Origin of the sequence: Streptomyces sp. NPDC001068 (assembly GCF_042897315.1) — a bacterium.
Classification (GTDB): Bacteria; Actinomycetota; Actinomycetes; order Streptomycetales; family Streptomycetaceae; genus Streptomyces.
Genome location: NZ_JBIAYD010000003.1, coordinates 57672 through 114315 on the forward strand (window position 1 = coordinate 57672; position 56644 = coordinate 114315).

Here is a 56644-nt window from a genome sequence, read left to right on the forward strand (position 1 = left end):
CGTGCGTCCCGGCATCGTGACCGGATTCCTCGGGCCCAACGGCGCCGGGAAGTCCACCACCATGCGGATGATCCTCGGGCTCGACCACCCCACGGCCGGCCACGTGCGGATCGACGGCAGGCGGTACGACCAGCTCAGGGACCCGCTGACGTACATGGGCGCGCTGCTCGACGCCAAGGCCGTGCACGGCGGGCGCAGCGCCTTCAACCACCTGCTGTGCCTCGCGCAGAGCAACGGCATCCCGGCGGCCAGGGTCGCCGAGGTCCTCGACACCGTCGGGCTCACGGCGGTGGCCCGGAAGAAGGCCAAGGGGTTCTCGCTGGGCATGGGACAGCGGCTCGGCATCGCCGGGGCGCTGCTCGGCGATCCGCGGATCCTGATGTTCGACGAGCCGGTGAACGGGCTCGACCCGGAGGGGATCCACTGGATCCGGAACCTGATGAAGACGCTCGCCGCCCAGGGGCGGACCGTGTTCGTCTCCTCCCACCTCATGAGCGAGATGGCGCTGACCGCCGACCACCTCGTGGTCATCGGCCAGGGACGGCTGCTCGCCGACACCTCCATGGCGGACTTCATCCGCACGAACTCGCGGTCCTACGTCCGGATCCGCTCCCCCCAGCACGAGCGGCTGCTCGACGTGCTGCACGGGGCCGGGATCACCGTCGTGGAGACGGGCACCGGGGCGCTGGAGGTGGAGGGCGCGAAAGCGGAACCGATCGGGGAGCTGGCCGCGCGGCACGGGATCGTGCTGCACGAGCTGAGCATCCAGCAGGCCTCGCTGGAGGAGGCGTTCATGCAGTTGACGGCCCAGTCCGTGGAGTACCACGCACACGCCGACTCCGCCCCGGTGCCGCAGGCCTGGGGTTCCGGCTGGGAGAGGGGGGCGTGATGGCGGTCGTCGCCCAGGTGGTGCGGTCCGAGTGGACCAAGATCCGGTCGGTCTCCTCGACCGTGTGGACGCTGTCGCTGGCCGTGGTCGTCAGCGTGGCGCTCGGGATGCTGCTGTCCGCGCTGGCGAACAGCCAGTTCTCCGACATGCCCGCGCGCGAGCGGGTCTCCTTCGACCCGACGAACATCAGCTTCGCCGGGCTGACCCTCGGACAGCTCGCGATGATCGTGTTCGGGGTACTGGTGGTGTCCAACGAATACAGCACCGGCATGATCCGCACCTCGCTGTCGGCCGTGCCGCAGCGCGCCACCTTCCTCTTCAGCAAGATCGCGGTGGCGACCGGCCTGGCGCTGGCCGTCGGCATGGTGACCAGCTTCGCCTCGTTCTTCCTCGGGCAGGCCATGCTCGGCTCCCACCGGGCCCACCTCGGCGACACCGGGGTGCTGCGCGCGGTCGTCGGCGGCGGGCTCTACATGACGCTCATCGCGATGTTCTCCATGGGTGTGGCCACGATGCTGCGCTCGCCGATGCTGTCCCTCGGCATCCTGATGCCGTTCTTCTTCCTGATCTCCAACATCCTCGGCAACGTCGACGCGACCAAGAAGATCGGCCGGTTCCTGCCGGACCAGGCGGGCGGCCACATCATGCAGGTGGTGCCGAGGGCCGGCGACGACGTCCCGTACGGACCCTGGGGCGGCCTGGGGATCATGGGGCTGTGGGTGGTCGCCGTACTCGCCGGCGGGTACGCCCTGCTGAAGAGACGCGATGCCCAGTGACCGGACCGATACGGACCGGCTTTGCCAGCTCTTGATGGGAACCGTCAGCGTCCCGATAAGCTCCTAACCCTTACGGGGGCGTCAGCCCTGCTGTCCTGATCCTTTCGATGGGTGCGGAGCATGATCGAGGCTGTCGGCCTGACCAAGCGCTACGGCGACAAGACCGCCGTCTACAACCTTTCCTTCCAGGTACGGCCCGGCGCCGTGACCGGCTTCCTGGGGCCGAACGGCTCGGGCAAGTCGACGACCATGCGGATGATCCTGGGTCTGGACAACCCGACCGCCGGCTCGGTGACGATCGGCGGCTACCCCTACCGCCGGCTGCCCAACGCCGCCCGGCACGTCGGCGCGCTGCTCGACGCCAAGGCGGTGCACGGCGGCCGGTCCGCCCGCAACCACCTGCTCTCGCTGGCCCAGCTGTCCGCCATCCCGGCCCGCCGGGTCGACGAGGTACTCGGGGTGGTCGGCCTCCAGGACGTGGCCGGCAGGCGCTCCAAGGGCTTCTCACTCGGTATGGGCCAGCGCCTCGGCATCGCCGCCGCGCTGCTCGGCGACCCCCAGGTGCTCCTCTTCGACGAGCCGGTCAACGGCCTCGACCCGGAGGGCATCCTCTGGGTGCGCAACCTGATGAAGTCGCTCGCCGCCGAGGGCCGCACGGTCTTCGTCTCCTCGCACCTGATGAGCGAGATGGCGCTGACCGCCGACCACCTCATCGTCATCGGGCGCGGCCAGCTGCTCGCCGACATGAGCGTGACGGACTTCATCTCGGCCAACTCCGCCGACTTCGCGCGGGTGCGCACCCCGGACACCGAACCGCAGCTGCGCGAGAAGCTCAGCTCGGCGCTGACCGAGGCCGGCGGCCACGTCATGCCGGAGCAGGACGGGGCGCTGCGGGTGACCGGTCTGCGGCTGCCCCGGATCAGCGACCTCGCGCACGAGGCGGACGTACGGCTGTGGGAGCTCTCGCCGCACCAGGCCTCGCTGGAGGAGGCGTACATGCGGATGACGCAGGGCGCCGTGGACTACCGCTCCACCGTCGACCAGAAGGCCGGCCTGCAGCAGCCGCTGCCGCCGGGTGCGCAGCCGCCGATGCCGGTGCCCGGGCAGGGCCAGCCGGGCTGGTACGCCCCGCCGCCGCCCCAGCAGGGCGGCCAGCCGTTCGCGGCCCCCTACGGCGCACAGGGAGTGCCCGCGGGCGCGTACGGCGCCCCGCAGGCCCCCTACGGGGCGCCGCAGGCCGTTGCCAACCCCTACGCCGCCCCGGCCCCGGCACCCGCGCGGCCGGCGCCCTCGCAGCCGGCCCCGGCCGCGGCCGCCCCCGCAGCATCCGAACCCGCCGCCCCCGCCGCTCCCGCCGACCTGACCAAGCCCGAGGACGCCCGATGAGCACCCACCAGCCTCCGATGCCGCAGGCCGCCCCGGCCGCGCCCGTCCCGCAGGCGGCGCCCGGCGCTCCGTACCCCGGTTACACCTCGCCGATCCCGGTGGTGCGCACCCACCTCGGGCACGCCATCGCCTCCGAGTGGACGAAGATCCGCTCGGTGCGGTCGACGATCTGGACGCTCGGCGTCTTCGCGCTCCTCGTCGTCGGCATCGGCCTGCTGGCCGGCGTGGTGGTCAGCGACTCCGCCTCGACCGACGACCTGTCCGGCGAGAGCGCGCTGTCGCTCGGCTTCTTCGGGCTGCTGCTCGGCAGCATGTGCATCATCACGCTGGGCGTGCTGACCACCGCCTCCGAGTACGGCACCGGCATGATCCGCACCACGATGGTGGCCTGCCCGTCCCGCGCGCGCGTGCTCGTGGCGAAGGCGGTCGTCTTCTTCGCCGTCGCGTTCGTGATCACCCTCGCGGCCAGCGCGTTCGTCGCCATGACGCAGGTGTCGCTGCTCAGCGACGTCGCGCGCAGGCCGACCGGCGGGGAATGGCTGAAGGGCACCGTCGGCGTCAGCCTCTACATCGCGCTGCTCGGCCTGCTCTCCCTGATCATCGGTTCGATCATCCGGCACTCGGCGGGCGCCATCACCATCATGATCGGCGCGGTGCTCGCCCCGCTGGTGATCGCGCTGTTCATGTTCTCGCAGTCGCTGGAGAAGGTGCGCACAGCCCTGTTCGAGTACTCGATCCCGAACCAGCTGAGCGTCTTCTACTCCAACTCCCTCAGCGACTCCGGCCCTTCGGGCTGGGACCCGCTGTGGATCATCCTGATCGTGACGGCCGTCGCGTTCGGCGGCGCCTACGCCCTGCTGGAGAAGCGGGACGTCTGAGCTCTCTAGAACTTCGGCGCGTTCCGGGACCGCTGCACCCGTGTGGTGCGGCGGTCCTTCGCGTTCCAGCAGGCCTTGTGCCAGTGCCGGCGCTCGTCGACGCCCGAGTGCTCCGGCCACGCCACGACGTGCGGGACGCCGGAGGGGATCACCTGGTCACAGCCCGGGCAGCGGTACGTCTTGCCGAGCGCGCTGGCCCCCGCCACGTGCCGCACGCTCCACTCCTCGCCCTGCCAGCTCTCGCCGGACTGCCAGCCGCCGTAGCGGTCGGCCGGGTCGTCCTCGGGGCTCCGGCCGGAGGAGGCGGCCCCATTCGGGCCCTTGGCTCGGTTGCGACGCGGGGACACGGGACACCTCTCGGGGCTATACAGGAAGCACGGGCTGTGTCCAGCCTACGACGCGCGCGCAGGGGTACGCGTAGGGCACCAACCCACACAAGTCCCCCTCCAGGGCGACCCGTTCTCCAGACAATCCGCAAATCTCTTCGCCAGGCCGTGTCCTCGGCACGTGTCGGACGGTTATGCCCGTTGGGGGAGCTCCGGGTAGGAGCCAGGAAAGCAGGAATTGCGATGCGCGTAGGAAGTTTTGTGCTGGCGGCCCAGTTCCCGGGCCAGGGCCAGGGGGAGCCCTTGCACCGGGCGGTACGCACGGCGGAAGTGGCCGAGGAGGCCGGCCTGGACGCGGTCTGGCTGGCCGAACACCACTTCGTCCCGTACGGCACCTGTCCGTCCGCGGTCACGCTGGCGGCCTTACTGCTGGGCCGCACCAGCCGTCTCCGGGTCGGTACGGCGGTGAGCGTACTGCCGACGGTCCACCCGGTGGCACTCGGCGAACAGGCCGCGCTGCTGCACGTGACGAGCGGCGGCCGTTTCACGCTGGGCGTGGGCCGCGGCGGCCCCTGGGTGGATCTGGAGGTGTTCGGCGCCGGCCTCGAAGCATATGAACAGGGCTTCCCGGAATCACTCGAACTGCTGATGCGCTGGCTGCGCGAACCGGCGGTGTCGGCCTCCGGACCGCGCTTCTCGTTCCGGGAGGTCCCGGTCGTGCCGCGACCGTCGGAGGCGCTGACGGAGGCGCCCGGGCCGGAGGTGGTGGTCGCCTGCACGTCCGCGGCGAGCGTCCGGCTGGCCGCCGAGCGAGGGCTGCCGATGCTGCTCGGCATGCACGTCGGGGACGAGGAGAAGGCCGAGATGGTCGCCCTGTGGCGGCAGCACGCGCGAGCGGCCGGGCGCCCGTCCGAGGAGATCCTCGGCGCGGCCCACGTCTCGGCCGGTGTCTGCCAGATCGCCGACCGGCGCACCGACGCCGTGGAGACGCTGACGAAGGCGATGCCGGGGTGGCTCAAGCAGGGCCTGGAGGCCCACATGACCGTGGACGGCCGGTTCCGGACCATGCGCGATCCGCTCGCCTACACCGAACTGCTCTGCGGACTGCACCCGGTGGGAACCCCGAGGCTGTGCGCGGACCGGCTCGCGGCGACCTCCGAGCGGACCGGCATCTCCCGGTTCGCCCTGCTGACCGAGGGCTCGGGGGACCTTGCGGCCACGGAGGAGAACGTACGACGGCTGGGTGCCGAGGTACTGCCCCACCTCCGGTGACCGCACGGCTGCGCGGAGAGCTTGCCGCTCCAGTGACTGATCGCACCTCCCGCGTGTGGAGCGGCAAGCAAGCAACTCACTGCGTCAGCGGTATCGGAGATCCGCGTCAGCAGTCCCGGAGCTCCGGGGACTGGTTCAGCAGCTGGTTGCGCGCCGACGTGAAGCGGGCCAGGGTCGCGTCCACCGAGGAATCCAGCGGGAACACCGCTACCCGGTGGCAGTTCTGGAAGGCCAGCCGCACACCGAAATGCCGCTGCAGGGCGCCGCGTATGGCGTCACTCGCGAGCGCACGCAGCAGCTGACCGCGTGCCTGCTCGTCCGGCGGGGGCGTCTGGTTGTCGGCGAACTCTCCGCCGTCCACCTTCAGCTGGGCCACCAGGGAGCTGATCATCTCCCATGCGTAGGGCAGGGAGGTCCGGACGCAGTCGACGAAATCTGCTTCGTCGACCTCGCCTCGCTCGGCCTGTTCGAGTAGGGCCGGTGAGACGTCGAGCGACATGGGTTCTCCTCTCGCACCCCCGAACAGCAGGGGTTGCCGGACAGGTAGGGGGAGTTCGCGATACCGAACACGCTGAGTACACACACAGCGACCTCCCGTTCACTACCGTAGGCAACGGACGGTGACGCCACCAGCAGATTGCGTATATGCGACGGTCCCTTTAGGCACACAATCGGCCAGGGTTGAACAGAGGTGTGCAGGAGGCTCATCAGGAGCGGTCCCGGTGGCGGGGAAAGAAGGACGAATCGCGTGGAGGGCGGCGCGTCGAGTAGCGTTGCCGACCATGCGTCTCGTCATCGCCCGGTGCTCCGTCGACTACGCCGGCCGGCTCACCGCCCACCTTCCCTCGGCCCCCCGTCTGATCCTGGTCAAGGCGGACGGCAGCGTCTCGATCCACGCGGACGACCGCGCCTACAAGCCCCTGAACTGGATGTCGCCGCCGTGCACCCTCAAGGAGGGGACGGGCGAGGAGGAAGGTGTCTGGACGGTCGTCAACAAGGCCGGCGAGAAGCTCATCATCACGATGGAGGAGGTCCTGCACGACTCCTCGCACGAGTTGGGCGTGGACCCGGGCCTGATCAAGGACGGCGTCGAGGCTCACCTGCAGGAACTGCTGGCCGACCGTATCGAGACGCTCGGCGAGGGCTACACCCTGATCCGCCGCGAGTACATGACGGCGATCGGGCCGGTGGACATCCTGTGCCGGGACGCCGACGGCCGGACCGTCGCCGTCGAGATCAAGCGCCGTGGCGAGATCGACGGTGTGGAACAGCTCACCCGCTACCTGGAGCTGCTCAACCGCGACCCCCATCTCGCCCCCGTGCGAGGCGTCTTCGCGGCCCAGGAGATCAAGCCCCAGGCCCGCGTCCTCGCCACCGACCGCGGCATCGGCTGCACGGTCCTGGACTACGACGCCATGCGAGGCGTGTCGGACGACAAACTCCGGCTGTTCTGACGGCGGTACCGCCGGGCACGGCTGAGGGCCGGTCTCCGTGCGGAGACCGGCCCTCAGCCGTGCCTCAGATGACCGTGCCGGTGGAGGTGCCGGGGGTGACCCCCTCCGACGCGCTCGACGTGACGACGGTCGGGGTGTCGGAGGTCGGACCGCTGGCGGAGTCGGTCGTGGCGGGGGTGCTTTCGCTCGGGGAGGAGGAGTCCGAGGGCGTCGGATCCGACGGCGTCGGCGTCGGGGACGATTTCGTCGGGGACGCCGACGGCGAATGCGACGGCGAATGGCTCGGCTTGGGCGACGTGGGTGCCGAGTGACTGGGGCCGTTGCCGGAACTCCCCTTCGTCGGCGTCGGGGACTCCGACGGCGAGACCGTGTCGGCCGGCGGCGTCGGGTCGTCGGACGTGCCGAGCGTGCCGTCCGGGCCCGGATCCGTGGGCTTGGTCTTCGTCATGCCCGTGTCGCCCGACCCCTGGGACTGCTTGGGATCGGCGCCCAGACCGCCGTCACCCGTGCCCTCGCTCACCGAGGGGTTGACGCTCACGTTGTCGGCCGGGTTGTCGGCGTTGTCGTGGGAGGTCATGCCGAGCCCCACCACCGTGCCGAGGACCGCGGTGAGGAGGACGCCCGCGCTCACCGCGACCAGGTTGCGGCGGGCCATGTGCACGAGACCGCCACCGCTCCGGGCCACCGGCGTGTGCTCCGGGACGCGGCGTGTGACCACCGTGTCCGAGAGGGAGGAGTGGACAGCGGGGAACGGCGTGGTGACACCGCCCGCCGGGGATATCGACTCCTCGTGGCGTGCGTCGGGGATCTCGTCGGCCGCCATCGCGGCGAGGCTGGGAATGACCTTGCCCGAGCGGTCGGCGACCAGCGCCAGCGCACGGCGGCCGGCCGTCGTGCCCCGCTTGTCGGAGAGCGCGCCGCGCAGCCCGATGGAGGCCTCCAACTCGGCCTGGGAACCGTCCAGCCGGCCCTCGCAGAGCGCGAGGATCCCCAATTCGTGATGGAAATAGGCTTGTTCACCTACCTCGCCGGACAGCCGGGCGGCCTCCGCGCCGGCCCGCAGCGTCCGTTCCCAGGCACTCCAGTGCAGTCCGGCGGCGAACGCGGGCGCGGCCGTGCGGGCCAGGCGTACCGGCAGGGACTCCTCGTCCTCGGCCGGGGGCACGGTGGCCGGGACGACGACCGCGAGGGCGGCGAGGACCGCGTCGGCCTCCGCACAGACCCGGTCCGGGGTGACCGAGGGGTGACCGGCCCACCAGGAGTAGTGCTGAGCGGCGGTGAGGGCCTGGGGCTCGATGTCGTCGGCGTAGCCGGCGGCCTCCAGCTGCTGCAGGACGCCCGCGGCGAGCCGGTAGCGGGAGCCCACCGGGGAGACCAGTCCGCAGCCCGCCAGCTCGCCGAGGGCGGCGTCCGCGTGGGTGTCGCCGACCAGGGCGGGCAGGTGGGCCTGGTGCGGGACCTCGCCGCCGAGGGCGACCGCGAACCGCAGGGTGGCGCGGGCGGAGGCACTGAGGCGCGCGGCGAGCAGCGGGGCGGGCGCGGCGGCCTCGCCGAGGGACGGCAGCGGGACCTCTTCGGCCGCCTCGGTGTCGAAGGTCGCGTCGGCCGGCAGCTCCGACAGGTCGGAGGCGAAGACACCGAGCTCGTCGACGGCGCCCGTGGTGGCCTTCAGCTGGTCGCGCTGGCGCAGCAGCGCACCCGCCTGGACGAACCGCAGCGGCAGGCCCTCGGACTCGAACCAGAGGTCGCCGGCCCAGTTGGCCTCCTCCTCGGTGAGCACCCGGCCGACCGCGCGTTCCAGGATGTCCACTCCCCCGGCCCGCTCCAGGCCGCTGAGGAGGACCTCCTCGACGCCGGAGTCGGCGGTGGGGGCGGGCACGTCCGGGGTGGCGCCGAACAGGAAGGCGCACTCCGGGGTGGCGTCGAGCAGTTCGTCGAGCCCGGCGCCGCCGAACTCGATGTCGTCGAGGACGACGACCGCTCCGATCTCGCTCACCAGGCGGAGCAGCTCGTCGTGCCCGGGCCGCTGCGCGGGCGCCCGGTAGACGGCGCCGAACAGGTCGTGGAGCAGGTCCTCGGGCGTGCGGTGGAAGCCGCTGAGCCGGACCACGCCGTCGGGCGCGAGGTCCGAGCAGTCGTCGGCGACCAGGTCGAGGAGGGCGGTGCGGCCGGAGCCCGCGGGGCCGGTGAGGCGTGCGGAGCGGCCGCGCGCGAGGAGTCGTACCAGACGTTCGCGGTCGTCCTGGCGCTCCAGGAGCGGCAGCTCGGTCCGGGCGGGGCCGGGCGGTACCGGCGGCCGGACGGCGCGCTCGTACTCGGCGCGTTCGGCGGCGGTCCGCTTCTCCGGCGCGGCGGGGCGTTCGGTCGGCGGGCAGGGTTCGATCTCGCTGCCGTCGACCGGGTTCACGGTCAGCAGGAAGTCGCCGGAGACCAGCCGTGCCGTGCGGACGGCCGTCGGTGTGCTCTGGCCGAAGTCGTTGGTGAGGGATTCCCTCGGCGGGCGCTGGCGCGGCGTGGCGCCTCCCCCGGTCTCGAACAGGCTCGACCGGGAGGTGTCCCCGTCGTCCTGGCCGTACGCCTCGGGTCCCGGATTGATCGGGTCCATAGGTTCCTAGCCCCCCAAAAGCGTGGTGTGCCGTGAATTCGGGCCCCTCCCGGCCTGTTGCACACTGCGCATTCGCTTCTGGTCCGGGCCCGCGCTCGAAGGGTGAAAGGCAGCGGGCGACCGAACCTTAAACCTTCGCACAGTATCTACGACAGTCCGGGGTACCGCGCGGTCCAAGACATCACAGTCTCGTGAGGATTGCGCCTGACATGCGCTTGTGCGCGGTCCGTCCCGGTCACCGCCGCCGTCGGCCGCGTGCCGTCTGCCACGCGTTCGCCTCCGCGCACCCGGATCGCCGCGCGTCCGGTGCCGGTGCGACACCTCGCTCCGCGCTCCCGTGTCACACGCGGGGCAGCGACTCCACCCCGATGCCCCCTTCGATCGCCAGGATCCGGTGCAGCCTGGTGGCCACCAGCAGGCGCTGCATCTGCGGCGGTACGCCGCGCAGCACCAGGCGGCGGCCGCAGCGGCCGGCCCGCCGGTGGGCCCCCATGATCACGCCGAGTCCGGTGGCGTCCCAGGAGTCCAGCTCGGACAGGTCCAGCACCAGGTCGCCGGCTCCGTCGTCGACGGCCGAGTGCAGGACCGTGCGGGCGTCCGCCGCGCTGCGAACGTCGAGGCGGCCCCCGACGACCAGCTCGGCGTGGTCGCCCCTGATGTACATATGCGCTCCCCGAGAGTGCGTTCCTACTCCGTGAAAGTGATGTCCGGTGATGCAACCTCTGACTGCGTTCGACCGTCAGAGGTTGCCATCTGTAAGCGAACCGATACCGAATTCACCCTTGAGAGTGAAACTCGCGGGAACTGTGCGTTTTCGGAGCCGGTTCAGAAGCTCTACGTGCGGATGTCGTGCGGATACCGTGCCGGTGCCTCAGTACGAGTAGAAGCCCTGCCCGCTCTTGCGCCCGATGTCACCGGCGTCAACCATCCGGCGCATCAGCTCCGGCGGGGCGAACTTCTCGTCCTGCGACTCGGTGTAGATGTTGCCGGTGGCGTGCAGCAGGATGTCGACGCCGGTGAGGTCCGCCGTGGCCAGCGGGCCCATGGCGTGGCCGAAGCCCAGCTTGCAGGCCAGGTCGATGTCCTCGGCGGTGGCGACACCCGACTCGTACAGCTTGGTGGCCTCGACGACGAGCGCCGAGATCAGCCGGGTCGTCACGAAACCGGCGACGTCACGGTTGACGACGATGCAGGTCTTGCCGGTGGACTCGGCGAACTCCCGGGCGGTGGCGAGGGTTTCGTCGCTGGTCTTGTAGCCCCGGACCAGCTCGACGAGCTGCATCATCGGCACGGGCGAGAAGAAGTGGACGCCGACGACCCGCTCGGGGTGCTCGGTGGCCGCCGCGATCTTGGTGATCGGGATGGCGGAGGTGTTGGAGGCGAGCACGGCGTCCGGGCGCACGATCTTGTCGAGCGCGCGGAAGATCTCGTGCTTGACCTCCAGCTTCTCGAAGACGGCCTCGACCACGATGTCGGCGTCGGCGACCGCGTCCAGGTCGGTGGTCGTGACGATCCGGGCCAGGGCGCCGTCGGCGTCGTGCGCCTCCAGCTTCCCCTTGCTCACGAACTTGTCGTAGGAGGCCTTGATGCCTCCGACGGCACGGTCCAGCGCCTCGTCCGTGACGTCCCGCAGGACGACGTCCCAGCCGGCCTGTGCGGCGACCTGGGCGATGCCGGAACCCATCAGGCCGGCACCGATGACGGCAAGTTTCCGTGCCACTCCGCTCCCCTTACACGCTGTTGAGGTATGCCTCTTGGGCGGGACCCTAGCGCTCGCGAGGGGCCGGGAAACCCGGTAAGTAATGCGTGTCACGGTCTCAGGGTGTGAGACAACCGTCACGTCCGGTCAGCCGTGCCCCACGGTGGGGTCCGTTCCCGGCCACCCGCCGCCCGGCCGCGCATCTTCCCGCCCGCGTCGCGGGGCACCCCGGTCGCGGGCCTCGCGACACCCGCCGTGACGGCGGACACACGCGCGTTCCGCGCGGCCGTGCCGTAACTACGCTGGTCCCATGGTCAATCTGACGCGCATCTACACCAGGACCGGCGACCAGGGCAGCACCGCCCTCGGGGACATGAGCCGGGTCGCCAAGACCGATCTGCGGATCTCGGCGTACGCGGACGCCAACGAGGCGAACGCGGCGATCGGCACGGCGATCGCGCTGGGCGGTCTGGACGAGGAGATCGTCCGGGTGCTCACCCGGGTGCAGAACGACCTCTTCGACGTCGGCGCGGACCTGTGCACGCCGGTGGCCGAGAACCCGGAGTTCCCGCCGCTGCGGGTCGAGCAGTTCTACGTCGACAAGCTGGAGGCGGACTGCGACCGCTTCAACGAGCGGCTGGAGAAGCTCCGTTCGTTCATCCTGCCCGGCGGCACCCCCGGCGCGGCCCTGCTCCACCAGGCCTGCACGGTGGTACGGCGGGCCGAGCGGTCGACCTGGGCCGCGCTGGAGGCGCACGGCACGGTGATGAACCCGCTGACCGCGACCTACCTGAACCGGCTCTCGGACCTGCTGTTCATCCTCGCCCGCACGGCCAACAAGGACGTCGGGGACGTCCTGTGGGTCCCCGGCGGGGAGCGCTGAGGCTTCCGCGCCCCCCGCTGCGGGGTCAGCGGCCGGTGTCGTCCTGGGACGCGTCCTTGTCGGCCTGTGCGACCGCGGACTCGGCCGCGGCCACCTTCTGCTGCATCTCGGAGTAGCCGGAGGGGGTCGCCGGAGCCTGCCGCGCGGTGCCGCCGCCGTGGCCGCAGCCCACGCAGAGCCCCGCCAGGAGAGCGACCGCGGCGGCCGCGATCCGCGGGCGCATCAGCTCGCCCCGTCCTTGTTGTCGCGGCACCAGGTCCGGACGTCGGCCAGGTCGCCCTGCCGCTTGCGGAGGGTGGGCACGAGCGACTTGCGGAAGGTCAGCCGGTCCTGGAGGAAGGTGGCCACCTCGGTGTGGCCCGCCGCCTTCGCGTTGTCCACCCGCTGCTGCAGGCGGGCGATCGAACCCCGCCGGTCCGCCCCGGCGTTCAGCCGCTCCAGCGCCCGGTCGATGCGCCGGTCGATCTTCGGCGCCCGTTTGCACAGCGCCTGTGCGCCGTCGCCTGTCGGGGTCGCCGCCGGGGCCGGCGTGCCGTCGGCCGTGGCCGCGCCCGCACCGGTCGCCAGCAGTGCCGCCGTGGCCAGCCCCACGAGGAGGGTGCGCCGCCTCCGTCGTACGTACATCTCTGCCTCCGTTCCCCGGGCGGCGGTCCTGTGGTCCGCCCGACGTGCCGGACGCTAGGGGGCGTCCTTGGGGAAACTCTGTGACCGGTTTGCCCCGGCTGTGTGGATCAGCCAGTCGCGACGGGCGGGCAGTTCGCCGCCGGTCCGGGGCAGCCGTACCCGGAAGCGCGCGCCGGTGCCGTCCGGACCGTCGGAGACCGTCACCTCGCCCCGGTGCAGCGCCGTCTGCTGCGCCACCAGGGTCAGGCCGAGCCCCGAGCCCGTGCTGCCCGCTCCGCGCCGGAACCGTTCGAAGACCCGGTCCCGCTCCGCGGGCGGCACCCCGGGTCCGCGGTCGTCGACGGTGATCACGACCTGTGCGTCCGTGCCCCGCAGTCCGACCGTCACACGCGCCCGGCCGTCCGGGTCCTGGCCGTGGGCCAGCGCGTTGGCGAGCAGGTTGTCGAGGAGCAGGCGCAGCCCCGGCTCCCAGCCGTGGACCGTGAGCCCGGGCGCCGCGTCGACGGTGATCAGGGCGGCCGGCATGTGCCGCCGGGCCTCGGCCACCGCCGCCTCCGCGACCTCGGTGAGCTCCACGGCCCCGAGCGCCTCCGCCTCCACCAGGTCGCCGCGCCCCAGCTCGCGCAGCATCACCAGCAGGCCGAGCAGCCGGGCGTGCCCGTGGCGCAGGTCGGTGACGACCTCGGTACGGTCCGGTTCGGCGAGGCCGGGGTGCGCCGCGAGGATGTCCAGGTTGGTGCCCATGCTCATCAGCGGGGTGCGCAGTTCGTGGGCCGCGGCGGAGGAGAAGGAGCGGGCGGTGTCCAGGGCCTCGGCGGTGCGGGCGGCCTGTTCGTCGTAGCGGGCGAGGGCCTTCTGGAGGGTGGCGGCCAGGTCGTCGACCTCGGTGACGCCGGTCGGGTCGTGGCGCAGCCGGGTGGCGCTGGCGCGCGGGTCGATACCGGCGGTGCGGCGGCCGAGGCGGCGCAGCGGGCCGGTGGCACCGGTGGCGATGCCCCAGGCGAGCAGGCCGGAGAGGGGGGCGGCGAGCAGGGTGGTGGCGAGCACGCGGCGCCGTACGAGGCGGAGTTGGGCCTGGTCGGCGGCGTTGGGCGCGAAGACCCACAGGGTGCCCGAGCCGCGGACGGTGGTGATCGGCCGGGCCAGGGCGCGCCAGCTGGTGGCGCCGTCCCGGACGGTGATCGGGGCGAGGGCGGCGCGCTCGAGCAGCCGGACGGAGGGGCCCGGCTGGGGGCCGCCGCTGAAGGCGCCGTCCGGTCCGACGACACGCACGCCGACGTCCAGTGCCGAGCTGAACAGCTGCCGTTCCCGGGTGTCGGCCGCCCTGGGCCGGCCGCCGGCGCTGGCCCGCAGCAGGGCACGGGCGTCCGGGGCCATGGCGGTGGCCCGGGAGCGGAGGTGCTCGTCCTCGGCACGGTGCAGGTCGTGGTCGACCAGCCGGAGCAGCAGCCAGCCGGAGGCCAGCACCAGCAGCGGCACGGTCGCCCCGACGGCGAGTCCGATCCGGGTGGAGAGCCTCATGCCTCCTCCCGCAGCACGAAACCGACGCCGCGTACGGTGTGCACGAGCCGGGGCAGGCCGTCCGCCTCCAGTTTGCGGCGCAGGTAGCTGACGAACGTGTCGACGGTGTCGGTGCGCACCTCGAAGTCGTAACCCCACACGCGGTCCAGGAGCTGGTCGCGGGTCAGGACCAGCCCGGCGTTGCGGACCAGGACCTCGAGGAGTTCGAACTCGCGCCGGGTCAGGTCCAGGGGGCGCCCGTCGCGCGCGGCGGTGCGGGCCGCCGGGTCGATCACGAGCCCGGCGGCCCGCAGCACCTCCCGGCCGGTGGGCGGCCGGCGGCGCAGCAGCGCGCGCAGTCGCAGCACCAGTTCCTGGAGGGCGAACGGCTTGACCAGGTAGTCGTCGCCGCCGGCCTGGAGTCCGGCTATCCGGTCGGTGGTCTCGTCCAGCGCCGAGAGCATGAGGACGGGGAGGTCCAGGCCGTCGGCGCGCAGGCGTTCGCAGACCTGGATGCCGCTCATACCGGGCATCGAGACGTCGAGGACGAGCACGTCCGGCGGGGCGTCCCGCACCGCGGCCAGGGCCCCCGGTCCGCTCTCCGCCGTGCGCACCGCGAAACCGCTCAGCCGCAGGCCGCGCTCCAGTGACCGCCGGATGGCCGCGTCGTCGTCCACCACCAGCACGGCTCCCGGCCGGTCCGCCTCGCTCATGCCGCCTCCTCGTGCGTCGCCGGGCAAGCGTACGGTTCCGCTCCGGCCGGGCGGGCGGGCGGGTGACCCGGCCCGAGCAGCCCGCGGTGGCAAATGGTGTCGACCGGCCGGGAGTTGGGTGACCTGCGAACACTTCACGCCCACTTCAGGGAGAGTGGTCCAGACCTATTGACCGGTGGTCCAGACCTTTCTATTCTCGCGGCACCGTGGGTGCGAAGGCTCAGTCGTGCCCCCCAACTCCCCATAGGAGGCGCAGGATGCGCTTCAGACACAGAGCCGCGGCCGGGTTCGCGACCCTGTTGCTCCCGCTGGCCGGTCTGGTCGGCCTCGCGGGCCCCGCGCAGGCCGCGACGTCCGCCACCGCGACCTACACCAAGACCCAGGACTGGGGTACCGGCTTCGGCGGCCAGTGGACCGTCAAGAACACCGGCACCACGTCGATCAGTTCCTGGACCGTCGAGTGGGACTACCCCTCCGGGACCTCGGTCACCTCCGCGTGGGACGCGGACGTGACGTCCTCGGGCACCCACTGGACCGCCAAGAACAAGTCCTACAACGGTTCCATCGCCCCCGGCGCCTCGGTCTCCTTCGGCTTCAACGGCGCGGGCTCCGGATCACCGAGCAACTGCCTGCTCAACGGCGCGAGCTGCGACGGCGGCACCACCGTCCCCGGTGACGCGGCGCCCTCCGCGCCCGGCACCCCGACCGCCTCCTCGATCACCGACACCTCGGTGAAGCTGAGCTGGTCCGCCGCCACCGACGACAAGGGCGTCAAGAACTACGACGTGCTGCGCGACGGCAGGGTCGTCTCCACGGTGACCACCACGTCGTACACCGACACGGGTCTCACCGCCGGCACGGACTACTCCTACACCGTCCAGGCCCGGGACACCGCGAACCAGACCGGCCCGGCCAGCGGCTCGGTCGCCGTGCACACCACCGGCGGCACCACCACTCCCCCGCCCACCGGCGACAAGGTCAAGCTCGGCTACTTCACCGAGTGGGGCATCTACGGCCGGAACTACAACGTCAAGAACCTGGTGACGTCCGGTTCCGCCGCCAAGATCACGCACATCAACTACGCCTTCGGCAACGTGACGAACGGCCAGTGCGCGATCGGCGACTCCTACGCCGACTACGACAAGGCGTTCACCGCCGACCAGTCGGTCAGCGGCGTCGCGGACACCTGGGACCAGCCGCTGCGCGGCAACTTCAACCAGCTGCGCGAGCTGAAGGCCAAGTACCCGAACATCAAGATCCTGTGGTCCTTCGGCGGCTGGACCTGGTCCGGCGGCTTCGCCCAGGCCGCGGCCAACCCGACCGCGTTCGCCAACTCCTGCTACGACCTGGTCGAGGACCCGCGCTGGGCCGATGTCTTCGACGGCATCGACATCGACTGGGAGTACCCGAACGCCTGCGGGCTGAGCTGTGACACCAGCGGGGCCGCGGCCTACAAGAACCTGATGGCCGCGCTGCGCGCCAAGTTCGGCTCCAACAACCTGGTCACCGCCGCCACCACGGCCGACGGCACCTCCGGCGGCAAGATCGACGCGGCCGACTACGCGGGAGCGGCCCAGTACGTCGACTGGTACAACGTGATGTCGTACGACTTCTTCGGTGCCTTCAACGCGAACGGCCCGACCGCGCCGCACTCCCCGCTCACGACGTACACCGGCATCCCGACCCCCGGCTTCACCACGGCGGACGCGATCGCCAAGTTCAAGTCGAAGGGCGTCCCGGCGAGCAAGCTGCTGATCGGCATCGGCTTCTACGGCCGCGGCTGGACCGGCGTCACCCAGGCGGCCCCGGGCGGCTCGGCGACCGGACCGGCGCCGGGCACCTACGAGCAGGGCATCGAGGACTACAAGGTCCTCAAGACGTCCTGCCCGGCCACCGGCACGGTCGCGGGCACGGCGTACGCCTACTGCGGCAACAACTGGTGGTCCTACGACACTCCCGCCACGATCGCCGGGAAGATGAGCTGGGCCAAGTCCCAGGGACTCGGCGGCGCGTTCTTCTGGGAGTTCAGCGGTGACACCAGCAACGGTGAACTGGTGAGCGCCATCAACTCGAACCTGTAGAGCGGGCCTCAGGAGACTTCGCCCTCACCCGGACCCCGTCCGGGTGAGGGCGAAGCCGGTTACGCCACGTTCACCCGCTGTCCGGGCGGGGCCGCTTCCAGCCACGCGAGGAATCCGGTCAGCGCGTCTTCGCTCATGGCCAGTTCCAGGCGGGTGCCCCGGTGCACACAGGTGAGGATCACGGCGTCGGAGAGCAGGGCCAGCTCCTCCTCGCCCTCCGGCAGGCGGCGGCCGGCCACCTCGATCCGGTCGCGTTCCAGGACCCGGCGGGGCCGGTAGGCGTAGGAGAAGACCCGGTACCACTCGACGCTGTCGCCGTTGTAGCGGGCGACACCGTAGCTCCAGCCCTTGCCGCTGGCGTCCGCCCTCTCGGGTACGTCCCAGCGCAGCGAACAGTCGAAGGTGCCGCCCGAACGCTGGATCAGCCGGCGCCGCAGCCCGAACAGGAAGAGTCCCACCACCACGAGCGCGACCACGATTCCGCACACAGTCAGAGCGAGGACCATCGGCACCGACCTCCTCGTCTCCTAGGTAATGGAACGTAAAAAGACCCAGATCTACCTCAGCCGCGGGGGGGGGCGGGGGGGGGCCGGGCCCCCCCGGGGGGGGGGGAGTAGAAACCCGCCCCCCGGGGGTTGGGCGGGGGGGCGCCCACCCCGGGCGCACCCCCGCACCCCCCCACATGTTCTCGTTTCTACCCCACCCAAAAACCACCCATTTATCCCACCCCGGGGGGTTAAACCGCCTCCCCCCGCCCCCCCCCGCGGCTGAGTCAGTTCAACGCATACGCGCAGTGTGTCAGCGAGACGTCGCCGCCCGCAGACGTACGTCGGCGCGTCGCTCGGCAGTGGCGTCGCCCTCCGCCTTCGCGCGCTCCAGCTCCCGCTCCGCGCGCTGGACGTCGATCTCGTCCGACAGCTCGGCGATCTCGGCCAGCAGCGACAGCTTGTTGTCCGCGAAGGAGATGAAACCGCCGTGCACCGCGGCGACGACAGTCCCACCTTCACTCGTACGGATGGTCACCGGGCCCGACTCCAGCACACCCAGCAGCGGCTGGTGACCGGGCATGACGCCGATGTCGCCGGACGTGGTGCGCGCGACGACCAGGGTGGCCTCGCCGGACCAGACCTGACGGTCGGCGGCGACCAGCTCGACATGCAGCTCAGCAGCCAAAGGTGGCTCCTCGGGTCACCACCCGGTGGAATCACCGGGTGTTGGATACAAGTCTAATGGGCGTGAGTGAGGGGGCGGGACGCGCCCGCCCCCTCACACGAACTCAGGCGAGTTCAGGAGACGCCCAGCTCCTTGGCGTTGGCCTTGAGGTCCTCGATGCCACCGCAGAGGAAGAACGCCTGCTCCGGGAAGTGGTCGTACTCGCCGTCGATGATCGCGTTGAACGCGGCGATCGACTCGTCCAGCGGGACGTCCGACCCGTCGACGCCGGTGAACTGCTTGGCGACGTGGGTGTTCTGGGACAGGAAGCGCTCCACGCGACGGGCACGGTGGACGACGAGCTTGTCCTCCTCGCCGAGCTCGTCGATACCGAGGATCGCGATGATGTCCTGGAGGTCCTTGTACTTCTGGAGGACCGTCTTCACCCGCATGGCGGTGTTGTAGTGGTCCGCCGCGATGTAACGCGGGTCCAGGATCCGGGACGTGGAGTCCAGCGGGTCCACGGCCGGGTAGATGCCCTTCTCGGAGATCGGACGGGAGAGAACCGTCGTCGCGTCGAGGTGGGCGAAGGTGGTGGCCGGGGCCGGGTCGGTCAGGTCGTCCGCGGGGACGTAGATCGCCTGCATCGAGGTGATCGAGTGACCACGGGTCGAGGTGATGCGCTCCTGGAGGAGACCCATCTCGTCGGCCAGGTTCGGCTGGTAACCCACCGCGGAGGGCATCCGGCCGAGCAGGGTCGACACCTCGGAACCCGCCTGCGTGAAGCGGAAGATGTTGTCGATGAAGAACAGCACGTCCTGCTTCTGCACATCGCGGAAGTACTCCGCCATGGTCAGACCCGCGAGGGCCACGCGCAGACGGGTGCCCGGGGGCTCGTCCATCTGGCCGAAGACGAGGGCCGTCTTGTCGATGACGCCCGAGTCCGCCATCTCCTCGATGAGGTCGTTGCCCTCACGCGTGCGCTCGCCGACACCGGCGAACACGGAGACACCGTCGTGGTTGTTGGCGACGCGGTAGATCATCTCCTGGATGAGCACCGTCTTGCCGACGCCGGCACCACCGAACAGACCGATCTTGCCGCCCTTGACGTACGGGGTCAGCAGGTCGATGACCTTGACGCCGGTCTCGAACATCTCGGTCTTCGACTCGAGCTCGTCGAAGTTCGGGGCCTTGCGGTGGATGGACCAGCGCTCGCCGTCGTACTGCTCGTCGACGTTCAGCACCTCACCGAGGGTGTTGAACACCTTGCCCTTGGTGAAGTCGCCGACCGGGACGGTGATGCCGTCGCCGGTGTCGGTCACCGGGGCCTGGCGGACCAGACCGTCGGTGGGCTGCATGGAGATGGTGCGGACCAGGCCGTCACCCAGGTGCTGGGCGACCTCCAGGGTCAGCGTCTTCTTCTCGCCGGCGTTGGCCGGGTCGGACACCTCGACGTGCAGGGCGTTGTAGATGTCCGGCATCGCGTCGACGGGGAACTCCACGTCGACGACCGGGCCGATGACCCGGGCGACGCGGCCCGTGGCCGTCGCGGTCTCAACAGTGGTGGTCATTAGCGGTCACTCCCCGCGGTCGCGTCGGCCAGGGCGCTGGCGCCACCGACGATCTCGCTGATTTCCTGGGTGATTTCGGCCTGGCGGGCCGCGTTGGCAAGACGGGAGAGCGTGTTGATCAGCTCGCCCGCGTTGTCGGTGGCCGACTTCATCGCGCGCCGCGTGGCGGCGTGCTTCGAAGCCGCCGACTGGAGAAGCGCGTTGTAGATGCGGCTCTCCACGTAGCGCGGCAGCAGGGCGTCGAGGACGTCCTCCGCCGAGGGCTCGAAGTCGTACAGCGGAAGGATCTCGTCGCCCTTGGCGGCGCCCTCCTCCGCGACCTCTTCGAGGCTGAGCGGCAGCAGTCGGTCGTCGAGCGCCGTCTGCGTCATCATCGACACGAACTCGGTGAAGACGATGTGGAGTTCGTCCACCCCGCCGTCCGCCGTCTCGGTCTCGATGGCCTCGATCAGCGGCGCCGCGACCTTCTTGGCGTCCGCGTACGAGGGCTCGTCGGTGAAGCCCGACCACGACTCCGCGACCTTGCGCTCACGGAAGGTGTAGTGGGCCAGACCGCGGCGGCCGACGATGTACGTGTCGACCTCCTTGCCCTCGGCCCGCAGACGCTCGGTCAGCTGCTCGGCGGCCTTGATGGCGTTGGAGTTGAAGGCGCCGGCCAGGCCGCGGTCGCTCGTGAGGAGCAGAACCGCGGCACGGGTCGGGTTCTCCGCCTCGGTGGTCAGCGGGTGCTTGGTGTTCGAACCCGTACCGACCGCCGTGACCGCGCGGGTGAGCTCGGTCGCGTACGGCGCGGAGGCCCGCACCTTGCGCTGCGCCTTGACCACACGCGAGGCGGCGATCATCTCCATCGCCTTGGTGATCTTCTTGGTCGCGGTGACGGATCGGATGCGACGCTTGTAGACCCGGAGCTGGGCTCCCATGAGTCAGGTCCCTTCCTTACGTCACTTGGCGGTGGCCGGGGCGTCCTCGCCGAGAAGCTTGCCGTCCGAGGTCTCGAACTGCTTCTTGAACTCGGCGATCGCGTCGGCAACAGCGGTGAGGGTGTCGTCCGACATCTTGCCGCCCTCCTTGATGGAGGTCATGAGGCCCTGCTCCTTGCGGTGCAGGTGCTCCAGGAGCTCCTTCTCGAAGCGGCGGATGTCGGAGACCGGGACGTCGTCCATCTTGCCGGTGGTACCGGCCCACACGGAGACGACCTGGTCCTCGGTCGGCATCGGCTGGTACTGCGCCTGCTTCAGCAGCTCGACCAGTCGGGAACCACGCTCCAGCTGCGACTTCGACGCGGCGTCCAGGTCGGAACCGAAGGCGGCGAACGCCTCCAGCTCGCGGTACTGGGCCAGGTCCAGACGCAGACGGCCGGAGACCTGCTTCATCGCCTTGTGCTGCGCGGAACCACCGACTCGGGAGACGGAGATACCGACGTTCAGCGCGGGGCGCTGACCGGCATTGAACAGGTCCGACTCCAGGAAGCACTGGCCGTCGGTGATGGAGATGACGTTGGTCGGGATGAACGCCGAGACGTCGTTGGCCTTGGTCTCGACGATCGGCAGACCGGTCATCGAACCCGCGCCCATCTCGTCGGAGAGCTTGGCGCAGCGCTCCAGCAGGCGGGAGTGCAGGTAGAAGACGTCACCCGGGTAGGCCTCACGGCCCGGCGGGCGGCGCAGCAGCAGGGACACGGCGCGGTAGGCGTCGGCCTGCTTCGAGAGGTCGTCGAAGATGATGAGGACGTGCTTGCCGTCGTACATCCAGTGCTGGCCGATGGCCGAACCGGTGTACGGCGCCAGGTACTTGAAGCCGGCCGGGTCGGACGCCGGGGCGGCGACGATGGTCGTGTACTCCAGCGCGCCGGCCTCTTCCAGGGCGCCACGCACGGAGGCGATGGTCGAGCCCTTCTGGCCGATGGCGACGTAGACGCAGCGGACCTGCTTCTTCGGGTCGCCCGAGCGCCAGTTGTCGCGCTGGTTGATGATCGTGTCGACGGCCAGGGCGGTCTTGCCGGTCTGGCGGTCACCGATGATCAGCTGACGCTGGCCGCGGCCGACCGGGGTCATCGCGTCGACGGCCTTGTAGCCGGTCTCCATCGGCTCGTGCACCGACTTACGGGCCATGACGCCGGGAGCCTGCAGCTCCAGGGCGCGGCGGCCGGACGTCTCGATCTCGCCGAGGCCGTCGATCGGGTTGCCGAGCGGGTCGACGACGCGGCCGAGGTAGCCCTCGCCCACCGCGACGGAGAGGACCTCGCCCGTGCGGTGCACCGGCTGACCCTCCTCGATGCCGCTGAACTCACCGAGGACGATGGCGCCGATCTCGCGCTCTTCCAGGTTGAGCGCGAGGCCGAGGGTGCCGTCCTCGAACTTCAGCAGTTCGTTGGCCATGGCCGAGGGCAGGCCCTCGACCTTCGCGATGCCGTCGCCGGCAAGGGTGACCGTACCGACCTCCTCGCGCGAGGCCGCGTCCGGCTTGTACGACTGGACGAAGTTCTCCAGCGCGTCCCGGATCTCCTCCGGCCGGATCGTGAGCTCCGCCATCTGGGTTCCCTGCTCTCCTTGTTGGGCCCGAAGTTTCACTTGGGGGGTCTGGGGGCGACCCCCAGGGATTCTTCATGTACGGCCCAACCCGGGCCGTCGTAAGTACGTACTGCTTGTTCTCGACTACCGAGGTGCTAGCCCGCCATGCGGCGTGCCGCGTCCTCCAGCCGGTCCGCGATGGAACCGTTGATGACCTCGTCACCGACCTGCACCCGGATCCCGCCGACGACCGCGGGGTCGACGTCGAGGTTGAGGTGCATCGTGCGGCCGTAGAGCTTCGCGAGGGCGGCGCCCAGGCGTCGCTTCTGCGGTTCGCTCAGCGGCACCGCCGAGGTGACGACGGCGACGACGCGGCTGCGGCGCTCCGCGGCCAGCTTGGAGAGGCCCTCCAGGCCCGCTTCCAGGCTACGTCCCCGCGGCACGGTCACAAGGCGCGTGACCAGACGCTCGGTGACCGGCTTGGCGCGGCCGCCGAGGAGCCGGTGGACCAGCTCGGTCTTGGCCGCGGTGCCGGCCTTGCGGTCGGTGAGCGCGGCGCGCAGCTCGGTGCTGGAGGAGACGATCCGGCCGAACCGGAACAGCTCGTCCTCCACGTCGTCCAGCGTGCCCGACTTCTCCGCGGCCGTCAGGTCGGCGACGGACGCCAGCTCCTCCAGCGCGTCCACCAGGTCGCGGGGCTGCGACCAGCGGGACCGGACCATGCCGGTGACCACGTCGGCCGTGTTCGCGCCGACCTGGCCGCCGATCAGGCGCCGGAGCAGCTCGGCCTTGGCCTCGCCGGACTGCGCCGGGTCGGTCAGGACCCGACGCAGGCCACCCTCGCGGTCGAGCAGCGTGGTGACGGCCGCCAGCTCGTCCGCGAGCCGCGTCGCGTTCACGGACGGCGAGTCCGTCAGCGCGTCGAGACGCTCCCGTGCGGCTGCCAGTGCCTCGCGGCTCGCTCCGTTCATCGGGCCGCCTCGGCCTTCTCCTCAAGCTCGTCGAGGAAGCGGTCGATCACGCGGCTCTGCCGGGCGTGGTCCTCAAGGGACTCGCCGACGAGCTTGCCCGCCAGGTCGGTGGCCAGCTGGCCCACGTCCTGGCGCAGCGACTGCGCGGCGGACTTGCGGTCGGCGTCGATCTGGGCGTGACCGGCGGCGACGATCTCCTCACGCTGCCGCTGACCCTCGGCGCGCATCTCGGCGATGAGCGTGGCGCCCTGCTCCTGAGCCTCCTGGCGCAGGCGCGCGGCCTCGTGCCGGGCCTCGGCCAGCTGCGCCTTGTACTGCTCAAGGACGCTCTGGGCCTCGGTCTGCGCGGCCTCGGCCTTCTCGATACCGCCCTCGATCGCCTCGCGGCGCTGCTCCAGAACCTTGTTGATGTTCGGAAGGAGCTTCTTGGCGAGGAAGCCGAAGACGATGACGAAGGCGATGAGGCCGATGACGAGCTCTGGGATCGGCGGGATGAGGGGGTTTTCGGCCTCCTCAGCCGCCAGCTGAACCAGGGGGCTCATATCAGTGCCTTTCGTCTAGTCAGTGGTGTTTCGGCAGATCACTTGCCGTAGACGAACGGCATGACCAGACCGATCAGGGCGAGCGCCTCACAGAAGGCGAAGCCGAGAATCTGGTTGGCGCGGATCAGGCCGGCCGCCTCGGGCTGGCGGGCGAGGGCCTGGGTGCCGTTACCGAAGATGATGCCGACGCCGACGCCCGGGCCGATCGCGGCGAGGCCGTAACCGATGGAGCCGAGGGAGCCGGAAACAGCGGCAGCAAGGGTCTGGGACATGCCAGTTCTTCCTTTTCTTTACGGACCGGTGGGGGTTGGCCACCGGACGATCACAGGGGTGAGTGCGAGGCGCTCAGTGGTGCTCGGCGAGGGCGCCCTGGATGAAGGTGCACGTCAGAAGAACGAAGACGTACGCCTGAAGGGCCTGGATGAAGAGCTCGAAGGCCGTCATCACGAGGGTCATGATGAAGCTGACGCCGGCGTAGGCGATGCCGATGCCGTTCAGCAGGTACCAGCTGGCGATCGTGAAGAGCAGGAGCAGCGTGTGGCCCGCGAACATGTTGGCGAACAGACGGACCGCGTGAGTGAAGGGCCGCACCAGCAGGTTCGAGAAGAACTCGATGACCATCGCGAGGGGCAGGACCGCGCCGAGCGACTTGTCGTAGCCGGTGAAGTTCTTGAGGGCGCCCACGAAGCCGTGCCGCTTGAAGGTCAGCGAGACCCACAGGACGTAGACGATCAGCGCGAGGCCGACCGGGTACGAAATGATCGCCGTCACCGGGAACTGCGCGACCGGGATGATCGACCAGAGGTTCATCATCCAGACGAAGAAGAACAGCGAGACGATCAGCGGAACGTACTTCTCGCCCTCCTTCTTGCCGATGGTCTCGTAGACGACACCCCGCCGGATGAAGTCGTAACCGGACTCGGCGACCATCTGCAGCTTGCCGGGGACGACCTTCGGCTTGCGGAACGCGGCCCAGAAGAACCCGACGATGATGACCGTGCCGAGCAGCGCCAGCAGCATCGTCTTGTTGAAGTACAGGTTGCTGTCGGCATCACCCCAGAGGGGCTTGAACAGGAACGAGTGCAAGCCGGGAGCCGGGAAGCCACAGCCGTCGAAGATGTGGCAGTCGGTCTCGAAGGCGAGCACCTGCGTCGGGTCAGCACTCACCGCGGGCTCCTTCAGCGTGGCGCATAGGTACGGCAACCTCGTTGTGTCGGCGCGGCGCAAGGCCGCGGTTCGGCACGGGACTGGTGTTACGGATGTGGGGGCGGCTGAGGGGCATCTCGCCTCGCGATTGAGCAGGCGTCAGCTCAGATGCCCGCGCCCGCGATGCCGCAGTTGGCACCGGACGATAGCAGCATCTCTCGTGCGGCTTTATCCCGGGCCTACCTCTCACGACGGCTGCCCGGTCTTGTCGGGCTCGACGTAGAGGATCTTGGCCTTCATCTGGGCGCGCGCCTGAGCAACGATCCACGTGACCGTGCCGACCACGAGCGTGCCGGCGAAGGCCCGGGGGTTGAACAGTGTCGTGTCCTTGAAGGCAGCGACGAAGACGAACAGCAACAGCAACTGCGCCGTGTAGAGCATGAGCCCCATGGCCTGGAAGAGATGGGGAAGCGATTTGGCGGTGCGCTGCAGAACGTAGAGGCCGATCCCCATGAAGAGGACGACCACCACCGTCGCGACGACCGCCCCGATCGCTCCCTTGCCGCCCGCGACGATCGCGCTGACGACGGCAGCGAGCACGCCGACGGCGGCCGTGGGTACGGCGGCCTGGGCCAGGTTCCGGGCGTCATTGGACGGCATGGCGGCAACTCCGCTTTCACAGGGGGGCAGGTGTCGTCATGGACGAGCGTAGTCCCGGCCGGAGGGTCGAAGTCCTCACGCCAATGGACCATCGCACTCGGGTCCTTCGGCTCTGTCCGGGGTTCTCGTGAACCGTATCACAAACTATTTGATGAGGTCTTTACCTGGTAGGTGTGCTCGGTGTCACACATGAGGGTGAACATGCCCGTCTGAGCAAAAACCGAGCCGTTGTGTCTGGTATTGGGGGTCTTTGCTCCCCCACGACTTGGCAATGCTCTAGTCAGATTCTTACCTTGCGAGGGTCTGCGGGAGGTCTGCGCGGGGTCAACGCGAGGTTTCGGACGGGTGCCGGTCCAGCCTCCGCGACCGGGCACCGACGGCGGTCGCGCCGTTGACCCTGGCGGCGCCCGCCGGCACCGGATCGCGGTGTTCCCCGCACGCCTCGCCGGCCTTCTCCAGCACCACCGGGGCGCCCTCCCGCTCGGCCTCCGCAGCCGGCTCGGCGGCCTCCGCGGACGGCTCCGCAGCCCCGCCGCGGCGGTAGCGCGGCGGCACGAACCGCTGGGCCCACACCGGCACCCGCGGGGTGAACCGAGGCAGCAGGAGCAGCCCCAGGCCGATCGCGCTGAGGAAGACCACCCCGAGCACGATCCACATGGACGCGGAGTTCACCGAGTACGCCAGCGCCCCGAAACCGATCAGCGCCGACCAGAAGTACATGATCAGCACGGCCCTGCTGTGCGAGTGGCCGATCTCCAGCAGCCGGTGGTGCAGGTGCCCGCGGTCGGCCGCGAAGGGCGACTGGCCGCGCCAGGTGCGCCGCACGATCGCCAGCACCAGGTCGGCGGCCGGCACCGCGATGATGGTCAGCGGCAGCAGCAGCGGGATGTACACCGGAACCATCTGGTGGACGGCGTTGCGCTCGGACCCGGCGAACAGGTTCATCACGTCCGGGTCGAGCTGGCCCGTGATCGAGATCGCACCGGCGGCCAGCACCAGGCCGATCAGCATCGAGCCGGAGTCGCCCATGAAGATCCGCGCCGGATGCAGGTTGTGCGGCAGGAAGCCCAGGCACATGCCCATCAGGATCGCCGAGAACAGCGTGGCCGGGGCGGCGGCCTCGATGCCGTACGAGTACCAGATCCGGTACGCGTACATGAAGAACGCCGCGGCCGCGATGCACACCATGCCGGAGGCCAGGCCGTCCAGGCCGTCGACGAAGTTCACCGCGTTGATGGTGATGACCACCAGCGCCACCGTCAGCAGGGTGCCCTGCCACGGGGTCAGGGCGACCGTGCCCACACCCGGGATGGGCAGCCACAGGATGGTCAGGCCCTGCATGACCATCACGCCCGCGGCGATCATCTGGCCGCCCAGCTTGATCAGGGCGTCGATCTCGAACTTGTCGTCGAGCACACCGATCAGCCAGATCAGGGCCGCGCCGGAGAGCAGCGCCCGCGGCTCGTTCGACTTCTCGAAGACCTCGTTCAGGTTGGTCAGGTGGTCGGCGACCAGCAGACCCGCGCACAGCCCGAAGAACATGGCGATCCCGCCGAGCCGCGGAGTGGGCTCCCGGTGCACGTCACGGGCCCGGATCTCCGGCATGGCCCCGGCCACGATCGCGAACTTCCGCACCGGCCCTGTCAGCAGATACGTCACCGCGGCCGTGATGCAGAGCGTCAGCAGGTATTCACGCACAGGCTTCCCCACAGGTCTCGCTGGCCATCACAGCCCACACCCTAGCGACGGTCGCATATGTATGGGGACTTCCGGGTAGCGACGATGGTTGCACGTATGCATGTAAGGCGGACGTACAGCTGCCTCTACGACCCTGCGCCTACCCCGTCACCACCGGGATACGGCGGAAATCTACCGGTGAGCTCGCGCACCTCGTCACGCGCCCTCCCCGGGTCCGTCGCGCCCCGCAGCACCTCCGCCAGCAAGGCCGCGATGCGGGACATCTCCGCCGCTCCCATGCCCTGCGTGGTCACCGCCGCCGTGCCCAGCCGCAGACCGCGGGCGTCGCCGTGCGGCAGGACACAGCTGTCCAGCACGATCCCGGCGGCGGCCAGGCGGCCCCTGGCGGTACGCCCGTCGAGGCCCAGCGGGGCCGGGTCGGCGGTGATGAGATGGGTGTCCGTGCCGCCGGTGGTCACCACCAGGCCCTGGTCGGCGAGGCCGGCCGCGAGCGCCCGCCCGTTGGCGACCACCTGATGGGCGTACGCGGCGAACGCCGGCGTCGCCGCCTCCCCGAACGCGACCGCCTTGGCCGCGATGGTGTGCATCTGCGCGCCGCCCTGTGTGAAGGGGAACACGGCACGGTCCAGGCGCTCGGCCAGCTCCGGCGAACCGCACAGCAGCATCCCGCCGCGCGGACCGCGCAGCACCTTGTGTGTCGTCGCGCACACCACGTCCGCGTACGGCACCGGATTGGGCGCCGCTCCCCCGGCGACCAGCCCGATGGGATGGGCGGCGTCCGCGATCAGATAGGCCCCGACCTCGTCGGCGACCTCTCGGAAGAAGGCGTAGTCGAGGTGGCGGGGGTAGGCGATCGACCCGCACACGATCGCCTTGGGCCGGCGGGCCCGGGCCAGCGCCCGCATCTGGTCGTGGTCGATGAGCCCGCTCTCCGGGTCGACCCCGTACCCGACGAAGTCGAACCAGCGGCCGGAGAAGTTGGCCGGCGAGCCGTGCGTGAGGTGACCGCCGTAGGGCAGGCCGAGGGCGAGCACGGTGTCACCCGGGCACAGCAGGGCGGCGTAGGCGGCCAGTACGGCGGACGAACCGGAGTGGGACTGCACGTTGGCGTGCGCGGCCCCGAACAGGGCCTTGGCGCGGTCGACGGCGAGCCGTTCGGCGACGTCCACGATCTCGCAGCCGCCGTGGTGCCGGGCGCCCGGATAGCCCTCGGCGTACTTGTTGGCGAGCGGCGAGCCGAGGGCGGCCAGCACGGCCGGGGAGGAGAAGTTCTCGGCGGCGATCAGCTGCAGCGAGGTCGACTGCCGGGCCAGCTCCCCCAGCAGGATCTCCGCCAGCTCCGGATCCTGCCGCCGCAGCGGATCGGCCTCGAGGAGGGTAGGGCTGACCGGCATGGCGGGCTCCGGGCGGTCGACGGTGACGTAGGTCCAATGTAGGCCCGGGGCGGGCGGGGTGCTCGGTGGGTTCGGCGCGTCGGGCTACATCCGCGCGGGGACGCCGGTCAGCGCCGTGACCACCGGGTCCAGCGCCTCGTGTATCTCGTCGCCGATGGAGCGGAAGAACGGCAGCGGGGCCCCGTACGGGTCGTGGACCTCGTCCGCCTCCGCGGTGGGGGCCAGCAGCCAGCCGCGCAGCGCCGCCGCCGCACGCACCAGCGCGCGGGCGCGGACGACCACGCCCTCGTGCAGCGGGGGCAGGGTCGCCGGGTCGATCGCGCGGACCAGGCGGGTGAACTCCTTCAGGGTGAAGGTGCGCAGGCCCGCCGAATGGCCCATGGAGATGACCTGGGCGCGGTGGTCGCGGGTGGCGGTCAGCACCAGGTCGGCTCGGATGACGTGCTCGTCGAGCAGCTCACGGCCGGTGAACCCGGTCGCGTCCGCGCCGAAGTCGGCCAGGACCGCCTCCGCGTTGGCCTCCATGGGCGCGCCCTCGTGGCCCCAGGTGCCCGCGCTCTCCACGATCAGCCCGCCGCCGAGAAAGGTGCCGAGCCGGTCCGTCACGAGATGGCGGGTCAGCCGCTCGGTGATCGGCGAGCGGCACACGTTGCCGGTGCTGACGTGGAGGATGCGGAAGCTGTCCCGCGGAAGCCCCACGAACGTGGTCGTGATCTCCGCCGCGCGTTCCCCGTTGCCTATGCCACGCCCCGCGTCAGGGGCTGTCAATTCGCCACCTCGAGGTCGGGTACGACCTTGCGCAGCTCCTCCGCCGAGATGGCGCCCGCACGCAGCAGCAGCGGCACCTCACGGCTGACGTCGACGATCGACGAGGGCACGTTGCCCGGGGTGGGGCCGCCGTCGAGGTACACGGAGACGGAGTCGCCGAGCATCTCCTGCGCGGCGTCACAGGTCTCCGGGGACGGGTGGCCGGTGAGGTTGGCGGAGGACACGGCCATCGGACCGACCTCGGTCAGCAGCTCGATGGCGACCGGGTGCAGCGGCATGCGCACGGCGACCGTGCCCCGGGTGTCGCCGAGGTCCCACTGCAGGGACGGCTGGTGCCTGGCGACCAGGGTGAGGGCGCCCGGCCAGAACGCGTCGACCAGCTCCCAGGCCAGCTCGGAGAAGTCGGTGACCAGCCCGTGCAGGGTGTTCGGGGAGCCGATCAGCACCGGGGTGGGCATGTTGCGGCCCCGGCCCTTGGCGTCGAGCAGGTCGGAGACCGCCTCCGCGGTGAACGCGTCGGCGCCGATGCCGTAGACCGTGTCCGTGGGCAGCACCACCAGTTCGCCCCGGCGGACGGCGGACGCGGCCTCGCGCAGACCCGTCACACGGTCGGTCGCGTCATTGGTGTCGTATCGCCGTGCCATGTCTAGCGGGCCTCCTCGTACACGAAGTACACGTACTTCCGGGACTCCCGGGGCTTCTGGGGCTTCCGGGAGAGAGTCTGGGGGATGCTCACGGCAGCGCCTTGCGGGCGGTCGCGAAGCGGGGGCGGTTGTTGAGGTCCGGGTGGTCGGCCGCGTCGGCCCAGCCCCGCTCCTCGGTGAAGATCCACGGCACCTGGCCGCCCTGGGTGTCGGCGTGCTCGATGACGACGACGCCGCCGGGGCGCAGCAGCCGGTGCGCGGTGCGTTCGATGCCCCGGATCAGGTCGAGGCCGTCCTCGCCGGAGAACAGGGCCAGCTCCGGGTCGTAGTCGCGGGCCTCCGGGGCGACGTACTCCCACTCGGTGAGCGGGATGTACGGCGGGTTGGAGATGACCAGGTCGACCTGCCCGTCGAGGTCGTGGAAGGCCTCCAGGGCGTCTCCCTGGCGCAGGTCGACCCTGGAGCCCGCCACGTTCTTGCGGGTCCACTGGAGCGCCTCCTCGGACAGCTCCACGGCGTGCACGCGCGAGCGCGGGACCTCCTGGGCGAGGGCGAGCGCGATGGCGCCGGATCCGGTGCACAGGTCGACGATGCACGGCTCGACGACGTCCATCGCCCGCACGGCGTCTATGGCCCAGCCGACCACCGACTCGGTCTCCGGGCGGGGCACGAAGACGCCCGGCCCCACCTGGAGTTCGAGGTAGCGGAAGTAGGCCCGCCCGGTGATGTGCTGGAGCGGCTCGCGCTGCTCGCGCCGGGCGATGACCTCCCAGTAGCGGGCGTCGAAGTCGGCGTCCTTGACGGAGTGCAGCGCGCCCCGCTTCACGCCGTGCACGAACGCGGCGAGCTCCTCCGCGTCGTTGCGCGGCGAGGGCACGCCGGCGTCGGCCAGCCGCTGGGTGGCCTGGGCCACCTCCGCGAGCAGCACGCTGCGGGGGCTTGGGGGTCGCCCCCCAAAATCTTGCTGCACGCTGGTCCTCCGTGTAGTTGCTCGTACCTCTTACGCGGCTGCCAGCTTGGCGGCCGAGTCCGCGTCGACGCAGGCCTGGATCACCGCGTCGAGGTCGCCGTCCAGGACCTGGTCCAAGTTGTACGCCTTGAAACCGACCCGGTGGTCCGAGAGGCGATTCTCCGGGAAGTTGTACGTACGGATCTTCTCGGAGCGGTCGACCGTGCGGACCTGGCTGCGGCGGGCGTCGGCGGCCTCCCGCTCCGCCTCCTCCTGCGCCGCGGCGAGCAGCCTGGAGCGCAGGATACGCAAGGCCTGCTCCTTGTTCTGCAGCTGGCTCTTCTCGTTCTGGCAGGAGGCGACGACTCCGGTGGGCAGGTGCGTGATGCGCACCGCGGAGTCGGTGGTGTTGACGGACTGCCCGCCGGGTCCGGAGGACCGGTAGACGTCGATCCGGAGGTCGTTCGGATTGATCTCGACGTCGACCTCCTCGGCCTCGGGGGTGACCAGCACGCCGGCCGCCGAGGTGTGGATACGGCCCTGCGACTCGGTGGCCGGCACGCGCTGCACGCGGTGCACGCCGCCCTCGTACTTCAGCCGCGCCCAGACGCCCTGGCCGGGCTCGGTCGCGCCGTTGCCGCCCTTGGTCTTCACCGCGACCTGGACGTCCTTGTAGCCGCCCAGCTCGGACTCGGTGGAGTCGATGATCTCGGTCTTCCAGCCGACGCGCTCCGCGTACCGCAGGTACATCCGCAGCAGGTCGCCGGCGAACAGCGCGGACTCGTCGCCGCCCGCCCCCGCCTTGATCTCCAGGATCACGTCCTTGTCGTCGGACGGGTCGCGGGGGACCAGCAGCAGCCGCAGCTTCTCGGTCAGCTCGTCGCGCTGCTTGTCCAGCTCCTTGACCTCGGCGGCGAAGTCGGGGTCGTCGGCGGCCAGTTCACGCGCGGTCTCGATGTCGTCGCCGGTCTGCTTCCAGGAGCGGTAGGTGCCGACGATCGGGGTGAGTTCGGCGTAGCGCTTGTTCAGCTTGCGCGCGTTGGCCTGGTCGGCGTGGACCGACGGGTCGGCGAGCTTCTTCTCCAGGTCGGCGTGCTCGACGACGAGTTCCTCGACGGCCTCGAACATTTTTGGGCTCCTGATACTGCGGGCGGAAGGGAAGGCGGGCGACCAAAAACGCCGGTCCCGGGCGTGCCCCGGGAGGGACACGGCCGTGGACCGGCGAAATGGGGCTCGCTACTTCTTGGAGCCGGCGGCAGCCTTGCCGAAGCGGGCCTCGAAGCGGGCCACACGGCCACCGGTGTCGAGGATCTTCTGCTTGCCCGTGTAGAACGGGTGGCACTCGGAGCAGACCTCAGCCCGGATGGTGCCGGACTGGATGGTGCTACGGGTGGTGAACGACGCGCCACAGGTGCAGCTGACCTGCGTCTCGACGTACTCGGGGTGGATGTCGCGCTTCAAGGTGTCTCCTAGATTTCGGGAGGGCACCGGGTCGCCGCCGCGGGCTGCGGAGCGTGAACCGGGGCCGACGTATCAGTTTGCCAGGACTGACCGCGTCTTCCCAAACCGGGGGGCTTGGATCTTTATTCCGAGGAGGGGGCGGGGTGCGCCCCACGGGGGACGCGGTCGCTCCTCGTACGCGAGTGCGGGCCGTCGTGGGTCGCTCGGCCACGCCGGCGCCGCATCCTCACGACGACGTCACGACCCCCTTCGCCTCCCCCGTCGCCGTGCCCTTCGTCGCGCTCGCCGGGATCGGGCGGTCCTTCTTCAGGGCCGTCCAGACCTGCTTGGCCTTGGACTCGGCCACGATCACCCGGTTCGGGTTCGACGGGTCGTACTCGACCGGCATCGTCACCATGCGCGTGTTCCCGGAGCCGATGGACTTCAGACCGTTCGCGAAGTCGACCAGGGAGTTGACCGAGCCCAGGTCGGAGTCGGTGGTGACGGTCCTGGTCGCGGTGTCGGCCAGGTCGAACAGCTTCCTGGGGCTGCTGAGGACACCCACGTGCCCGACCTGGTCGATGAGGGCCTTCACGAACGCCTGCTGGAGCTGGATGCGGCCGAGGTCGGAGCCGTCGCCGACGCCGTGCCGGGTGCGGACCAGGCCGAGCGCCTGCTCACCGTCCAGGGAGTGCCTGCCGGCCTTGAGGTCGAGGTGGCTCTGCGGGTCGTCGATGTCCTTGGTGGTGGTGACCGTGACCCCGCCCAGTTCGTCGACGAGCTTCTCGAAGCCGGAGAAGTCGACCTCCAGGTAGTGGTCCATGCGGACCCCCGTGAGGGACTCGACGGTCCTGACCGCGCAGGTCGCGCCGCCCGTGGAGTACGCGGAGTTGAACATGACGCCGGTGGCCGCGGCGTGCCTGCCGCCGTCCGCGTCCGTGCAGGACGGCCGGTCGATCAGGGTGTCCCGCGGAATGGAGACCACGGCGGCCTTCTTGTGGCCCTTGTACACGTGCACGATCATCGCCGTGTCGGAGCGGGCGCTGCCGTCGTCGGTGCCGCCGCCGAGCTTCCTGTTGCCGCCGGAGCGGGAGTCCGAGCCGAGGACCAGGATGTTCTCGGAGCCGTTGTCGACCTTGGTGGGACGGTCCCCACCCAGCGCCTGGTTGATGTCGACGCTCTTGATGTTGCCGTTGAGCTTGAAGTACAGGTAGCCGAGGCCGGTGCCGCCGAGCACGAGGACGCCGGCCGCCGTCCAGGCCGTGACGAGCAGCGCCTTGCGGCCCCGCCCCGGGGGCCTGCGACGGCGTCCCCCTCCCTCGCGGCCGGGGACCTTCGGACCGGCCTCGGGTATACCGGGCTCGGGCGTGCTCTCGGCGGACATGCGCTCCTCTGCTCTCCTAAGACTTTTCGCGTACCCCCTGCGGTGAGGGTCAGGCCCGGCGTACCGGGAACATCGGCACTTACCGAACCATCGTCGCTCCGCCGGGTCAGACGGCGAAACTCGGGAAAGGGTTGCACGACGCAGTGTGCCCACCGCGTGGAGCGGTGGGCACACTGTGTGATCGGGCGAGTGGGGACGAACCCCGCTCACCAGCTGTTTCAGCCGAGGATGTCGTACTGCTGGAAACCGGTGCCGAGCGACTTGCGAGTGCCGAAGATCTCACTGGTCGCCTTGCCGGTGCCCGGGTACAGGTACAGCGTCCCGCCGGTCGTACGGGCCAGCAGGTCGGCCTTGCCGTCGCCGGTCATGTCACCGACCGCGGCGAGGGTGTTGTAGCCGGTCCAGCCGGAACGGACCTTCACCCGGGCCGAGAACAGGCCGGTGCCGGACTTGCCGGTGCCCTTGTAGAGGTACAGGTCGCCGCCGCTGCTCTTGCGGGCCAGCAGGTCGGCCTTGCCGTCGCCGTTGAAGTCGCCGACGCCGCGCAGCTGGTTGTACTGGCTCCAGCCGGAGCCGACCTTGACGCGGGAGCCGAAGGTGCCGTTGCCCTTGCCCGGGTACAGCCACAGGACGCCGGAGGAGTCCTCGGACAGCACGTCGGGCAGGTAGTCGCCGGTGAGGTCACCGGGGATGACGGTGGCCTTGCGGGTCTTCCAGTTGGTGAAGAGCTTCTTCGTGCTCCACGAGCCGCTGGTCTGCGCGCTGTTCAGCGCGAAGTGGTCCCAGTAGACGTCACCGGTGGAGGCCACCCGGTAGACCATGTCCTGGAAGCCGTCCCGGTTGAGGTCGGCCTGCAGGATGAAGTTGACGCCGGTCCAGTCGCCCCAGGACTGGCGGGCGGCCAGCGAGGTGCCCTTGGAGTCCAGCTCGTAGCCGACGCGCGTCGACGACCTGCGGGCGAACAGGTCGGCCTTGCCGTCGGTGTAGCTCAGGTTGGTGTCGGCGGTCTGCGCGTAGGCGGCACCGACGTAGGTGCTGACCTTCGTGAAGACGGGGTAGGCGCCCGCGGCGACACAGTCCTCGACGCCCCAGGAGACCACGCCGACGATCCGGCCGCCGACGACCAGCGGACCGCCGGAGTCGCCGTTGCAGGTGGTGGTGGTGCCCGTGTCGGAGCCCGTGGCGGGCTTGCCGGCGCAGACCATGTGGCCCTTGACGAAGTCCGTGGTGCCGTAGGCGGCGGTGCAGGTGGTGTCCGAGTTGATCGGCAGCGTGGCCGTCTTCAGCGTCTCGGAGATGTCCTGCGTGGTGGAGCTGGTGCGGCCCCAGCCGTAGACCTTGGCGCTGGTGTTCGCCTTGTAGGAGGTCGTGTCGGTGTTCGTCGTCATCCGGATCGGCGTCGCCTTGACCGGGGCGGCCAGGGTGAGCACGGCGATGTCGTTGTTGGGCGCGCCGTTGTGCGACACGGTGTACGACGGGTGGTTCCACTGGCGCAGGACGCCGGTGGCGGTGCCGCCGTGCAGGTTGGCGGAGCCGTCGGCGTTGCTGGTGGGCAGCGAGGCGGTGCCGGTGACGACGGCGGAGTCGGTGGTGCTCCACTTGAAGCCCTTGACGCAGTGCGCCGCGGTGAGGATCTTCGTGGGCGAGATGACCGAGCCTCCGCAGAAGAAGCCCTCGTCGTCGCTGGTGTCGGCGGTGCCCTTGTCGTCGTAGTACCAGAGCTGCGCCATCCAGGGCGCCGTGGAGATGCCGGTCGTACCGCCGCCGATGATCTTCGGGGAGACGGCCGAGCCGCTCGCGGACGGCTTCTTCGTGACCGTCGTACCGGCGTCGGCGGTGATCGCACGGGCGATCCGCTTGTTCAGGACGGCCTGCGACGGGACGCTGACGGCCGGCTTGACCGTGGGCGCGGGCTGGGTGGCGGCGCTGGCGGAACCCGACAGCAGCGCGGCGGCGGTGGCCACGGCCACACCGGCCGCGGCGACGGGCAGAACGATGCGTATCCGGCGTCTGTGACGGCCGGTCCCGGACGTGGGTGTACCCACCTAAGTCCCCCCTCGGGATCAGGTTTTCGAGATTCGGTCAACCGACCGAAGAGCGCGATCGTACACCTGCCGGGAAGACCCAAGAAGCCGTCCCCCACCAGGGGGGACGGCTTCCGGTTATGAAGATCCGCGCGGAGTGTCAGTCGCCGTTGCCGGGCGTCGGCGTCGTCTTCTGAATCTGCATCAGGAACTCGACGTTCGACTTCGTCTGCTTCATCTTGTCGAGCAGCAGCTCGATCGCCTGCTGCTGGTCGAGCGCGTGCAGCACCCGGCGCAGCTTCCAGACGACCGCCAGCTCCTCGTTGCCGAGCAGGATCTCTTCCTTACGGGTACCGGACGCGTCCACGTCCACCGCCGGGAAGATGCGCTTGTCGGCGAGCTTCCGGTCGAGCTTGAGCTCCATGTTGCCGGTGCCCTTGAACTCCTCGAAGATCACCTCGTCCATGCGGGACCCGGTGTCCACCAGGGCGGTGGCGAGGATGGTGAGGGATCCGCCGTCCTCGATGTTGCGGGCCGCACCGAAGAAGCGCTTCGGCGGGTAGAGGGCGGTCGAGTCGACACCACCGGACAGGATGCGGCCGGAGGCCGGCGCGGCCAGGTTGTAGGCACGGCCCAGACGCGTGATCGAGTCGAGCAGCACGACGACGTCGTGACCCAGCTCCACCAGGCGCTTGGCGCGCTCGATGGCCAGCTCGGCGACCGTGGTGTGGTCCTCGGCCGGACGGTCGAAGGTCGAGGAGATGACCTCGCCCTTGACCGACCGCTGCATGTCGGTGACCTCTTCCGGACGCTCGTCGACCAGGACGACCATCAGGTGGCACTCGGGGTTGTTGTGCGTGATCGCGTTGGCGATCGCCTGCATGATCATGGTCTTGCCGGTCTTCGGCGGGGCCACGATCAGACCGCGCTGGCCCTTGCCGATCGGCGACACGAGGTCGATGATCCGGGTGGTCAGCACGCCCGGGTCGGTCTCCAGACGGAGCCTGTCCTGCGGGTACAGCGGCGTCAGCTTGTTGAACTCCGGGCGGCCGCGGCCGTGTTCGGGCGCCATGCCGTTGACGGAGTCGAGGCGGACCAGCGCGTTGAACTTCTCGCGGCGCTCGCCCTCCTTCGGCTGCCGGACCGCGCCGGTGACGTGGTCGCCCTTGCGCAGGCCGTTCTTGCGGACCTGGGCGAGGGAGACGTACACGTCGTTGGGGCCCGGCAGGTAGCCGGAGGTCCGGATGAACGCGTAGTTGTCGAGGATGTCCAGGATGCCCGCGACCGGGATCAGGACGTCGTCGTCGGCCACCTGCGGCTCGGCGCCACCCATCTCGTCACGGCCGCGACGGCCACGGCGGTCGCGGTAACGGCCGCGCCGGCCACGGCGTCCGCCGTCGAAGTCGTCGTCGTCCTGCGGGCCGGCGTTGCGGTCCTGACGGCCACCGCCCTGCTGCTGCGGCTGCTGCCGGTCCTGGCCCCGGTCCTGACGGTCCCGGTCCTGGCGGTCCTGGCGGCCACCCTGCTGCTCGTCGCCCTTGCCGCGCCGGTCGCGGTCGCGACCCCGGTCACGGCGGTCACGACGGCCGCGGCCCTCGCCGTCGGCGTCACCCTGCGGCTGCGCCTGCCCGGCGGGCGTCTCGCCCTTCGGCTCGCTCTTCGCCTCGGCGACGACGGTGTCGGCACCGGTCGCGGTGGGGCTGCCGGCCTCGGCGGTGGCCCGGCGACGGCGGCGCTCGGCCGGCGCGTCGTCCCCGCCGCGCTCGGCGTCACCGGTGCGGCCGGCGGGCTGGCCGGGAATCTCGATCTGCTGCTGGGCCACGGCCTGCTCGGCGGGGGCCTCGGCGGCCTGCTCCGCCTTCTTGCCGGCGACCTCGTCGCCCGCGCGGGCCTTGGAGGCGGCCCGGCGCTTGGGCTTGGTCTCGGCGGCGCTCTCGGTGGCCTTGGGGGCGTCGCCCCCACCGGCCTGCGCCTCCTTGATGACCTCGATCAGCTGGCTCTTGCGCATCCGCGCCGTGCCCCTGATGCCGAGGCCGGATGCGACCTGCTGAAGCTCGGCCAGCACCATGCCCTCGAGGCCGGTACCACGGCGCCGCCGGGAGCCGGCACCGGTGGCAGGCGCGGAGGCGTCCGTGGCGGGCGCGGCAGCGGTCTCCTCGACACGTGCGCCCATCAGATCGGTGGTGTCGCTCACGAAGGGTCCTTCCCTGGAGCGGACGTCGGCCTGTCTGGCTCGGCGACCGGTTGTGCTGTCCGGCTGCGGTCCTTGCTGTGTGGACCGTGCCGGGGCGGTGGTCCGCCAAAGCGGCGGAGAGAATTTCTGGTGACGGCGCTTCCTCAGCCGTGGCACCCGGTGTCACGAGGCGTGGTAGCACCAATTCCGGAGCGTGCCCAGCGGCCCGCTCATCGCTCGCGTACGGCGTACTGCCCAGGTACGACATACGGAACGCTGAGTGGCTTGGGAGACTCCCGGAAGAATGTCTGTCCCGGACGGGGACACGAAGCACCTCGCCATGGTGGGGTCGGGTGCAGACTTGAGGTTAACACTACCGGATCCAACAAACATTCCCCCTCTCCAAATCCGGCAACCGTGCGCGGTCAGATGTCACTGGAGGGCGCGAGCGGCAGCACGCTCGCCCCCTGTACGTCGAGGTTCAGCCGGTTGGCCGCCCAGTCCGAGCCGGCCAGCGCCGCCACCTTCTCGGCGCTCGCGCCGTCGGCCAGCGCCATGACGGTCGGTCCGGCGCCGGAGATCACGGCCGGGATTCCGTCGGCGCGCAGCCGCTCCACCAGCGCCGCGCTCTCCGGCATCGCCGGGGCCCGGTACTCCTGGTGCAGACGGTCCTCGGTGGCGGGCAGCAGCAGCTCGGGGCGCCTGGTCAGGGCCTCGACGAGCAGCGCGGCACGGCCCGCGTTGGCGGCGGCGTCGACGTGCGGCACGGTGCGCGGGAGCAGGCCGCGCGCGGTCTCCGTGAGAACCGGCTTCCCGGGCACGAAAACCACCGGAACGATGGAATCGGCCGGCTCCATCCTGATCGCCCGGGCGGCGCCGGACTCCATCCAGGAGAGCGTGAAACCGCCCAGCAGACAGGCCGCGACGTTGTCGGGGTGGCCCTCGATCTCGGTGGCCAGTTCGAGGAGCGCGACGTCGTCGAGCCGGGCCTCGCCGCCTATGGTCACCGCCCGCGCGGCGACGATGCCCGCGCAGATGGCGGCCGAGGACGAGCCCAGGCCGCGGCCGTGCGGAATGCGGTTGGCGCACACGATCTCCAGGCCGCGGGGCTGTCCGCCCAGCAGGTCGAAGGCGGTGCGCAGGGAGCGTACGAGCAGATGGCTCTCGTCACGCGGCAGCGAGTCGCTGCCCTCACCCGCGATGTCGATGTGCAGCCCGGAGTCGGCCACCCGGACGACGACGTCGTCGTAGAGCCCCAGCGCGAGACCCAGGGCGTCGAAGCCCGGACCGAGGTTGGCGCTGGTGGCAGGGGTGCGCACCCGGACGGCGGCGGCGCGGAACGCTGGACCGGCCATCGCTCGATGACTCTCCTTGAGCTGCGTGATGGTCGAATGACACTCGATGGGTACCTGAGGGAACCTCGGGCCGCGGAGGCGGCACGGCACCGCACCATATGCGCGGGCATATGCGGCGGGCGGTTTCGGTACAGCCTATCGAAGGAAGGTTCTGTGGCGACATAGGGCGCACAGGAGGCGCACGATGCGTGTCGTAAGCCCCTCGTGCCCCCCCTCCGCGGGAAATCCCGCCGTTCGGACTCGGGATCCCTCCGCCCAGGACGCCGGAATCCGTTCACCGGTTGCCCGGCGGCCGTCGGTCGGACGCCGGCCGCGTGCGGTCAGAGCCCGCCGGGGCCCGCCCGGGCACCGCTCCACGCGGTCGTCGGACAGGCCCCGGCGGATCTCTAGGCGAGCCCGAGCCGCTCGGCCGCGGCGGCCGCGTCGACGGGTACGGTGACCGGCTGCGGGGCGCCGGCGACGGCCCAGTCGGGATCCTTCAGACCGTTGCCGGTGACCGTGCAGACGATGCGCTGGCCCGGGTCGACCTTGCCCTGCTCGGCGGCCTTGAGCAGACCGGCGACCGAGGCGGCGGAGGCGGGCTCCACGAAGACGCCCTCCTGAGCGGCCAACAGCCGGTAGGCGCGCAGGATCTCACGGTCCGTCACCTCGTCGATGAACCCCCCGGACTCGTCCCGCGCCGCGAGCGCGAACTGCCAGGAGGCGGGGTTGCCGATCCGGATCGCGGTGGCGATGGTCGAGGGGTCCTTGACGATCTCGCCGCGCACGATCGGCGCGCTGCCCGAGGCCTGGAAGCCCCACATGCGAGGGGTCTTGGCGGAGACACCGTCACCGGCGTACTCCTTGTACCCCTTCCAGTACGCGGTGATGTTGCCCGCGTTGCCGACCGGCAGGACATGGATGTCGGGCGCGTCGCCGAGCATGTCCACGATCTCGAAGGCGGCCGTCTTCTGACCCTCGATGCGCACCGGGTTCACCGAATTGACCAGCGCCACCGGGTAGTTCTCGCTCAGCTTGCGGGCGAGCGTGAGGCAGTCGTCGAAGTTGCCGTCGACCTGGAGGATCTTCGCGCCGTGCACGAGGGCCTGGCCCATCTTGCCGAGCGCGATCTTGCCCTGCGGCACGAGCACGGCCGAGACCATGCCGGCCCGCACCGCGTAGGCCGCGGCGGAGGCGGAGGTGTTGCCGGTGGAGGCGCAGATGACCGCCTGCGCGCCCTCCTCCTTGGCCTTGCTGATCGCCATGGTCATACCGCGGTCCTTGAAGGACCCGGTCGGGTTCGCGCCCTCCACCTTCAGGTGGACCTCGCAGCCCGTGCGCTCGGAGAGCACCTGCGCGGGCACGAGGGGCGTGCCGCCCTCGCGGAGCGTCACGACCGGGGTGGTGTCGGAGACGGGCAGCCGGTCCCGGTACTCCTCGATGATTCCGCGCCACTGGTGGGTCATTGCTGGTTACTCTCCTTCAACCCGCATGATGCTGGCGACACCCCGCACGGTGTCGAGCTTGCGCAGCGCCTCGACGGTCCCGGACAGGAAGGCGTCGGAGGCCCGATGGGTGACGACGACGAGGGAGGCCTCGCCGTCCTTGCCCGTCTGCCGCACCGTATCGATGGAAACCCCGTGCTCGGCGAACACGGTGGCGACCTGGGCGAGAACACCCGGTTTGTCGGCGACGTCGAGGCTGATGTGGTAGCGCGTGACGACATCGCCCATCGGCGACACGGGCAGGGCGGCGTACGCCGACTCGCCGGGCCCCGTTGCCCCGCTGAGCCGGTTGCGGCAGACGGCGACCAGATCGCCGAGGACCGCGGAGGCGGTCGGGGCGCCACCGGCGCCGGGACCGTAGAACATCAGCTGACCGGCCGCGTCCGACTCCACGAACACGGCGTTGTAGGCGCCGCGCACGGAGGCGAGCGGATGGGTCAGCGGAATCATGGCGGGGTGCACGCGGGCCGTGACGGAACCGCCGTCCTGCGCCCGCTCGCAGATGGCGAGCAGCTTGATGGTGCAGCCCATGTTCTTGGCGGAGGCGAAGTCGGAGGCGGTGACCTCGGTCATGCCCTCGCGGTAGACGTCGTCCAGGCGCACCCGCGAGTGGAAGGCGATCCCGGCGAGGATGGCGGCCTTGGCGGCGGCGTCGAAACCCTCCACGTCGGCGGTGGGGTCGGCCTCCGCGTACCCGAGGGCGGTGGCCTCGTCGAGTGCCTCCTGGTAGCCGGCCCCCGTCGAGTCCATCTTGTCGAGGATGAAGTTGGTGGTGCCGTTGACGATCCCGAGCACCCGGTTGACCTTGTCACCGGCGAGGGACTCGCGCAGCGGCCGGATCAGCGGGATGGCACCGGCGACGGCGGCCTCGTAGTAGAGGTCCCGGCCGTGCTGCTCGGCGACCGCGTGCAGGGCGGCGCCGTCCTGGGCGAGCAGCGCCTTGTTGGCGGAGACCACGGAGGCGCCGTGCTCGAAGGCGGTGGTGATGAGGGCGCGGGCCGGCTCGATACCGCCGATGACCTCGACGACGACGTCGATGTCCCCCCGTTTGACCAGGGCGGTCGCGTCCGTGGTCACCAGGTTCGGGTCGATGCCCTCACGCACCTTGGAGGGCCGCCGTACGGCCACGCCGGCCAGCTCGACCGGGGCACCGATGCGCTGCGCGAGGTCGTCGGCGTGCGTCGTCATGATGCGGGCCACCTCTGAGCCGACGACCCCACAGCCCAGCAGCGCCACCTTCAGCGGACGCGTACGCATCATCCGACCTCGTTTCCTCATACCGGCTACGGTTGGACCAGTCTCACTCACCGGACGGGAGTTTCTACCCTTCGTCCGGATCGTGAGACATCTATTTCATTGTGTGGCGATGGCGGACAGGAGATCTTCCGCCGGCTTCCGCGGACGCGCGCGGGCGCCGCCCGTTCGGGCGCTTTCGGGCCGTTGAGGCCGTTCGGCCGTTCGGCCGTTCGGGCCCGACGAACCAGACGGGCAGGACGGATGCGAAGTCCGGCGGGGGGCCGGATCCGTGCCCGCGACGGAACCCGTTCGGCAGATGCGACCGTGTGCCGCCGGAGCGAACGCCCCGCCGCACGCCGCCCGACACCCCGCACTCCGCCTTGCACCTCCTGCCCCCACTCGGCACTCCCGCGCCACTCCCGCGGCCACGGACACGAGTCGAGCCCACCGGACGGTGCTCGACGACGACACCGGATGGATGTGGTCAGCCGCGTCAGCCGACGTCGAGGCGCAGGAGGTCCTCCTCCGTCTCGCGGCGGACGATGACCCGGGACTCGCCGTCGCGCACCGCGACGACCGGCGGCCGGAGCACGTGGTTGTAGTTGCTCGCCATGGACCGGCAGTAGGCCCCGGTCGCCGGTACGGCGATCAGGTCACCGGGTGCCAGGTCCCCCGGCAGGAACGCGTCCTTGACCACGATGTCCCCGCTCTCGCAGTGCTTGCCGACGACCCGGGCGAGCATGGGCTCCGCGTCGCTCGTCCGCGAGACCAGGGCGACGCTGTACTCGGCGTCGTACAACGCGGTCCGGATGTTGTCGGACATGCCGCCGTCGACGGAGACGTACGTACGCAGCCCGTCGAGGGGCTTGATGGTGCCGACCTCGTAGAGGGTGAAGGCGGTGGGCCCGACGATGGCCCGCCCCGGCTCGACGGAGATGCGCGGAGTCCGCAGCCGGGCGGCCTCGCACTCGCGGGAGACGATCTCGGTCAGCGCCTTGGCGATCTCGTGCGGTTCGCGGGGGTCGTCGTCGCTGGTGTAGGCGATACCGAGCCCGCCGCCGAGGTCGATCTCGGGCAGTTCGACACCGTGCTCGTCGCGGATGTCCTTCAGCAGCCCCACGACCCGGTGCGCGGCGACCTCGAAGCCCGACATGTCGAAGATCTGCGATCCGATGTGCGAGTGGATGCCGATGACCTCGAGCCCGTCGAGCTGCAACGCCCGCCGCACCGCTTCCGCCGCCTGCCCGCCGGCCAGCGGAATCCCGAACTTCTGGTCCTCGTGCGCGGTGGCGATGAACTCGTGGGTGTGCGCCTCGACGCCGACGGTGACACGGATCTGCACGCGCTGCCGCTTGCCGTGGGACCGGGCGATGTGGGCGACCCGCACGATCTCCTGGAACGAGTCGAGCACGATCCGGCCGACGCCGGCCTCGACCGCCCGCTCGATCTCCTGCGTCGACTTGTTGTTGCCGTGGAAGGCGATCCGGTCGGCGGGCATCCTGGCGGAGAGGGCGGTCGCCAGCTCACCGCCGGAGCACACGTCGAGGTTGAGCCCTTCCTCGTGCAGCCAGCGCACGACGGCCCGGGACAGGAAGGCCTTGCCGGCGTAGAAGACGTCGGCGTCCGGGCCGAAGGCGGTGCGCCAGGCGCGCGCCCGGGCACGGAAGTCGTCCTCGTCGAGGACGTAGGCGGGCGTGCCGATCTCCTCGGCGAGGGTCTTCACGTCGACACCGCCGACGGTGACGACGCCGTCGGGGTCCCGGGTGACGGTCTGGGCCCACACCTTGGGGTCGAGGGAGTTCAGATCGGCGGGCGGAGCGGCGTAGTGGCCTTCGGGCAGGACGTCGGCGTGGCGGGGCCCGGCGGGGTGCGCGGAACGGCTCATTGCTCTTTGGGCTCTCTCAGAGGTGATCGGGTGCGTCGATGCCGAGCAGGGACAGGCCGCCGGCCAGCACCGTCCCGGCGGCTTCGGCGAGGGCGAGCCGGGCACGGTGGGCGACCGAGGGTTTCTCGTCGCCGCGGGGCAGCACGGTCGGCAGGAACGGCAGGGCGGCATCGGCGACGGTGACGAGATGCCGGGCGAGCCGGTCGGGAGCGCGGTGGGTGGCCGCGGCGGTGAGGATGCGCGGGTAGTCGGCGAGGGCGGTGACCAGGGCACCGGGGGTGCCGGGGCCGTCGGCGGGGCCGGTCACCTCGCCGGGCCGGGCGCCGAAGCCGAGCCGCCCGGCACCTCGGGCCACGGCGCGCGTCCGGGCGTGGGCGTAACGCACCCGGAAGAGCGGATTGCTCTCGCGCTGCACCAGGTGGTCGGCGGTGATCCGGGGCCGGTCGTGGGCGGCGGGATGCAGCAGGGCCCACTGGGCGGCGTCGGGCCCGAGCGGAGCCGGGTCCTCGGGGGCCGGGACGGGCCGGAGGCTGACGGGCTCGCCGTGCCCGACCTCACCGCGGCCGCCCTGGGTCGCGACGATCCGTACGACGGCGTCGGCGACGACCTCGGCCCGGACGTCGTACGGCACCCGGAGGGCGACAACCTGCCCGGCGAGGGCGTCGCCGTGGCCGTAGCCGGAGCCGAGGGTGCGGATCTCCTCGACCAGGGTGGCCGTCGGGGACGCGGCGGGGCCGAGGCTGATGTTGAGGAACCCCGGCCCGGTGACGACGACCTCGGCGACACCGGCGCAATCGGCGAGCCGGGGCGCGAGGATCTCGGCGACGCGCATCGAGGGCTGTCCCGCGGGGCGGGCGAGCTGCAGCGCGATGTTGGTGGCGTAGTCCCCACAGCCACCGGGTCCCGGCGGCGTGACGACGACCCGCGTCGGCACGGTCACGCTCAGCTCCCCCTCGTCGACAGCACGCCGCACCGCGCGCAGCACGGTACGGGAGAGCTCGACGGGGGTCACGGGACAAGCGTAGGGGAGGAGGGGGCGGGGCAGGCGACCCGCTTTGGGAGGAAGTCCGCCATGCGGACGACGACCACACCGGGACCCTACGAACCTACGAACCTGGACGCCCTACGGCTGCCAGAGGCAGGGACACCGGGTCCCACGGTTCACCGGGGCGGCATCACAGCAGCCGGCCGACTCGATGCACCGCCATCAGTCCATCCACCCGGCTTGATGGACCGGCATCACTACACCCCACCGACTCGATGAGGCGGCGTCAATGTGGTCCCACGGTTTGATGGGGTGGGTGTACAGGTCCCCCCTCGGAGAAGTGTCCGTCGGGGTCGAGGTCGATGTCGTCACCGTCATCACCCCCACCGTTTCCGCGCTCACGCTCCCGCTCCCGCGACCCCCCGGTTCGTTGCCGCAGCTCCACCAACTCCCGTACGAGCCTCACAAGTTCCGAAGGCTCGAAGGGCTTGGCAAGGAAGGCGTCCACGCCGACGTCGAGCCCGGTCTCGACCTCGTTCTGGGTACAGGCGCTGACGATGGCGAGGGGAAGGTGCTGGGTGCGGGGGTCGGCACGCAGCAGGGCGGCGGTCCGCAGACCGTCGAGGCGGGGCATGACGACGTCGAGGGTGATCACGTCGGGCCGCACCTGGTGGACGACTTCCAGACACTCGGCACCATCGGCCGCGGTCACGACCTCGAGACCCTCCAGTTCGAGATTGACCCTGATCAGCTGGCGGATGACCTTGTTGTCGTCCACAACAAGCACCCGGCCCGACGCCCCTGACACAACTCGAGAGTAGGTCCGGACCGGCCACCGCGTCCGCGTTTTCCCGACTTCCACCTCGCGCGGGGGACCGACCCCCGGCAAACCCGTTCCTGATCACCCCGACCGAGCTGGTAGTGTTCTACCCGTCGCCGCGAGCAACAGCTCAACGCCAGACGCCCCCGTAGCTCAGGGGATAGAGCAACGGCCTCCGGAGCCGTGTGCGCAGGTTCGAATCCTGCCGGGGGCACCTTGTATGAGGTGCCTAAAGACCCCGCCATCAGCGAGTTCGCTGAGTGCGGGGTCTTGTTGTTGGTGCAGGCGGATGCCGCCGGAAGCAGCCGTTTGCCAGTGATCACGTTGTAATAGCGTGTTGATCTTGGAGAGCTTCGCGGCAGGTCAGCGGGCGTTCCGCGCACCCCCTGAGGGTAGTCCTGTGGGCCGAGGGTGCACCGGTCACGCAACTCGGATCAAACGTTGTCGCCGCGGTGAAGGACAGCCTCCGCGATCTCGCGTACTCGGTCCTGCGTGATACCAGTGCGCTGCTCGACGGCGAGAGGATGGTCGGTGGGTTCCAGCTCGATGAAGGGACGTTGACCGACCGGACGGGTGTGAGCGTGGGTCTTCAGGTTGAGCGTGCTGGGCGAGTACAAACTCAGTTCGGTGGTCAGCCAACCGAAGTACGGCTTCTCGGCTTCGCGGCCGGGGGTGTTCCACACGTCCAGGGCTCGGGCGAAGCTGTCTCGGCTCAGGGAAACCCAGACGCCCCAGGAGAAGAGCTCTTCCCTGCCGATCACCGGTATCTCGATCAGGCCCCTGATGAAGTAGTGCTGACCTTTGATGATGCACTGGTCGGAGGAGAGCATGCTGTCGGAATCGTCCGCGAAGCCTGGGTGCCAGACGTCAGGTGCCATGGTCGAGTAGCCCATCGGAAGCTCCGCGTGGAACTCCCCGCAGCATGAACACGTGAAGCCAAGATCGTTCGCCATGACCGGGAGCCTAGCCAGCCGACCAACTCAGGCGATCGTCCACCCACGCGTGGACAGACCGGAGCCCCGGACCATAGGCAGTCCGGGGCTCCGATTCGGGGGTCATGTTGTTGTGTCAGTCCGGGAAGTCGTCCCGCTCCCCCAGGCCCTGCATGATCCGGTCGTTCATCTCCTTCTCCTGGCCGTCGATGCACTTGGCGTAGATCTTCAGGAGAACGTCGACCGAGTGGCCGGCACGGGCGGCGACCTCCGGCGCCGGAACGCCAGAGTTGAGCCACTGGGACACACCCGCGTGCCGAAGGTCGTAGGGCCTGAAGGCCAGAACTGAAGAGACCTGGTCGGGGACGAGCGCCAGTTCCCGAGCCTGCTTCCAGGCGCGGGAGTACGACGAGGCGGCGACCACGTTTCCCCGCTCGCTGGAGAACAGCCGGCCGTCCTTCGCCGTACCGAACTCCTTCAGGTGATCCCGGAGCAGGCGCACCAGCGGAGGCGGAATCGGCACGATGCGCACCTCTCCGTGGGCCCGTTGCTTGAGCCCGCGCCGATCATGCGCCTCCCCGGAGTCCGTCCACGCCTTCCCCGCCGTCGGGCGAGTCTCCGCCAGTTCGATGCGGCCCCAGCCGGTCGCCGGAAGCTTGCAGTCGGAACGGCGAAGGCCCAGCGCCTCCCCCGGCCGCATGGCCGCGTAGTACAGGCACCCGAAGAACGCCCGCAGCCGTCGACCACTCGCCCGGTCATAGCCACCCACGTACGTGAGCGCGGTCAGCAGCTCCCGAGCCTGCCGAGGGTTGACCACCACACGGCGGTCGACTTCCTGCACGGCCCGTTTCCCCCGCTTACGCCGGACGTGGCTCAGCGGGTTGGACGGCAGGTATTCGAGTTCGACGGCGTACTCCAGCACGTTGAAGACCACCGCACGCCGCCTCCGGTACGTCTGGGTCGCCGCAGGCTTGCCGTCCAGCTTCCGCCCCAGCACGTCGATCAACTCATGAACCCGAGCGATCTCTTGCAGTTCACCCACCGGAAGCGATGCCTTCTCGATCCACCGCACCGCGGCGACGATCCCTTCCGGCCGCTCCCGCTCCCTACGAGGCACGGGCAGCACGTACGAGCGCAACGCCCGCCGCAGCACCTCAGGAGTAGGCCGCCCCCGTCCCGGCTTCACGAGGACGGGAACAACCGTCGCCAGTGCATCCGTCACGCTGTCCCTCTGCTTGGCAGACGCCTCCGCCCAACGGGCGTCCACATACTTCACCGCCAGGTCGAGGAACGACAGGGCAGCCTTGCCACCACGCAGCGAATCAGGCAGACCGGTGACCGTATCGAACGGCTCGCCCTTGTCGAGCGCGCCCACCAGCTTCGCGCGGAAGCGGTCGGCCAACGTCTTCGTCTTGTACGACTCGCTGAACGGCTGGCCGTCGACGACCCACCGCACGAGGTAGGTCGGTTTCTTGGTGGTCTTGTTGACGGAGATCTTCCAGACGGAGGCCTTGTAAGACTTCACGACGCAGCCCCCTCCGCTCGCTCCTCCAACCAGTCGTTGAGCACGTCCCGCCGAACCCGGAGCTCCCCGTTCGGCAGCCGTATGCACGCGGGTGCGAGGCGCAGCTCCCGCCAGCGGTAGAAGGTGCGCCGCGAGATGCCACCTAGCTCGTCGAGGACCTGCCGAACGGTGAGCAGCTCGGCAGCCCTCCGACCGTTGTCACGAGCCATGGGAAGCACCGCCCTCCCGCACCGAAGCCGCCAGGAGCGCGGCATCCGGCGAGTAGCCACGCCCGGCATAGCGCCACCGGCCAACCGTGACCGCGGGCACGTCGACCAGGCCCAAGGCGGCCCGCTGCTGCTCCGCCCGATGGTCGGTGCGCGCCTGTCGCAGCGCGGTCAACGTGGTCGAGTAGCGCCGGGACTTTGTGGAGAAGTGACCGCCGTAGCCGAGCATGTGCGCCCAGCGGCGCAGCCCGAGCGCTTCGAACTCCGGTAGCCCGCCCAGCCACCAACTCGTCGCGATCATGCGGAGCACATGCGCGCGAACCGGCAGGAGGACCATGTCCCGAGCACTGTGGATACGGCCGTCCACGGCGCCGGCGGACTCCGCTCCCTTGGTGGCGTACTTGGCGATGTAGCCCGCCACGGCGCCAGGAGAAGCAGGCCGCTCCCCCGCATCGCCCCGGTACGACACGACCGGTCGCACGTCGACCTGAGCCCCGAAGCGCAGCGCTCGCAGCCCGATGACCCCAGTGCCAGGAGCGATCAGCTGCACGCGCCCGATCGCACCCCGCACGGAGTCGACCAGGAGCGGAACGGTCGCCCAGTCGGGCGGTTCCGAGTCAGGTCCGTCCGGCCCATCGAGCCGGATCACGGCGTGAAAGTGGACGAGGCCACGCCGCTGGTACTCGGCGACTTTCGCGTACGACAGCCGCGCGACTTCCCCGAAGTCGGTCCGGGAGAGCCCGACTCGCCGGGCGACCTCACGCCGTAACTCCAGCCCGAACCGGTGCCAGAGCCGACCGGCGAACGCGTGCCAGAGGACGGCACCCGCGTAGTCGTAGCACCGCGCGCAGAGCGGCTCGCCGAGCCGAAGGTCATCCGCCGAGTGCCGTTCGCGGCATCTAGCCGACGTCCCGTGTGGGCAGAGCTCCCCGGCCCGCCGAGGTCGACAAGCCGCCGCACGTCCATCCCGCTCACGGCGGGTGTGCACTGGCCCGAACCCGGGGGCAGTGAGCGTGGCAAACACGCGCGGGTAGTTGCTCACCGCCTCCGGGACGCTCTTTCCTCCGACGAGACCGGCCCGGACGAGTTGGTATGTGTCCGCCCGATACAGCGCCGAGCAGGCCGGGCAGACCGCCGCCCGCCGGTTGCCGCACGCGACGAGCAGGCGGCCGCCGTAGGCATCCGAGCCGTAGGAGAGCAGGGCGGCCCCGCTCGTCGTGTCGTAGACAGTTGCCGCACCGACCAGGTGAATCGGGTTGGTGCAGCCGCCGAGGCGGACGATGTTCCGCCGCCAGGCTGCGAACTCCGGCTCCGACGACCTGGCGACGAGCGCGGCAACGCTCAGTGGAAGGACAGTGGTCATCGGCGACCGCCCCCGTCCCCGAACGCCTGCCCCATCACGGCCGAGATTCCCTCCGGCCGAGTCTTGGCGCTGAAGCGGAGGGTCGGGTCCGTGAGCCACACGGCGGCGGCATGCGCGGGACACAGCCACTGCTCAGTGCCATCGAGTTGGACGAGGACGATCTGTTCCCGTCCGGCGCAGGTGGCGACCTGTGCGTCACGCTGCCTGAGATCGCACTCAAGCGGCAGGGATTTGCGCGAAGGATGCGCGGTGGACAAAGTGTGAGTACTCCTTTCACTGCTCACGTGGCGGATGGAGTGGGTTCCTGACGGGGTCGGGTTTGGCGACTTCGCGCCCCGTCGGGAGCCCGTCGTACGGGCGATCACTGCCGTTCCTGGGGAGGGACCGCGATCACGCCGTACGAGATCGGCCCGAAGTCGAGCCACGCGTTGAAGTAGCCCTCTCCGATGTCTGCCGCCGGCACCCCGAGCGGGGCGGCGACGAACTCCACGCCGTCGCGGCGAGCAATGGAGTCGGAGGCGTCGACCAGGACGGCGACGGACGCGTGACGCGGCACGACAACGGTCGGATTGGCGGTCAGGAAGTCGACCAGCTCCCGCAGACCGGCCAGGAAGGCGGCACGGTCACCGGAGCGGATGACGTAGTCGGACACAGCAAATCCCCTTATCGGGTGAGTGGTTGGGCGGGTCAGAATCGGAACTGACCGAGGAAGCCGTTCACGCCGTTGAGGAGGCCCTGAACCACGGGCGCGGCCACGGTCCGGGCGAGCAGGAAGCCGAAGGCGCCGCAGAGCAGCGTGTCGGCCCAGCGCAGGTAGCGGATGCGCAGGAGGAACCAGATCACCAGGCCGAGCAGCAGCACGGCCGACATGGACACCAGCACGGCAGGCCCCTCTCACAGCGCTTCGACGTGCAGCTCGGACAGGACGGGAGTCAGGTGCGCGTACTCGGCGGCGACGGCTTCCGCCTCCGCTTCCGTGATCAGGTAGGACCGGGCGCGTTCCCAGCCGTCGCCGGACGCGAGCACGGCCGTACCGGCCTGCTCCGGAGCGATGGCCTGCGCCGCTTTCAGGGCGTCGGGGTTGAGATCACCGAGCGCCATCTCTGCCGTGCCGGGATCGGCGACCCGATGACACACGCGTCCGCCCAACTGCGCCCGCAGAGCGGTCACACCGGGCCCGAGATCGGACCCGACGCGCTGGCCGGCCACGACGAGGAACACTCCGAGTGCCGCGCCGAGTTGGGCGAGCCGGATCAGCGCGGTACCGGCCGCATGCGCTTCGTCCTTCTCGCTCCGGCTTGCGACGAGGAAGAGTTCCGCGATCTCGTCGACGATCACGACGATGGGGACCGGCCGTTCCTTGTCCGCCAGGCCCCAGATGTTCCGGACGCGAGCCGCCCGGCAGAGGGTCATACGGTCGAGCGTCAGGTCGACGAGAGCGACCAGCAGCCGCACGGCCTGCTCCCGATTCGTCGCGAGCGCGGACAACCGTGGCTCGTAGAGGGACAGTTCCATGCCGCCCTTGCAGTCGATCCCGACGAGGGCGACGGACTGCGGAGCGAGCCCTGCCACGAGTGCGTTGATCAGAGTGGACTTGCCGGAGCGAGTGGCCCCGACGATCAGCCAGTGCGGGATGCGCCGCAGGTCGACGATCCACTCGGCGCCGGTCTCCAGGGCGCCCACAGTCACCCGGAGCAGATGGCCGGGCCCGCGTTGCTTCGGTATCCGCGGATCGGCCAACGGGTCGGCCGCCGAGGCGACGATCCGTACGACCCCTGGCTTCCAAGAGGTCACGCGGACCGCGTGCACCTGCCAGTTCTCCGCCATGGCGGGAGCCGCCTTGACGAAATGCTCGGGCACCTGGCCCGGCAGTAATCGCACCAGCAGTACGAAGCCGCCGGAGGTCGGGCGTATGAGTCCCCGCCGCGGAACTCGCGGCTGCGGCGGAGGCGCCCCTTTGCCGACGAGTCCGGACACCACGGTCAGCGCCGGCCGACGGCTCACGGCGAGCCCGCACCCGGCCATCAGGGACCGCCATGTCTGCACGACCCGGAAGGCCACGAACGGGAACCCGCATAACAGCCACCAGGCAACGGGATAGCGGCGGCGCAGGGCCGGGCCTGCGAGAAGCAGACCCGACACCAGCACTGCGGCCACCACCAGGACCCAACTCGGCCAGTGCGCGCCGACCGAAGCGGCGGAGGCCAGTTCACTCACTGTCCGGCCCCCTTACCCGCCGAGACGGCGGGGGCGTTCAGGGGCCGGATCTCCGCCGCTCGGAACGCGATCCCGTGCCGACCTTCGTTCTCCCAGGGCGTCGCGACCAGGTCCCGCACGGCCACGGGCATGCCGAGCTGCACACCGGCCGGCTCACCGGCCACGCTCACGTTCACGACGTCGGCCGACGCGCCCGCCATCAGGCAGAGGCCGACCTGGTACATGGTCTTGCCGGTCTCGCGGTCCACGCGGAGCTGACCGGTCTCTCGGTTGGCGACTCGCGGAGCCGGGGGAACGGCGCAGATGATCCCCGTGAACTTCGCGGTGTCGATCGGAAGGCTTGCCACTGTTCGGTTCTCCTCATCTCAGGTCACCCGAAGGCGAGTCCTCCGGGCTGCTAGACAACCCGTAGTACGGGTTGCGGATACAAGACTGACCACCCGTAGTACGGGTTGTCAACCGCCTTGGCGATGAGCGATGCTGTCCGGGAACGCAGACAAGCTGTCCGCGTTCCCGGACAGCCGAAGAGGCCACGGCCACGGAGGGCCCGCATGCCGCCGAAGAACACGCAGCCGAAGTACCGGCAGATCGCCGACTACCTGCGCGAAGGCATCTTGGACGGCACCTTCCCCGTCGGCCAACCGCTCCCCTCCGAGGAGTCGTTGGCGAAGCAGTTCAGCGTGACGCGCCCCACAGTCCGTCAGGGGCTCAGCGAGCTTCGGGCCTCAGGTCTGGTCGAGGCGATCATGGGCCGAGGCACTTTCGCCCGCTCCCCACACAACCGCCCGAGCCACACGCGCCCGCGCGGCGTACGCCGGAGTCCAGAGGGCCGTTACATCGAGGCGGACGGCATCCGTTGGGCAGATGCCGAGGCGCCGGTAGCCACCCGCACCGACGCCCCACTCGCGCTCGCGGACCTGCTCCGCATCCCGCCGGGCGAGCCGATGTACACGTACGACGCTCTACAGACCGCGGACAACGGCCGCCTCCGTCAACTGCACCGCACGTACATCCCGTTCTCGGTACTGATCGACACCAAGTACGAGGAGGAGGCCCCACCGCCGGCGCCGGAGCTCTACACGGCGCTCGCCGATCTGGGCCACGAACTCCACTTCACGGAGTACGTCCGCACCCGCATGCCGTTGCCAGACCAGGCCCAGGCGCTACGCCTGACGGACGGTGTCCCGCTGCTCCACATTATCCGCGTGACACTGACCGAGTCGGACAAGCCCCTCACCCTGGAGGAGTTCCATCTACCGGGCGACGAGCTGGAGCTCTCGTTCAGGCTGTAGCCGAGCCCGAGTTGGCTCAGACTTTCTCTACGTCATCAAGCCGGCTGCGCTCCTCTCCGCCGGGCGCGCTCCCGGCTCCGCCGCGAGCGCCGCTCCTGCCTCCGGCTCGCTCCGCCCGCGCTGCGCCGACGCGCACCCACGCATGGGAAGGACCGAAGGACAGGAGGTGATCGCCGTAGAGCGCGGCCCACGGCCAAGGCGATGCCTCCCGCGGGGATCGGCCAGCACCGGGGGAGAGAGGGGCGCCGTTCCCGGCCTCGGCTCCGTAGTGGTGTGCGTGGAGTGCTCCCGTCCCGTACGCCATCGACCCAGACAGAGCCGAGCAGACGCGGCCCAGGGCGTCAACGTCGTTCGTACAGTGGCGCGCTCCACCTTGACGCCCTGAACCACGCCCGCTCCACGGCGTGTGGGTCGACGGCGTACGGGATGGGAGCTGAGGCGAGTGGGTTGAGGTAAGACTCACTCCTCAACCTCCATCGTCGTCGTACCACATGAACACCACCTCACAGGCAGCGAAGCATCTAAGAAGTTTCGACTTCACCATCTCTCAAACAGGGCAAAATGCCTTAGCCTAGCTAGAGTTGTTCCCTACTCAGGGTGGTTGATCATGCCAGTGCCTCATGACAAGGTGCGCTCTCTACGCCTAACAGGTGGGCGACTCTCAGGAGAGCATCAACGCGGCATGAAGACAACTGTCATGGCGTCAGGCATCGCTTGCCCTGATTGCGGTTCAACGCTCGTTCGCATAAGCACTGCAGGCGACACATGCGAGGGCTGCCGACGGAATAAAAGGCGCGACGCAGAGCAGAAGCGCAAAGAACGTGCCGATCAGGAATTCTTTCGGCGCTCTGCCATGAGCGTCGCACTGGCGAAGTTGATCAACATGCACGCGATCAACATTCAGGCGCTGAATCGACACAGGAGAAGCCTGAATGCCAACTCCGGCGCCAGTCCAGCCGTACAGAAAATCATTTCTGGCAAAATTCACCGATCTGAACGATTCGTCGAAATAATAGAAGAAGCATTTGAAGTCAGACTCTCCCACGGTTTTACGGTTGCGCGAAATGCTGGCAGTGAGCGAGAGGTGGCGGATCGGAGGAAGCTCCTAGCCAGCGTCGCCTCTGGCCACCTCCGGATCCCCGATCTACTTGCAGACGATTCTCGTCGCGAAGTACTTTCACGGACGCATGGATTTGCTCTCGTGCGGGCCCAGCACGGACATCAAGCGGCAGTTCAAGCGTTTCGGCGACTCGGCGTTGCTGTGACCATTCCGTGTACCAAAACTCGACAGGAAGAGATACTGGCCATACATCACACTATATCCAGCGCTCCACGAAACACTCTATCCGGCGTATCGTTTGCAGATTCGAAAAAAGCCCGAAAGCCCAACCCTCGTGAACTCGAGCAGCGGAGAAACTCCTCCCGCAATGGACTTCTCGATCGCTTGCAGCATGGAAGGCTGTCACTGCCCCAAGCCATGATTTCTAAATCTTCGATGCGGACTCTCGCGTCGGTCGGCATTCATGAACTGATCGATCTCCTTATCGAAGACCATGAACTAGCTAACGACATCAAGATTAAAATGGGTGGTACTTCGGCGCGGAAATTTGGCGATCTATCGAATTTGGAGCGCACTCGCCTAACGCGAATTGTCGAAGCTGCGACCTCAGGAAGCCAGTGAGCCCAACAGCAGCAGGTCACTCAAGACTTCGGAAGTACCGCCGAAGCCCGGAGATCTCGTATTTAGCTGGGTCGTTGCTCGGGGCTGACGCCAACGTCTGACACTGGCAATAGCGAGTGCTGGCGGTCAGCCTTGGAATCTCTCTCGCGAAACTCCCGACCATCTTACTGAAGGCAGATCCGGATAGCCTGATTGGCCAGCAGGCCAAGGCTCCATGAATATGCTACGAGGGGTTTCAACATGGTGGACTACCGACTTTCGCACCCGCTTTACCTTGACGTGCAAATGATGGTCAGCTTCCTCGCTTATCTAGAGGGAGGTGTTTACGTATCAACTGAAGAGACGATGCAGACAGAGCAGGCAAAAGACCGGAAGGCCGCTGGCGGTGGAAAATTGAAACTTCCATCCCTAGGCGCCCTGCTCGGCCTTGAGGCCTCTGTTAATGCCGAACTCGGTGGCCATACGGGCGAGTCAGCTGAAATTAAAGTGGCAAGGCATCACACGGCGGCGAGTCTATTCAATGCCCTCTATGAGCACTTGGCTTCCGACGCAAAGATCAAGCATATCAGCGACACAGATGATTTGGCCGGTGTGAAATCCGGAGACTTCGTCGAGGTGTCAGGGCGCTACACCGGGAATCCACTTGAGGAGACTCTTGCAGTTTTCAGTCGGTTTTTCGAATACATGGAAGAACTTTCAGGTAAGGAAGGAGAACGAAGCTCCAAGGCTTCCAAAGGAAAGAGGTCCGGAAACCCGCAGAACCGCGAGGAGGCTTCAACTGAAGAAGGGGTCAGCGACCTGGCAGTAAGCGTTCGGCAGTTCAATGAAATTCGAAACACGCTGGAATTTACACTTTTCCTCAAAATGAAAGACGAGCTAGAGAGTTCGCCAATCCATGATGTAGTCCTCGAAGCCGGATCCGGCTTGAGGACAGTCCTAACCGTTTCGTCGGATTACTACAACCCGGCGGTAGGTGAACGCCTAAAATCTGGCGACTTTATCGTCCTCGGCAAAGTGACTAGAATCCTTCACTCCGGAGAATCAATCAATCTTTCTCGTCGCACAGTCATTGGCGCCACAGAGGGCGACGATTCGAATATTGCCGCAATCTTGGCGGAAGGGATTCCCGGACTAAATCAGCACGTAGGCAGCCCGATTGTTGGTTTCCCTGCTATTCAAATCCTACCCATGGCGATTTTCGTGTAGGCAGTTGTGGTTCCGCGCCAGATGTGTGCCAGGTCGTGCGGGGAACAACAGGTGCTGAGGCAGCGATCAATCGAGAGTAAGCACCGCTCCGCCGCCGGTGGACCGGGACACCGGACCTTTGATGACCCGAGCTTCCCAAGCTGAGATGCCATCGACTGCGGGACTCGGCTGCCGACCCGGTTGGTCGGAGCCGACGACTACAGTCCCGGCATGCTGCTGCCACGCCCGGTCGAGGAGGCCGAAGGCCCGTACGATGCCGGGTACCTCCCCCCCGGTTGGAGATGACGTTCCACCCTGCCGAGGAGCCCATCACCGAGCCCGTCGCCAAACTGGGCGGTGGGCCCG

General features: G+C 69.6%; 54 protein-coding genes and 1 tRNA gene (1 of these 55 running past the window's edge). 11 read left to right on the forward strand and 44 right to left on the reverse strand.

Annotation, left to right across the window (positions count from 1 at the left end):
- The 4 genes from ACFY3I_RS09700 to ACFY3I_RS09715 all read left to right on the forward strand — a co-directional run.
- Positions 1 to 889 carry the 3' portion of an ABC transporter ATP-binding protein gene (locus ACFY3I_RS09700; RefSeq protein WP_390860148.1) on the forward strand. It extends 68 nt beyond the left edge of the window, so the window shows 889 of its 957 coding nt (coding positions 69–957); its start codon lies off the left edge, out of view; its stop codon occupies positions 887 to 889.
- Positions 889 to 1665, forward strand: a complete 777-nt coding sequence (locus ACFY3I_RS09705) for an ABC transporter permease (protein WP_365290316.1) — start codon at positions 889 to 891, stop codon at positions 1663 to 1665. The genes ACFY3I_RS09700 and ACFY3I_RS09705 overlap by 1 nt, the downstream gene beginning before the upstream one ends.
- 120 nt (positions 1666 to 1785) lie before the next feature.
- On the forward strand, positions 1786 to 3051 hold the full coding sequence (locus ACFY3I_RS09710; RefSeq protein ID WP_390860149.1) for an ABC transporter ATP-binding protein: 1266 nt from the start codon (positions 1786 to 1788) through the stop codon (positions 3049 to 3051).
- Positions 3048 to 3929: an ABC transporter permease gene (locus ACFY3I_RS09715; protein ID WP_390860150.1), complete on the forward strand. Its 882-nt coding sequence runs from the start codon at positions 3048 to 3050 to the stop codon at positions 3927 to 3929. The genes ACFY3I_RS09710 and ACFY3I_RS09715 overlap by 4 nt, the downstream gene beginning before the upstream one ends.
- Before the next feature lie 5 nt (positions 3930 to 3934).
- On the opposite strand, the gene ACFY3I_RS09720 is transcribed toward ACFY3I_RS09715, so the two are convergent.
- Entirely contained in the window at positions 3935 to 4276 is a 342-nt protein-coding gene (locus ACFY3I_RS09720; RefSeq protein WP_365290321.1) for an ATP/GTP-binding protein, read from the reverse strand.
- Between the two features lie 222 nt (positions 4277 to 4498).
- Between ACFY3I_RS09720 and ACFY3I_RS09725 the strand changes: the two genes are divergently transcribed.
- A complete protein-coding gene (locus ACFY3I_RS09725; protein ID WP_365290322.1) occupies positions 4499 to 5527 on the forward strand; it encodes an LLM class flavin-dependent oxidoreductase in 1029 nt (342 codons plus the stop codon).
- Positions 5528 to 5633: 106 nt separating this feature from the next.
- On the opposite strand, the gene ACFY3I_RS09730 is transcribed toward ACFY3I_RS09725, so the two are convergent.
- Positions 5634 to 6026: an SCO5389 family protein gene (locus ACFY3I_RS09730; protein ID WP_365290324.1), complete on the reverse strand. Its 393-nt coding sequence runs from the start codon at positions 6024 to 6026 to the stop codon at positions 5634 to 5636.
- A gap of 283 nt (positions 6027 to 6309) precedes the next feature.
- Between ACFY3I_RS09730 and nucS the strand changes: the two genes are divergently transcribed.
- Positions 6310 to 6981, forward strand: a complete 672-nt coding sequence (gene nucS / locus ACFY3I_RS09735) for an endonuclease NucS (protein ID WP_365290326.1) — start codon at positions 6310 to 6312, stop codon at positions 6979 to 6981.
- 64 nt (positions 6982 to 7045) lie between these two features.
- On the opposite strand, the gene ACFY3I_RS09740 is transcribed toward nucS, so the two are convergent.
- From ACFY3I_RS09740 to ACFY3I_RS09750, 3 genes are all read right to left on the reverse strand, one after another.
- The gene (locus ACFY3I_RS09740) at positions 7046 to 9586 is read right to left on the reverse strand and encodes an ATP-binding protein (protein ID WP_390860151.1); all 2541 of its coding nucleotides are present in this window, start codon (positions 9584 to 9586) and stop codon (positions 7046 to 7048) included.
- 340 nt (positions 9587 to 9926) lie between these two features.
- Positions 9927 to 10250: an STAS domain-containing protein gene (locus ACFY3I_RS09745; RefSeq protein ID WP_261707178.1), complete on the reverse strand. Its 324-nt coding sequence runs from the start codon at positions 10248 to 10250 to the stop codon at positions 9927 to 9929.
- A 207-nt stretch (positions 10251 to 10457) separates the two neighbouring features.
- Positions 10458 to 11306 carry a 3-hydroxyacyl-CoA dehydrogenase family protein gene (locus ACFY3I_RS09750; RefSeq protein WP_365290330.1) on the reverse strand — a complete coding sequence of 283 codons (849 nt, stop codon included), beginning with the start codon at positions 11304 to 11306 and terminating at the stop codon, positions 10458 to 10460.
- Between the two features lie 289 nt (positions 11307 to 11595).
- Here ACFY3I_RS09750 and ACFY3I_RS09755 point away from each other — a divergent pair, with 289 nt between their 5' ends.
- Complete coding sequence (locus tag ACFY3I_RS09755) at positions 11596 to 12168, forward strand: cob(I)yrinic acid a,c-diamide adenosyltransferase (protein ID WP_390860152.1); 573 nt, start codon at positions 11596 to 11598, stop codon at positions 12166 to 12168.
- Between the two features lie 25 nt (positions 12169 to 12193).
- On the opposite strand, the gene ACFY3I_RS09760 is transcribed toward ACFY3I_RS09755, so the two are convergent.
- From ACFY3I_RS09760 to ACFY3I_RS09775, 4 genes are read right to left on the reverse strand one after another with little or no spacing between them, the layout of a single operon-like run.
- Positions 12194 to 12391 carry a hypothetical protein gene (locus tag ACFY3I_RS09760; RefSeq protein WP_390860153.1) on the reverse strand — a complete coding sequence of 66 codons (198 nt, stop codon included), beginning with the start codon at positions 12389 to 12391 and terminating at the stop codon, positions 12194 to 12196.
- A complete protein-coding gene (locus ACFY3I_RS09765; protein WP_390860154.1) occupies positions 12391 to 12792 on the reverse strand; it encodes a hypothetical protein in 402 nt (133 codons plus the stop codon). The genes ACFY3I_RS09760 and ACFY3I_RS09765 overlap by 1 nt, the downstream gene beginning before the upstream one ends.
- Before the next feature lie 54 nt (positions 12793 to 12846).
- The gene (locus ACFY3I_RS09770) at positions 12847 to 14313 is read right to left on the reverse strand and encodes a sensor histidine kinase (RefSeq protein ID WP_390860155.1); all 1467 of its coding nucleotides are present in this window, start codon (positions 14311 to 14313) and stop codon (positions 12847 to 12849) included.
- Entirely contained in the window at positions 14310 to 15005 is a 696-nt protein-coding gene (locus ACFY3I_RS09775) for a response regulator transcription factor (protein WP_390860156.1), read from the reverse strand. The genes ACFY3I_RS09770 and ACFY3I_RS09775 overlap by 4 nt, the downstream gene beginning before the upstream one ends.
- A gap of 257 nt (positions 15006 to 15262) precedes the next feature.
- Between ACFY3I_RS09775 and ACFY3I_RS09780 the strand changes: the two genes are divergently transcribed.
- Positions 15263 to 17086 carry a glycosyl hydrolase family 18 protein gene (locus ACFY3I_RS09780; protein WP_390860157.1) on the forward strand — a complete coding sequence of 608 codons (1824 nt, stop codon included), beginning with the start codon at positions 15263 to 15265 and terminating at the stop codon, positions 17084 to 17086.
- Between the two features lie 59 nt (positions 17087 to 17145).
- On the opposite strand, the gene ACFY3I_RS09785 is transcribed toward ACFY3I_RS09780, so the two are convergent.
- The 26 genes from ACFY3I_RS09785 to ACFY3I_RS09910 form a co-directional block, all read right to left on the reverse strand.
- The gene (locus ACFY3I_RS09785; RefSeq protein WP_390860158.1) at positions 17146 to 17592 is read right to left on the reverse strand and encodes a DUF2550 domain-containing protein; all 447 of its coding nucleotides are present in this window, start codon (positions 17590 to 17592) and stop codon (positions 17146 to 17148) included.
- A 292-nt stretch (positions 17593 to 17884) separates the two neighbouring features.
- Positions 17885 to 18259, reverse strand: a complete 375-nt coding sequence (locus tag ACFY3I_RS09790) for a F0F1 ATP synthase subunit epsilon (protein ID WP_351710510.1) — start codon at positions 18257 to 18259, stop codon at positions 17885 to 17887.
- A 113-nt stretch (positions 18260 to 18372) separates the two neighbouring features.
- Positions 18373 to 19809: a F0F1 ATP synthase subunit beta gene (gene atpD / locus ACFY3I_RS09795; protein WP_351321963.1), complete on the reverse strand. Its 1437-nt coding sequence runs from the start codon at positions 19807 to 19809 to the stop codon at positions 18373 to 18375.
- Complete coding sequence (locus ACFY3I_RS09800; RefSeq protein WP_365290347.1) at positions 19809 to 20729, reverse strand: F0F1 ATP synthase subunit gamma; 921 nt, start codon at positions 20727 to 20729, stop codon at positions 19809 to 19811. Before ACFY3I_RS09800 ends, atpD begins: the two co-directional genes overlap by 1 nt.
- Before the next feature lie 21 nt (positions 20730 to 20750).
- The gene (gene atpA, locus ACFY3I_RS09805) at positions 20751 to 22340 is read right to left on the reverse strand and encodes a F0F1 ATP synthase subunit alpha (RefSeq protein WP_390860159.1); all 1590 of its coding nucleotides are present in this window, start codon (positions 22338 to 22340) and stop codon (positions 20751 to 20753) included.
- A 134-nt stretch (positions 22341 to 22474) separates the two neighbouring features.
- Complete coding sequence (locus tag ACFY3I_RS09810; RefSeq protein ID WP_390860160.1) at positions 22475 to 23290, reverse strand: F0F1 ATP synthase subunit delta; 816 nt, start codon at positions 23288 to 23290, stop codon at positions 22475 to 22477.
- The gene (locus ACFY3I_RS09815) at positions 23287 to 23832 is read right to left on the reverse strand and encodes a F0F1 ATP synthase subunit B (RefSeq protein WP_365290353.1); all 546 of its coding nucleotides are present in this window, start codon (positions 23830 to 23832) and stop codon (positions 23287 to 23289) included. The genes ACFY3I_RS09810 and ACFY3I_RS09815 overlap by 4 nt, the downstream gene beginning before the upstream one ends.
- A 38-nt stretch (positions 23833 to 23870) precedes the next feature.
- The gene (gene atpE / locus ACFY3I_RS09820; protein WP_031181218.1) at positions 23871 to 24104 is read right to left on the reverse strand and encodes an ATP synthase F0 subunit C; all 234 of its coding nucleotides are present in this window, start codon (positions 24102 to 24104) and stop codon (positions 23871 to 23873) included.
- Positions 24105 to 24177: 73 nt separating this feature from the next.
- Complete coding sequence (atpB, locus tag ACFY3I_RS09825) at positions 24178 to 25014, reverse strand: F0F1 ATP synthase subunit A (protein ID WP_390860496.1); 837 nt, start codon at positions 25012 to 25014, stop codon at positions 24178 to 24180.
- A gap of 210 nt (positions 25015 to 25224) precedes the next feature.
- Positions 25225 to 25638: a hypothetical protein gene (locus tag ACFY3I_RS09830; RefSeq protein ID WP_390860161.1), complete on the reverse strand. Its 414-nt coding sequence runs from the start codon at positions 25636 to 25638 to the stop codon at positions 25225 to 25227.
- A 324-nt stretch (positions 25639 to 25962) separates the two neighbouring features.
- The gene (locus tag ACFY3I_RS09835; protein ID WP_390860162.1) at positions 25963 to 27336 is read right to left on the reverse strand and encodes an MraY family glycosyltransferase; all 1374 of its coding nucleotides are present in this window, start codon (positions 27334 to 27336) and stop codon (positions 25963 to 25965) included.
- Positions 27337 to 27461: 125 nt separating this feature from the next.
- Complete coding sequence (glyA, locus tag ACFY3I_RS09840) at positions 27462 to 28730, reverse strand: serine hydroxymethyltransferase (RefSeq protein WP_390860163.1); 1269 nt, start codon at positions 28728 to 28730, stop codon at positions 27462 to 27464.
- A gap of 84 nt (positions 28731 to 28814) precedes the next feature.
- Entirely contained in the window at positions 28815 to 29498 is a 684-nt protein-coding gene (locus ACFY3I_RS09845; protein ID WP_351321944.1) for a protein-tyrosine-phosphatase, read from the reverse strand.
- Positions 29495 to 30142, reverse strand: coding sequence for an L-threonylcarbamoyladenylate synthase (locus ACFY3I_RS09850; protein ID WP_360477376.1), 648 nt, complete (start codon positions 30140 to 30142; stop codon positions 29495 to 29497). Before ACFY3I_RS09850 ends, ACFY3I_RS09845 begins: the two co-directional genes overlap by 4 nt.
- Before the next feature lie 88 nt (positions 30143 to 30230).
- Positions 30231 to 31070 (reverse strand): peptide chain release factor N(5)-glutamine methyltransferase, encoded by an 840-nt coding sequence (prmC, locus tag ACFY3I_RS09855; RefSeq protein ID WP_365290362.1) that lies wholly within the window; start codon positions 31068 to 31070, stop codon positions 30231 to 30233.
- A gap of 72 nt (positions 31071 to 31142) precedes the next feature.
- Positions 31143 to 32219 carry a peptide chain release factor 1 gene (gene prfA, locus ACFY3I_RS09860; RefSeq protein ID WP_365290364.1) on the reverse strand — a complete coding sequence of 359 codons (1077 nt, stop codon included), beginning with the start codon at positions 32217 to 32219 and terminating at the stop codon, positions 31143 to 31145.
- A 108-nt stretch (positions 32220 to 32327) separates the two neighbouring features.
- Positions 32328 to 32552, reverse strand: a complete 225-nt coding sequence (gene rpmE / locus ACFY3I_RS09865; RefSeq protein WP_030672379.1) for a 50S ribosomal protein L31 — start codon at positions 32550 to 32552, stop codon at positions 32328 to 32330.
- Positions 32553 to 32778: 226 nt separating this feature from the next.
- Positions 32779 to 33915, reverse strand: a complete 1137-nt coding sequence (locus ACFY3I_RS09870; RefSeq protein ID WP_390860164.1) for an LCP family protein — start codon at positions 33913 to 33915, stop codon at positions 32779 to 32781.
- Positions 33916 to 34133: 218 nt separating this feature from the next.
- Positions 34134 to 35960 carry a trypsin-like serine protease gene (locus ACFY3I_RS09875; protein ID WP_390860165.1) on the reverse strand — a complete coding sequence of 609 codons (1827 nt, stop codon included), beginning with the start codon at positions 35958 to 35960 and terminating at the stop codon, positions 34134 to 34136.
- A 139-nt stretch (positions 35961 to 36099) separates the two neighbouring features.
- Positions 36100 to 38133 carry a transcription termination factor Rho gene (gene rho / locus ACFY3I_RS09880; protein WP_390860166.1) on the reverse strand — a complete coding sequence of 678 codons (2034 nt, stop codon included), beginning with the start codon at positions 38131 to 38133 and terminating at the stop codon, positions 36100 to 36102.
- Positions 38134 to 38537: 404 nt separating this feature from the next.
- Positions 38538 to 39467, reverse strand: a complete 930-nt coding sequence (gene thrB / locus ACFY3I_RS09885; protein ID WP_365290371.1) for a homoserine kinase — start codon at positions 39465 to 39467, stop codon at positions 38538 to 38540.
- Between the two features lie 386 nt (positions 39468 to 39853).
- Positions 39854 to 40912: a threonine synthase gene (gene thrC / locus ACFY3I_RS09890; protein WP_365290373.1), complete on the reverse strand. Its 1059-nt coding sequence runs from the start codon at positions 40910 to 40912 to the stop codon at positions 39854 to 39856.
- A gap of 6 nt (positions 40913 to 40918) precedes the next feature.
- Positions 40919 to 42211: a homoserine dehydrogenase gene (locus ACFY3I_RS09895; RefSeq protein ID WP_390860167.1), complete on the reverse strand. Its 1293-nt coding sequence runs from the start codon at positions 42209 to 42211 to the stop codon at positions 40919 to 40921.
- Positions 42212 to 42680: 469 nt separating this feature from the next.
- Positions 42681 to 44072 (reverse strand): diaminopimelate decarboxylase, encoded by a 1392-nt coding sequence (gene lysA / locus ACFY3I_RS09900; protein WP_390860168.1) that lies wholly within the window; start codon positions 44070 to 44072, stop codon positions 42681 to 42683.
- A 16-nt stretch (positions 44073 to 44088) separates the two neighbouring features.
- Positions 44089 to 45084, reverse strand: a complete 996-nt coding sequence (gene nrtL, locus ACFY3I_RS09905) for an ArgS-related anticodon-binding protein NrtL (RefSeq protein ID WP_390860169.1) — start codon at positions 45082 to 45084, stop codon at positions 44089 to 44091.
- 259 nt (positions 45085 to 45343) lie between these two features.
- Entirely contained in the window at positions 45344 to 45919 is a 576-nt protein-coding gene (locus ACFY3I_RS09910) for a response regulator (protein WP_390860497.1), read from the reverse strand.
- Positions 45920 to 46019: 100 nt separating this feature from the next.
- Between ACFY3I_RS09910 and ACFY3I_RS09915 the strand changes: the two genes are divergently transcribed.
- Positions 46020 to 46091 (forward strand) — tRNA-Arg (locus tag ACFY3I_RS09915).
- A 220-nt stretch (positions 46092 to 46311) separates the two neighbouring features.
- Here the strand turns inward: ACFY3I_RS09915 and ACFY3I_RS09920 are convergent.
- From ACFY3I_RS09920 to ACFY3I_RS09955, 8 genes are all read right to left on the reverse strand, one after another.
- Entirely contained in the window at positions 46312 to 46770 is a 459-nt protein-coding gene (locus tag ACFY3I_RS09920) for a DUF2199 domain-containing protein (RefSeq protein WP_390860498.1), read from the reverse strand.
- Between the two features lie 175 nt (positions 46771 to 46945).
- Positions 46946 to 48334 (reverse strand): tyrosine-type recombinase/integrase, encoded by a 1389-nt coding sequence (locus tag ACFY3I_RS09925; RefSeq protein ID WP_390860170.1) that lies wholly within the window; start codon positions 48332 to 48334, stop codon positions 46946 to 46948.
- Positions 48331 to 48543, reverse strand: coding sequence for a helix-turn-helix transcriptional regulator (locus tag ACFY3I_RS09930; protein ID WP_390860171.1), 213 nt, complete (start codon positions 48541 to 48543; stop codon positions 48331 to 48333). Before ACFY3I_RS09930 ends, ACFY3I_RS09925 begins: the two co-directional genes overlap by 4 nt.
- Positions 48533 to 49903 (reverse strand): replication initiator, encoded by a 1371-nt coding sequence (locus tag ACFY3I_RS09935; protein ID WP_390860172.1) that lies wholly within the window; start codon positions 49901 to 49903, stop codon positions 48533 to 48535. The genes ACFY3I_RS09930 and ACFY3I_RS09935 overlap by 11 nt, the downstream gene beginning before the upstream one ends.
- 361 nt (positions 49904 to 50264) lie before the next feature.
- Positions 50265 to 50555 (reverse strand): hypothetical protein, encoded by a 291-nt coding sequence (locus tag ACFY3I_RS09940; RefSeq protein WP_390860173.1) that lies wholly within the window; start codon positions 50553 to 50555, stop codon positions 50265 to 50267.
- Positions 50556 to 50590: 35 nt separating this feature from the next.
- Positions 50591 to 50785 carry a hypothetical protein gene (locus ACFY3I_RS09945; protein ID WP_390860174.1) on the reverse strand — a complete coding sequence of 65 codons (195 nt, stop codon included), beginning with the start codon at positions 50783 to 50785 and terminating at the stop codon, positions 50591 to 50593.
- 12 nt (positions 50786 to 50797) lie between these two features.
- Positions 50798 to 52120 carry an FtsK/SpoIIIE domain-containing protein gene (locus tag ACFY3I_RS09950; RefSeq protein WP_390860175.1) on the reverse strand — a complete coding sequence of 441 codons (1323 nt, stop codon included), beginning with the start codon at positions 52118 to 52120 and terminating at the stop codon, positions 50798 to 50800.
- Positions 52117 to 52467 carry a hypothetical protein gene (locus tag ACFY3I_RS09955; protein ID WP_390860176.1) on the reverse strand — a complete coding sequence of 117 codons (351 nt, stop codon included), beginning with the start codon at positions 52465 to 52467 and terminating at the stop codon, positions 52117 to 52119. The genes ACFY3I_RS09950 and ACFY3I_RS09955 overlap by 4 nt, the downstream gene beginning before the upstream one ends.
- A 204-nt stretch (positions 52468 to 52671) precedes the next feature.
- Between ACFY3I_RS09955 and ACFY3I_RS09960 the strand changes: the two genes are divergently transcribed.
- Positions 52672 to 53412 carry a GntR family transcriptional regulator gene (locus ACFY3I_RS09960; protein ID WP_390860177.1) on the forward strand — a complete coding sequence of 247 codons (741 nt, stop codon included), beginning with the start codon at positions 52672 to 52674 and terminating at the stop codon, positions 53410 to 53412.
- A 730-nt stretch (positions 53413 to 54142) separates the two neighbouring features.
- On the opposite strand, the gene ACFY3I_RS09965 is transcribed toward ACFY3I_RS09960, so the two are convergent.
- Positions 54143 to 54457 (reverse strand): hypothetical protein, encoded by a 315-nt coding sequence (locus ACFY3I_RS09965; RefSeq protein WP_390860178.1) that lies wholly within the window; start codon positions 54455 to 54457, stop codon positions 54143 to 54145.
- 876 nt (positions 54458 to 55333) lie between these two features.
- Here ACFY3I_RS09965 and ACFY3I_RS09970 point away from each other — a divergent pair.
- A complete protein-coding gene (locus ACFY3I_RS09970; protein WP_390860179.1) occupies positions 55334 to 56299 on the forward strand; it encodes a hypothetical protein in 966 nt (321 codons plus the stop codon).
- Positions 56300 to 56644 lie beyond the last annotated feature (345 nt).

Bases quoted from the DNA above. Each gene is read 5' to 3' on its own strand.
- ACFY3I_RS09705 (WP_365290316.1), top strand. From the start codon at position 889: ATGGCGGTCGTCGCCCAGGTGGTGCGGTCCGAGTGGACCAAGATCCGG.
- ACFY3I_RS09710 (WP_390860149.1), top strand. From the start codon at position 1,786: ATGATCGAGGCTGTCGGCCTGACCAAGCGCTACGGCGACAAGACCGCC.
- ACFY3I_RS09715 (WP_390860150.1), top strand. From the start codon at position 3,048: ATGAGCACCCACCAGCCTCCGATGCCGCAGGCCGCCCCGGCCGCGCCC.
- ACFY3I_RS09725 (WP_365290322.1), top strand. From the start codon at position 4,499: ATGCGCGTAGGAAGTTTTGTGCTGGCGGCCCAGTTCCCGGGCCAGGGC.
- ACFY3I_RS09730 (WP_365290324.1), bottom strand. From the start codon at position 6,026: ATGTCGCTCGACGTCTCACCGGCCCTACTCGAACAGGCCGAGCGAGGC.
- nucS (WP_365290326.1), top strand. From the start codon at position 6,310: ATGCGTCTCGTCATCGCCCGGTGCTCCGTCGACTACGCCGGCCGGCTC.
- ACFY3I_RS09740 (WP_390860151.1), bottom strand. From the start codon at position 9,586: ATGGACCCGATCAATCCGGGACCCGAGGCGTACGGCCAGGACGACGGG.
- ACFY3I_RS09745 (WP_261707178.1), bottom strand. From the start codon at position 10,250: ATGTACATCAGGGGCGACCACGCCGAGCTGGTCGTCGGGGGCCGCCTC.
- ACFY3I_RS09755 (WP_390860152.1), top strand. From the start codon at position 11,596: ATGGTCAATCTGACGCGCATCTACACCAGGACCGGCGACCAGGGCAGC.
- ACFY3I_RS09760 (WP_390860153.1), bottom strand. From the start codon at position 12,391: ATGCGCCCGCGGATCGCGGCCGCCGCGGTCGCTCTCCTGGCGGGGCTC.
- ACFY3I_RS09765 (WP_390860154.1), bottom strand. From the start codon at position 12,792: ATGTACGTACGACGGAGGCGGCGCACCCTCCTCGTGGGGCTGGCCACG.
- ACFY3I_RS09770 (WP_390860155.1), bottom strand. From the start codon at position 14,313: ATGAGGCTCTCCACCCGGATCGGACTCGCCGTCGGGGCGACCGTGCCG.
- ACFY3I_RS09775 (WP_390860156.1), bottom strand. From the start codon at position 15,005: ATGAGCGAGGCGGACCGGCCGGGAGCCGTGCTGGTGGTGGACGACGAC.
- ACFY3I_RS09780 (WP_390860157.1), top strand. From the start codon at position 15,263: ATGCGCTTCAGACACAGAGCCGCGGCCGGGTTCGCGACCCTGTTGCTC.
- ACFY3I_RS09785 (WP_390860158.1), bottom strand. From the start codon at position 17,592: ATGGTCCTCGCTCTGACTGTGTGCGGAATCGTGGTCGCGCTCGTGGTG.
- atpD (WP_351321963.1), bottom strand. From the start codon at position 19,809: ATGACCACCACTGTTGAGACCGCGACGGCCACGGGCCGCGTCGCCCGG.
- ACFY3I_RS09800 (WP_365290347.1), bottom strand. From the start codon at position 20,729: ATGGGAGCCCAGCTCCGGGTCTACAAGCGTCGCATCCGATCCGTCACC.
- atpA (WP_390860159.1), bottom strand. From the start codon at position 22,340: ATGGCGGAGCTCACGATCCGGCCGGAGGAGATCCGGGACGCGCTGGAG.
- ACFY3I_RS09810 (WP_390860160.1), bottom strand. From the start codon at position 23,290: ATGAACGGAGCGAGCCGCGAGGCACTGGCAGCCGCACGGGAGCGTCTC.
- ACFY3I_RS09815 (WP_365290353.1), bottom strand. From the start codon at position 23,832: ATGAGCCCCCTGGTTCAGCTGGCGGCTGAGGAGGCCGAAAACCCCCTC.
- atpE (WP_031181218.1), bottom strand. From the start codon at position 24,104: ATGTCCCAGACCCTTGCTGCCGCTGTTTCCGGCTCCCTCGGCTCCATC.
- ACFY3I_RS09830 (WP_390860161.1), bottom strand. From the start codon at position 25,638: ATGCCGTCCAATGACGCCCGGAACCTGGCCCAGGCCGCCGTACCCACG.
- glyA (WP_390860163.1), bottom strand. From the start codon at position 28,730: ATGCCGGTCAGCCCTACCCTCCTCGAGGCCGATCCGCTGCGGCGGCAG.
- ACFY3I_RS09850 (WP_360477376.1), bottom strand. From the start codon at position 30,142: ATGGCACGGCGATACGACACCAATGACGCGACCGACCGTGTGACGGGT.
- prfA (WP_365290364.1), bottom strand. From the start codon at position 32,219: ATGTTCGAGGCCGTCGAGGAACTCGTCGTCGAGCACGCCGACCTGGAG.
- ACFY3I_RS09870 (WP_390860164.1), bottom strand. From the start codon at position 33,915: ATGTCCGCCGAGAGCACGCCCGAGCCCGGTATACCCGAGGCCGGTCCG.
- thrB (WP_365290371.1), bottom strand. From the start codon at position 39,467: ATGGCCGGTCCAGCGTTCCGCGCCGCCGCCGTCCGGGTGCGCACCCCT.
- thrC (WP_365290373.1), bottom strand. From the start codon at position 40,912: ATGACCCACCAGTGGCGCGGAATCATCGAGGAGTACCGGGACCGGCTG.
- ACFY3I_RS09895 (WP_390860167.1), bottom strand. From the start codon at position 42,211: ATGATGCGTACGCGTCCGCTGAAGGTGGCGCTGCTGGGCTGTGGGGTC.
- lysA (WP_390860168.1), bottom strand. From the start codon at position 44,072: ATGAGCCGTTCCGCGCACCCCGCCGGGCCCCGCCACGCCGACGTCCTG.
- ACFY3I_RS09920 (WP_390860498.1), bottom strand. From the start codon at position 46,770: ATGGGCTACTCGACCATGGCACCTGACGTCTGGCACCCAGGCTTCGCG.
- ACFY3I_RS09930 (WP_390860171.1), bottom strand. From the start codon at position 48,543: ATGGCTCGTGACAACGGTCGGAGGGCTGCCGAGCTGCTCACCGTTCGG.
- ACFY3I_RS09935 (WP_390860172.1), bottom strand. From the start codon at position 49,903: ATGACCACTGTCCTTCCACTGAGCGTTGCCGCGCTCGTCGCCAGGTCG.
- ACFY3I_RS09960 (WP_390860177.1), top strand. From the start codon at position 52,672: ATGCCGCCGAAGAACACGCAGCCGAAGTACCGGCAGATCGCCGACTAC.
- ACFY3I_RS09970 (WP_390860179.1), top strand. From the start codon at position 55,334: ATGGTGGACTACCGACTTTCGCACCCGCTTTACCTTGACGTGCAAATG.